Genomic DNA, 53,388 nt, shown 5'->3' with positions numbered 1-53,388 from the left:
TCTTCCGGCTGGGCTGGTGATGGACGGCTCCGCCTCCGACATCCACCGCGTCGAGGTGCGCGACCCCGTGGTCGAGGCGCGGGGCGTCGCCATGGCCTTCGGCAGCAACACCCTGTTCCGGGACGTGACCTTCCAGGTCGGGCGGGGCGAGGTCTTCGTCATCCTGGGCGGCTCCGGCTGCGGCAAGTCCACCTTGCTGAAGCTGCTGATCGGCCTCTATCCGCCGACCGCGGGCGAGATCCGCATCCTGGGCGAGGATCTCGGGGCGGCCGACGGCCGGGCGCGGCGGGCGCTGCTGTCCCGGCTCGGGGTGATGTGGCAATCGGGCGCGCTCTTCGGCTCGATGACCCTGCTGGAGAACGTCATGCTGCCGCTGGAGGAGCACACCCGCCTGCCGCCGGCGGCGCGCGAGCAGGTGGCGCGGGTCAAGCTCGGCCTCGTCGGCCTGTCGGATGCCGCCGACCGCCTGCCGGCCGAGATCTCCGGCGGCATGGCGAAGCGCGCCGGCATCGCCCGCGCCATGGCGCTCGACCCGCCGCTGCTCTTCCTCGACGAGCCCTCCGCCGGGCTCGACCCCATCACCTCCGCCGGGCTCGACCAGCTGATCCGCGACCTGGCACGCGACCTCGGCACCACCTTCGTCGTGGTGACGCACGAGTTGCAGAGCATTCTGGCCATCGGAGATCGCTGCATCATGCTGGACAAGCAGGCCAAGGGCATGATCGCCGAGGGCGACCCGCGCGAGCTGCGCGACCACGCGACGCATCCCACCGTGCGCGCCTTCTTCCGCCGGGAGGCGGCCTGAGCCATGGCGACATCCCGCAGCCTCTATGTCCGCGTCGGCGCGCTGATCCTCGCCGGCCTGGTGCTGGGCCTGGGCTTCGTGCTCTTCCTGACCGGCGGCGGTTTCGGGCGGCAGAACCTGGTGTTCGAGACCTATATCCAGGAAAGCGTCACCGGCCTCGAGGTCGGCGCGCCCGTGCGCTACCGCGGCGTGCAGATCGGCCAGGTGAGCGAGATCGGCCTGGTGAACGCCGAGTATCCGCCGACCAGCCGCAACGAGGCGATGGAGGCCTTCCAGCAGGTCCTGGTGCGGATGGCGCTGGACCCGAAGCGGGCGACCCTGGACAACGTCGAGGATGCGCTGCAGGCGGTGCGGAACGGATTGCGCGCGCGCCTCTCGAGCCAGGGCATCACCGGCGTCAACTATATCGAGCTCGACTTCGTCAATCCCGAGCGCTTTCCCGACCGGCCGCTGCCCTGGCGGCCCTCCTTTCCGGTGATCCCCGCCATGCCCTCCACCGTGGCGCAGGTGCAGAACCTGGCCGAGACGGTGCTGAGCCGCATCCAGCAGGCGCCGTTGGAGCAGCTGCTGACCGATGTCAGCGCCATCGTCAGCAGCGCCCGCACGCAGATCAGCGATGGCGACCTGGCGCGCATCCTGCACGAGACGGCCGACACCGTGAGCAGCCTGCGCGTCATGCTGAACGCAACCGATCTTCCCGGTCTGGTGGCCGAGCTGCGCGGCGCCGCCGGCGACCTTCGCGCCTTGGCCGGCGGCCCGGAGACCAAGGCGGCGCTGAACAACGCCGCCGCGGCGGCCGATGAGCTGCGCCGCTCGATGAGCCGGCTGCCGACGGTGATCACGGCACTGGAGCAGACGGCGCGCTCCGCCCGCAACACGACGCAGGACGCGAACGCCGATCTCGGGCCGCTGCTGCGCGATCTCCGGGCGGTGGTGAGCAATCTGCGCGACACGACCGAGACCCTGCGCCGCGCCCCCGGCGCCGCGCTCTTCGGCGCCCCGCCGCCACCGCCCAGCCGCTGACACGTCTCCAGCGCCAGACGAACGAGGGGAAGCCCCGCATGAACCGCCGCCACCTGCTCCTGCTGGCCCTGCCGGCCCTGGCCGCCTGCTCGGTGCTGCCGGACCGGCCCTATGTCGAGACCCTGCGCTTCCCGCTGGACCCGGTCCGCCCGGGAGGCCCCGCCGCGCCGCGCCGCCGCCGGGTCCTGCTGGTGCGGCTGATGCGCGCGGCACCCGGGCAGGACGTGCGCGGCCTGCGGAGCCGGCGGGAGGACGGCACGGAAGCGGTGGATTTCTACGCCGAATGGAGCGCGCCGCCGGTGGAGCTGGCGGAGGAGGCGACGCGCCGCTGGCTGGCGCGCTCGGGCCTGTTCGCCGCCGTGCTGGCGCCGGGCAGCCGGGTGCGGGCGGATCTGATTCTGGAGAGCGAGCTGACCACGCTGATCGCCGATCTGGGCGCCGGCGAGGCGCGGGCGGGCATCTCCGGCGTGCTCAGCCAGGACGGGGGCAATGCGCCCCGGCTGCTGGCGCAGATCTCGGCGCGGGGCCGGGCGCCGCTGCCGGCCGGGCGGCCGCTGCCGCCCGAGGCGCTGGCCCAGGCGATGACGATGGCGATGGCCGATGCCCTGACGCAGCTGGAGCGCAGGCTCGCCCGCTACGCCTGACACCCCCGGCGCTTAACCCTCCGGCAACCTGCCGTCCGATAGTCTCGAAAAGGAGAATTCGCGGCGGAGAAGGTGCTCCACATGAGACGGTTCCACAGCCGGCCCCTGCAGGGCGGCGGTGCCTGATGGCCGAGGGCGATAGCTGGGACGAGGTCTGGCAGGCCTATGACGTGGGTCGGGCCACCCTTGCGGCGCCGCGGCTCAGCGACGCCGCGATCCTCGACCTGCTCGGGCCCTCCGACGCCGATGTGCTGGAGGCCGACGAGGCGCTGGCCCGGCGGATGAGCGTGACGGGCCCGCCGCCGGCGGCGCATCCCGGCCTCAGGCTGGGCTGCTGGCTGATGCTGTTGCTCGGCGCCATGGGGCTGGGCGTGCTGGCCGCGCCGCGCCTGGAGCCGGCGCTGGCCATCGCGCAGCTCTGGTTGCGGCCCGATGTCGGCACCCTGCTGGAGACGCTGCAGGCGAGCCCCGGCCAGTTCGCGGCCAGGCCGATGCCCGCCATCGCCGCCAGCCGCCCCGGCGGCGCCGGCCGCTACCTGGACATGCTGGCGCAGGATCTGCGCAGCGGCTGGAGCGATCCGGAGGCGATGCGGCGCCTGGTCGTGGCGCGGCAGTCCGGCCCCGGCTGGCTGCGCGATCCCGCCCTGCCGGCCCTGGAGCGGATCCACAGCATCGCCGCCACCGGCTGGTCGAGCGTGCGGCTGGAGATCGGGCCGGCGAACGGGCGGGGCGGCCTCAGCCTGGATCTGGACCGGCGGGCGGGCGCGTGGCAGGTCGCGCGCTTTGCCCTGCTCGACTCCCGCCCCTGAGGCCTGCCTCCGGGTCCCGCCTTCAGAAGCGGTAGCGGACCGAGGCGCCGACGATCCAGGGATCGAGATCGGCGCGGGCGCTGATGGCGCCGCTGTTCACCGCCACGTCCGGGCGGAGGAACAGCTTCTTGACGTCGAGGTTCACGCCCCAGTTCGGCGTGATCTCGTAATCCACGCCGGCATTCAGCGCCCAGCCCCAGGCGTTCTTCACATCCACCTTGCTCACCGGCGGCGTGCGGCCGCCGCCCTCGCCGTAGAAGACGGTGTAGTTGATGCCGGCGCCGACATAGGGGCTCAGGCGGGATTGCGGCAGCGGGTGGAACTGCAGGGTGAGCGTCGGCGGCAGGGCCCAGACGCGGCCGAGATCGACATCGCCGATCGCCGAGCCACGCACCTCGACGTCATGCCGCGTCGTCGCCGCGATCAGGTTGAGGGAGAGGTGGGGCGTGGCGAAGTAGGTGAAGTCGAGCTGCGGGGTCGCGGTGTCGGACGCCTGCGGCTTGCCGCCGATGGCATCCACACGGCCGCCCTTCTCCGGCAGCACGCCGATCACGCCGAAGCCCAGCACCATGTCGCCGGCCCGCTTGCCGCGCACCGCGTCCTGCGCCAGCGCGGGCCCCGCCAGCAGCGCCGAGCCCATGACCACCGCGGCCAGGGCCGCCCCCATCCTCTTCGTCACGTCCGTAACCTTCATCCCATCGGGCGGCGAGAGCGCCGCGCGACGGGAGGCTTAGGCCCGGCCGCCGGGCGCCGCCTTGATCTGAATCAGGGCGGCGCGATTCCGGCGCGGAAGACGCATCCGGGGTGCTATTCGGGCTTGATGCCGGCGGTCTGGATGACCTCGCGCCAGCGCGCGATCTCGGCCTCCTGGAAGCGGCGGAACTCGGCCGGCGTGCTGCCGACGACGGAGAAGCCGATCTGCTCCAGGCGCGGCTTCACCTCCGGGTGGTTCAGGGCCTCTGCCATGGCGGCGTGCAGCCTCTCCTGCACGGGCGCGGGCAGGCCGGCCGGCGCCATCACCGCCTGCCAGGAGGTGACGACGAAGTCCTGCAGCCCGGCTTCGGCCGAGCTCGGCACATCCGGCAGGATCGGGTGGCGCCGCGCATCCGTCACCATCAGGGCGCGCAGCCGGCCGCCCTGGATATGGCCGGCCACCGTGCCGAGGTTCTGGAAGGACATCTGCACATTGCCCGCGATCAGGTCGGTCGCCGCCGCCGCGCCGCCGCGATAGGGCACATGCGCGACATCGACGCCCATGCGCTGCTTGAACAGCTCGGTGGTCATCTGGTCGGAGGAGCCGACGCCGCTCGTCGAGTAGGAGGCGCGCTGCGTCTTGAGCCAGGCGACCAGCTCGGCGACGGTCTTCGCCGGCACCTTCTCCGGATTGACCACCAGCACGTTGGGCGTGGTGACGGCCAGCGTCACCGGCGCGAACTCCTTCACCGGGTCATAGCCCAGATCCGGCCGCAGCGCGGCGTTGATGGCGAAGACACCGATCGAGCCGCAGAGCAGGGTGTGGCCGTCCGGCTCGGCGCGGGCCAGCAGCCGGCCGGCGATCTCGCCATTCGCCCCGGCCCGGTTCTCCACCACCACCGGCTGGCCGATGGTCTGGCTCATGCGGTTGGCGATGGCGCGGGCCACGATGTCGCTCGGCCCGCCGGCGACGAAGGGCACCAGGATGGTCAGCGGGCGGTTCGGCCAGGCGGCCTGCGCCCGGGCGGCGGACAGGGCGGGCAGGGACAGCAGGGGCGTCGCGGCCAGGAGGCCGGTGAGGTCGCGGCGGAGCATCGGGTCGTTCCTCGGCGGTTCTTGCTTATGGAGGTACGATGACACGATCGCGCCCGGGCGCGCCAGGGGGGGGCACCCGCCAGCCCGGCCCTGGCATGCCCTGGCCCTGGCAAAGGCGTCTTGCCCGGCGGCTGCGACCTGCGGATAAGCGGGAGGCGCCCCCTCAGCCCGGCAGGAGCCCTGATGACCACCGATCTCGACATCGCGCGCGCGGCCACCCTGCTCCCGATCCAGGAGATCGCCGCGCGGGCCGGGATTCCCGAGACGGCGCTGGAGCCCTACGGGCGGCACAAGGCGAAGATCGGCCTGGATTTCGTCGCCGCGCAGGATGGCCGGCCGGAGGGCGCCCTGGTGCTCGTCACCGGCATCAGCCCGACCCCGGCGGGCGAGGGCAAGACGACGACGACGGTGGGCCTGGGCGATGCGCTGAACAGCCTCGGCACGAAGGCGATGATCGCGCTGCGCGAGCCCTCCCTCGGCCCCTGCTTCGGGGTGAAGGGGGGCGCCACCGGCGGCGGCCATGCCCAGGTCCTGCCGATGGAGGAGATCAACCTCCACTTCACCGGCGACTTCCACGCCATCACCGCCGCCAACAACCTGCTGGCCGCGATGGTGGACAACCACCTCTACTGGGGCAACGAGCTCGGCCTCGATGCGCGCCGCATCGCCTGGCGCCGCGCCATCGACATGAACGACCGCGCGCTGCGCGCCATCACCGCCGGCCTCGGCGGCGTGCCGAACGGCTTCCCGCGCGAGGACGGCTTCGACATCACCGTGGCCTCGGAGGTGATGGCGGTGTTCTGCCTCTCGCGCGATCTGGCGGACCTGCAGGACCGGCTCGGCCGCATCATCGTCGGCCAGACGCGGGAGGGGCGGAACGTCACCGCCCGCGACCTGAAGGCCGACGGCGCGATGGCCGCCCTGCTGCGCGACGCCCTGGCGCCCAACCTGGTGCAGACGCTCGCCGGCAGCCCGGCGCTGGTGCATGGCGGGCCCTTCGCCAATATCGCGCATGGCTGCAACAGCGTCATCGCGACGCGGCTGGCGCTCAGGCTCGCCGATGTGGTGGTGACCGAGGCCGGCTTCGGCGCCGATCTGGGCGCCGAGAAGTTCCTCGACATCAAGTGCCGCGCCGCCGGCCTGGCGCCGGCCGCCTGCGTCGTCGTGGCCACCGTGCGGGCGCTGAAGATGCATGGCGGCGTCGCCAAGGCGGCGCTGGGGGCGGAGGACGTGGCCGCCGTCCATCGCGGCATCGCCAACCTGGCGCGGCATGTGCAGAACATGCAGAAGTTCGGCCTGCCGGTGGTGGTGGCGCTGAACCGCTTCACCTCCGACACGGAGGCCGAGATCGCGGCGGTGAAGGCGGCCATGGCGCGGCTCGGCACCGAGGCGATCCTCTGCACCCACTGGTCGGACGGCGCCGCCGGGGCCGAGGCGCTGGCGCGCGCCGTGCATGGGCTGATCGCCGCCGGAAGCGCGCGGTTCGAGCCGCTCTACAACGACCATATGTCGCTCGCCGGCAAGATCGAGACGGTGGCGCGCGAGATCTACCACGCCGAGCGCGTCGCCATCCCGCCGCCGGTCGCGGCAAAGCTGCGGCGCTTCGAGGAGCAGGGCTTCGGCCATGTGCCGGTCTGCATCGCCAAGACGCAGTACTCCTTCTCGGCCGATCCGACGCAGCTCGGCGCGCCGGAGGGGCATGTGCTGCCGCTGCGGGAGGTGCGGCTCTCGGCCGGGGCGGGCTTCGTCGTCGCCATCGCCGGCGAGATCATGACCATGCCCGGCCTGCCGCGCCGCCCGGCCGCCGAGGGCATCGGCCTGGATGCGCAGGGCCGCATCGAGGGGCTGTTCTGACGCCCCCGCCCGACACCGTCGCGCTGCTGCGCGAGGCCTCGGCGCGTCACGCGGGCGGCGACCTGGCGCGGGCCGAGGCGCTGTACCGCCAGGTGCTGGCGCGCGACCCGCGCGAGGCCAATGCGCTGAACCTTCTCGGCGTGCTGCACCGCCAGCGCGGCGACCTGCCCGGCGCGCTGCGGCTGATCCGCCGGGCGTTGGCGCTGCGGCCGGAGGCGCCGGTCTTCCTCGCCGCGCTGGGCGGCGCCCTGGCCGAGGCGGGGCGGCTGGAGGAGGCGGCGGACGCCCTGCGCGCCGCCCTGGCGCGGCGGCCGGACGATGCGGTGAGCCTGCGCAATCTCGGCCAGGCGCTCTGCGCCCTGGGCCGGCCCGGCGAGGCCCTGGCGCCGCTGCGGCGCGCGGTGGTCCTGGCGCCGCGGCAGGGCGAGGCGCATCTCGCCCTGGCGCACGGACTGCGCGAGGCGGGCGACCCGGCGGCGGCGCTGGAGGCCGCCCGGGCGGCGATGGCCCTGCCCGGCCTGCCCGAGGCCCTGGCGCGGCAGGCGGGCTTCCTGCTGGCGGCGCTGGGCGGGGCGGCGGCGCCGGCGCGCGCCCCGGCCGCCTATGTGCGCGACCTGTTCGACCAGTACGCGCCGCGCTTCGCCGCCGAGCTGACGCAACGCCTCGGCTACCGCACGCCGGAGGCGCTGGCGGAGCTGCTGCGCGACTCGGGCGTGGAGGCGGCGCGGCGGCTGCGGGTGCTGGATCTCGGCTGCGGCACCGGCCTGTCCGGCCTGGCCCTGGCGCCCTTCGCCGCCCGGCTGGAAGGGCTCGACCTCTCGCCCCGCATGCTGGCCGAGGCCGCCCGGCAGGGCTGCTACGACGCCCTGCACGAGGCCGACCTGCTCGACTTCCTGCCCGGGCAGGGCGGCCGCCACGACCTCATCGCCGCCGCGGACGTGCTGAACTACCTGGGCGACCTGGCGCCGGCGCTGCGGGCCATGCGGCAGGCGCTGCGGCCGGGCGGACTGCTCGCCTTCAGTGTCGAGCTGGGGGAGGGGCCGGAGCCCTTCGCCCTGGGCCCGGGGCTGCGCTACCGCCATGCCCCGGACCCGCTGCGCGCCTGCTGCGCCGCCGCCGGGCTGCTGCCGGTGGCGGAGCGCGGGCTGGCGCTGCGGCGGGAGCGGGACCAGCCCGTGCCGGGCCTGGTGCTGCTGCTGCGAGGCCCCGCGTCTTGAGCCTTCGGTAACCCGCGGGCGACAGATTGCCGTTTCGTCACGACCAGCCTGCCGCTGGGGACGGAATGGAGGCGGATGTGCCCGCGCAACGTGAATTCGCCCGCCGGGGCCGGACCGGCCCCCTCGCCGCCCAGGGGCCCATCCCCGGCGCGCGCCCCCCGCTCGGCGCCCCCGGGCGCCCACCCCGCTTCTGAGGGCTCCGCTCATGTCCACGCTCGTGCTGGAACTGCGCCAGGGCGACCTGCTGCTCGTCAATGGCGCCCCGCTCCGCTTCCGCAACCGCGCGCGGGTGGAGCTCTGCGGCCAGGCCCGCTTCCTCTTCGGCAAACAGGTGATGCCGGTGGAGGAGGCGGTGACGCCCGCGCGGCAGATCTACTACGCGCTGCAGACCGCCTATGTCGGCCGCGAGGAGGAGCGCGCCGCCGGCCTCTCCCTGGCGCGGCTGCTCATCAGCGAGGCCGGGGCCAGCTTTCCGGCCGGCCCCGCCGGGCTGCTGCGCGCCGCGCTCGAGGCCGCGGAGCGGGACCAGTGCTATCAGGCTCTCAGGCTGGTCCGGCGCGTGATCCAGCATGAGGATGCGCTGGCGGAGCCGGCGCCGGAGGCTTCGGCGCCGCCGGGCATCGGCGCGGTGGCGGGCGTCAGCCGGGCTGCCAGCTGAGCCGGCGCAGCAGCCATTCGCGATAGGCGAGGACGGCTTCCGGCGGCGGCAGCAGCGTGCCGATGGCGGCGCGGAGCTCGGCGCCCACCAGCGCCGGCCCGGCCCATTCCAGGCTTTGCCGGCCTTCCTCCTCCTGCCAGCGCAGCGCCGCGCGGCGCCAGGTCGCGACGATATCCGCCGAGGTCAGGCCCGGCAGCACGAGCGCCGCGCGCAGGCGCAGCGCGGCGAAGCCGGCCTGCACGGCGAGCTGCTGCGGCGTGGCGGGCAAGGCCGGGGGCAGCAGGGAGGGCAGGTCGGGGCTGTCGCGGCGCTCGGGCGTCTCCAGCTCCGCCCAGGGCGTCAGGCCCAGCTCCAGGGCGCGGCGGCGCGGATGCGGCGCGGCGATCACCATCGCATCCGCCTCGCCGCGGGTGATCGCCGCCTCGGCCGCGGCGCCGGACAGGCCGAAGAGCGGGGTGGCGGCATGGCCGGTCAGGTCGAGCGCCATCAGCGCCGCGGTCTCCGGCGCCTCGGGGCCCGGCAGGGCGAGGCGGAGCGGTCGGGCCGAGGCGGGCGCGGGCAGGCCGCGCCCGGCCAGCACGGCCCCCTGCCAGGAGGCGCAGAGCGGCAGCCAGTTGGCCGGCTGGAACTGGGCGCGGCTCTCGCCCACCAGCCGGGCATGGGCGGCGAGGCCGGGCAGCACCAGGAGGGTGCGGCCGTCGCCGCCCTCCAGCGTGGCGAAGCGGTTGGCGGCGGTGACGCCGTCCGGACCGCCCAGGATGCTGGTGCGCAGCGCCATGGCCTGGGGCAGGGCGCGGGCCAGGCCGGCGGCGACATTCCGGGCCCATTGCGCGGCGGCGCCGTTCTCGGGGCCTGGCAGCAGCAGGGTGGTGCTGTCGGGCAGCAGGGCGGGCGGCAGCGCCTGGCCGGCGGCGGGGCGGCCGAGGCCGCCCAGCCCGGCGGCGGCCAGCAGGGCGCGCCGGCCGCAGCGGGGGAGGCCGCCGGCCGCCCTCACGGGTGAGTCTTCATAGGCGGCCAGGGCCGCGACGGGGACATCCAGCCGGTCGCGGCCGCGCAGCCCCGCCAGCTCGATCAGCACGGCGGCCAGCGGCACCTCGGCGCCGGCCCGGCGCAGCAGCTCGACGCCGGCCGCCATGGTGCCGCCGGTGGCCAGGAGATCGTCCAGCACCACGACGCGGTCGCCCGGCTTCACCGCATCGGCCTGCATCTCGATCCGGTCGGTGCCGTATTCCAGCGCGTAGTCGTAGCCGATGGTCTCGCCCGGCAGCTTGCGCGGCTTGCGCAGCATGATGAAGCCGAGGCCGAGCTCCAGTGCCAGCGGCGCCGCGGTCAGGAAGCCGCGGCTCTCGATGCCGGCCAACAGGGTCGGGCGGTAGGGCCGGACGACCTCGGCCAGTTGCGACATGGCGGCGCGCCAGGCCGGGCCGTCCCGCAGCAGGGTGGAGATGTCGTAGAACAGGATTCCAGGCTTCGGGAAGTCCGGGATGCCGCGGATATGCGCCTTCAGGTCGAAGGCGTCGGTGGCGGCGGGGGGCTGGCCGGGCATCGGGGTCTCTCGGTCGGGTCGGGCCGGAAAAGGCCGGGATGGGGGGCGGACACTAGGCGCGCCGGGCCGCCGCTGCAAACGCCACGTCGGATGGAGGCTTGGCGAAGCCGTGCCATGCTGCCAGGAACGGGCGATGCCACGCATCCTTCTCGCCACCCTTCTCGGCCTCGCGGGCCTGCTGCTCTACCTCGGCCTGGTGCTCTGGCTGGGCGACCGGGTGCAGCGGCTGCACTGGACGCTGCAACTGGTCTTCTACGTGCTGGCCGGCTTCGTCTGGGTCTTCCCGATCCGGCGGCTGATGTTCTGGGCGGCGCGGAAAGACTGATCCGCGGCCACCCGCCGGGCGGTCAGAAGGCCCTGCTCAGTGTCACCATCGCCCGCGCGTCGCAGTATTTCGCGCCGGCGAAGCAGTCGGTCTTGGACAGGTTGGTGTCGTAGTAGCCGACCGTCAGCATGAAGCCGGCATAGATCTCGCGCGAGACCGCGACCGACCAGTTGGCGTAGTCCGGCGCGCCGTAGCGGGGGTTGCGGTCGATCCACTGATAGCCGAAGCGGCCGGCCAGGGTGAAGTCGAGCGGCAGGCCGACATCGGCGCCGGCCTCGAGATAGACGGCCGATCCGGATTCGAAGTAGAAATCGGGCGACCACGCGGCGGTGCCCAGGAACTTCACCGGGTCCAGCGTGTAGCTCGCCTTCGCCATGGCCTCGAAGTAGTTGTAGTCGTATCCGCCTTCGGGCTTGTCGTAGCCGGGATAGGTATAGAAGACGCCGCCCAGGTCGAGCGCCAGCCCGCCCACCTCGAAGCGGTAACCGGCCAGCAGGTCGAGCTCCTGCCGCGCGTTGCTGCCGGGGAAGGTGACGTTGCTGAGGAAGCCGCCGACATAGAGGCCGCTCTCGTGCTGGACGTCGAGTGTCAGCGAGATGGCGGGGCGGTTGCGCGTCTGCGAGATGCCGCGGAACAGGTAATCGGAACTCACGGCCGGCGTGGCGGTCACGGTCAGGCCGACACTGTCGATGGTGGTCTGCGCTGCCGCCGGAAGGCTGAGCGACAGAATGCTCAAGGACAAGGCAGAGGCGCAGGCCAGGGGTGATTTCATGGATGTGTTTCCCTCGGCCGGTGGCTTCCCTGCCGCCGGCCGCAGGGAACGCCGAGCAAGATTCCTGCCAATCCGAAACGAAGCCGGAGGGGAGAACCATCGAGGGGGGGAGAACCGAGAAGCCCCGCCTGCCGTTTCCCGTTGGGGGAAGGGCAGGCGGGGCTTCCGCCCGGCCGGATCATTTGGTCGGAGCGAGAGGATTCGAACCTCCGGCCCCTGCGTCCCGAACACAGTGCTCTACCAGGCTGAGCTACGCTCCGTCGTTCCGGCCGGGCGTCATCGGGTCAGGGCGCGGCGTATACCGCCCCGCCGGGGGCTCGGCAAGGGTGGGTGGAGGGTCCGGCGCAGAAAACGGTGCGGAAAAACCGGCGGCCACTTTTCGGCTTCCAATTTTTGCGGCGCGCGAGGCTCAATGGTTCCCCTGCTATCCCCCCTGCCACTTCTCCTGCCGGAGTTGAAGCTGATGAGACTGAAGCCGCTGCTCCTGGCCGGCGCGCTCGCCGCGGCCGGCCCGCTGACCACCGCCGCCCTCCTGCCCACCCTGACCGGCCCCTGGATCGGCGCAGCCCAGGCCCAGGGGGCTGTCAGTGCGGGCGATGCCATCGCCGAGCGCAAGGCGGGGCTGAAGCGCATGGCGGCCCATATGGAGGCGATCAAGGGGATCGTCGACGGCGGTGGCGCGGTGGCGCCGGTGGCGGAGCGCGCGCAGGACATGACCCGCTTCTTCGAGGGTTTTCCGGCGCTCTTCCCGCCCGGCAGCGATCAGGGCGAGACCAGGGCCCGGCCGGAGGTCTGGTCCGACCGCGCCGGTTTCGAGAAGGCCGCCGCCAACATGGTGCTGGCCACCCGCAAGCTCGGCGAGGCGGCGGGCAGCGGCGACGCCGCGGCGGTGGCCGCCGCCTTCCGCGAGACCGGGGGCACCTGCGGCGCCTGCCACCGCAGCTACCGCGCCCGCTGAGCCGGAGCCGCCGGTTCCACCAGAAGCGGGTCAGCCCAAGGTGGAGAGGGCCCAGACCAGTGCGGCCGCCAGGCCCAGCAGCAGGGCGGCCAGCACCGGCGAGCCGAGGCGCGGCGGCTGGCCCGCCCAGCCCGCCGGCAGGCGCTTCACGCCCGTCACCATCGGCCGCACCAGGTCCTGCCGCTTGGCCAGGGCGTAGAGCAGCACGGCAAGGATGTGCAGCCCGGCCAGGGCCAGGATGAGGTTGAAGTTGCGGAGGTGGATGAAGGTCATCCAGTCGCTGAGCCAGCCGGGCGCCCGCGCCGCCAGCGGTCCGCGGGTGAAGATGAGGTCGTCGGCGAAAAGGCCGCTGACCGCCTGGAGCAGCAGCACCGCCAGCAGCAGCAGCACCATCCAGCCGCCGGCGGCATTGTGGCCGAGCTCGGTGTCCGGCTCGCGGCGGAAAAGGTGCCGCAGATGCCCGAGCGCGGCCAGCGGCGAGCGCAGGAAGCGGCCGAAGCGCGCCGTGTCGGAGCCGAGCAGGCCCCAGGCCAGGCGGAACAGCAGCAGCGCCAGGATGATGTAGCCGCTGGTCAGGTGCAGATCCATGCGCCCGGTCTCGGCACTCCACCAGGACAGGCCGATCAGCGCCACCATGCCCCAGTGCAGCGCCCGGACCCAGATGTCCCAGACCTTGACCTTGATCCCGGCCTCGCCGCCTTGCATGGCGTCCGGCACTGGCCCCTCCTCCTCCGGTCCCGCCACGATAGGACATGCCGTGGCCGCTGCCGGGCAAGCGTCTTCTGGTCCTTGTGGCGAGAGGGCGATCCGGGCCAGATTGCGATATCATGATGACAGCGAAGCGAAACGGCCTTCCGGCCCTGCTGGGCGGGACGGCGCTGCTGGCCCTGGCCGGGCTCGCCGGGTGGCTCTGGACGGCGCCGCGGGCCCCGGAGCGGCCGGTCGTCGCGGCCGCCCCGCCGGCGGCGGCCCCGGCCGCCTTGCCTCCGGCCACCGCGCCCGACCGGCCCGTGGCGGGAGCGCCGCGCTTCGACATCGCCCGCATCGGCGCCGGCGGCGATGCCGTCATCGCCGGCCAGGCCGCGCCGGGGGACGAGGTCAGCCTCACCGGGAATGACCGCGAGCTGGGCCGGGCCCGCGCCGATTCGCGCGGCGCCTGGGTGATCCTGCCCGAGGTGCCGCTGGCGCCCGGGACCCATGCGCTGTCGGTGCAGGCGCGCGGCGCCGATGGCAGCAGCCGGCTGGGCGGGGAGACGGTGGTGGTGGTGGTGCCGGAGCGCGGGGGCGAGGCGCCGCTGGCCGTTCTGCTGCCGCCGCCCGAGGCCCCGACGCCCGCTCCGGCGCGCAGCCTGGCCGGCACGCCGGGCCGGCTCGGCCTGGAGGTCATCGAATATGACGAGGAGGGAGCGATGCGCTTCGCCGGCGGCGCCCCGCCCGGCAGCCTGCTCCGCCTCTATATCGATCAGGCCCATGCCGGCGAGGCGCGGGCGGACCGGGAGGGGCGCTGGGAGATGCAGCCGGCGCCGACCCCCGAGCCGGGCCGCCACACCCTGCGGCTGGACCAGATCGGCGCCGGCGGCAAGGTGGCGGCGCGGCTGGAGCTGCCCTTCCAGCGCGACCGCCATGCCGGCCCGCCGGCGGCGGGGCAGGTGGTCGTGCAGCCGGGCAACAGCCTCTGGCGCATCGCCCGCCGCAGCTATGGGCGCGGCACGCGATACACGGTGATCTACGCGGCCAACCGGTCGCAGATCCGCGACCCGGCCCGGATCTACCCGGGGCAGGTCTTCGCCCTGCCGGCGCGCTGAGCCGGGCCGGGCGCCGAACCAGGGGGCGCGCAACCGAGGATCAGACGGCGGGTTGTCCCGCCGGGAGTTGTTTGGCTCCCCGCGACAGACCATAACCGGGGCATCATGGCGCTTATCGAAAGCCTTCGTCTGGTTCTGGCCCCGCCGCATCCGGCCGGCCGTCCCTTCATCATCGGCGGCGCGGCGGTGGCCGTGGTCGGTGGCCTGTTGCTGGGCTCCTGGCTGTTCTGGCTCGGCGCCGCCTTCACCGGCTTCTGCCTGTACTTCTTCCGCGATCCCGAACGCGTGGTGCCGGACCGGCCGGTCTTCGTGGCACCGGCCGATGGTCGGGTGGTCAGCGTGGCCCAGGCCGTGCCGCCCGCCGAGCTGGGCCTCGGCCCGGCGCCGCGCTGGCGCGTCGCCATCTTCCTCTCCGTGCTCGACGTGCATGTGAACCGCAGCCCGGCGGATGGCGTGGTGACCAAGATCGCCTACCGTGCCGGCAAGTTCGTCAATGCGAGCCTGGACAAGGCCAGCGAGGACAATGAGCGCAACGCGCTCGCCATCCGCCTGAGCAACGGGCAGGAGATCGGCGTGGTGCAGATCGCCGGCCTGATCGCCCGCCGCATCCTCTGCGACGTGCGCGAGGGGGACAGCCTGCGCGCCGGCGAGCGCTTCGGCATCATCCGCTTCGGCAGCCGCACCGACCTCTACCTCCCCGAGGGCGTCCGCCCGCTGGTCCTGGAGCACCAGCTGATGGTCGGCGGCGAGACGGTGATCGCGGAGCTGGACCCCGCGCCGCCGCGCCGCGCCGAGGGCCTGGCCGACCCCGCCGCCGCGGGTGGCCTCCTCTGATGGATGCGTCGCGCCGCCGCCGCTTCCGTTTCGCCCGGCGGCAGCGCCCGCGCCTTCAGGGTCAGTCCTTCAACCGGCTGATCCCCAACATCCTGACCCTGCTCGGCCTGTGCGCCGGGCTGCTGGCCATGCGCTTCGCGCTCGACGAGCGCTGGGAACAGGCGGCCGCGCTGATCATCCTGGCCGGCGCCATCGACGGGCTGGACGGCCGCCTGGCGCGGCTGCTCAAGGCGACCAGCCGCTTCGGCGCCGAATTCGACAGCCTGGCCGATTTCCTCTCCTTCGGCGTCGCGCCCTGCATGGTGCTGTATCTCTGGACCATGCACGACTATCGCGGCATCGGCTTCGTGCCCTGCGTCATGTTCGCCGTCTGCATGGCGCTGCGGCTGGCGCGCTTCAACGCCGCGCTGGAGGCGCCCGTGCCGCTGCCGGGGCCGGCGCCCAAGCCGGCCTATGCGCAGAGCTTCTTCACCGGCGTGCCGGCGCCGGCCGGCGCGCTGCTCGCCATGTTCCCGGTCTTCACCTCCCTCGCTTTCGCCGGCTGGGGATGGGACAGCATGGCCAACGCGGTGCGGCATCCGCTGTTCGTCGGGCTGATGCTGATCGGCACGGCGCTGATGCTGGTCAGCACATGGCCGACTTGGTCCTTCAAGAACTTCAAGGTGCGGCGGGAATACGTCCTGCCGCTGCTGCTCTCGATCGGCGCCTATGCCGCGCTGCTGGTCAGCGAGCCCTGGGCGGCCCTGGGGGCGGCGGGGCTGATCTACTGCGCCATGCTGCCCTTCTCGATGCGCTCCTACCTGCAACTGAAGCGCGAGACGGAGGCCCTGATGGAGCCCATCGGCCCCTCGCCCGAGGAGGGCGTGGCGGAGGCCATGCCGGGGCAGCACCGACCCTGACGGGCCTTGCCGCCGGCCGGCGGTGAGGCTCGCAGGCCCGCATGGATCATTCTTGAGACTCCCGCGCCGGAATGCTAAGGATCCCAGGGGTTTCCACGAACATCCTTAACAGATACTAGAGATGTTCAGGGGAAATTAAACCTTTTGGTTTGATGGAGCAGCGATGCGGCGAGGCTGGACAAGGCGGCGTCTGCTGGTCGGGGCGCTGGGCGTTCCGGCCCTGTTGTCCGGCTGCGCGTCGCCGCTGGCGGAGCAGGCGCTGGGAACGCCCGCGCAGGACATCGCCGCGACCGGGATCGCCGCCCTGGAGGGGCGTGGGGTCGCCGTGGCCTTCGATGCCGAGCACGTGCTGACCTGCGCGCATCTCCTGGGCGGGAGCGGGCGGCTCCGCCTGACGCGCGGCGATGGGCGCAGCGAGGCCGAGGGCGTGGTTCTCGCCCGCAGTCGCCGCATGGATCTCGCCGTGCTGCGCGTCCCGCGTGGCTTCCTGGCGCCGGTCCTGCGGGCCGCCGACCGCCCGCGCGAGGGCGAGACGGTCTGGGCGGCCGGCGTGCCGCAGCTCGGCGCCGGCATCGCGCGGGGTCATGTCGAGGCGCCGGATGCCGAGATGCCGGGCTTCGGCCGGGGCTTCACCGCCCGCATGCCGGCCCTGATGGGCTATTCCGGCGGACCGGTCGTGGATGCGGAAGGGCGGCTGCTCGGCCTCACATCGGCCCTGCCGGACCCGGGCGCGGCCGGGGCGCTCGCCCTGCTGACCGGCGCCGACCTCGACGGGCTGACGCGGCGGGACCGCCGGATCTTCGCCCTGGCCATCCATCGTGCCGAGGCCGAGGCCCTGCATCTGCTGTCCCTGGCGGGGTAGGGCCCGCAACCGGAGCGCGCGGCGGATCACCGAGTTTTACCTGGACTTCGCTTCCCGCCCGCCGGCATCGTTCCGCGTGACAACCGAAGGAGGGGCGGCCGCCCCGGCCAGGCGCCCCTCCGGAACGAGGGAAGCGTGCCATGACCATTTCCCGGATCCTGCGCGACAAGGGCACGGAGGTCGTCTCTGTCGCCCCCGAGGATGACGCCATCGCCATCGCCCGCGTGCTGGCGCGGCACGGCATCGGCGCCGCCCTGGTGCGCGACGACACCGGCCGCATCCTCGGCATCGTCAGCGAGCGTGACATCGTGCGGGCCCTGGCGCGGGATGAGGCCGCCGCCGCCCGGCTGCCCGCCACCCGCCTGATGACCGCGGTGCGCCACACCGTGCTGCCCGAGACCCGCATCACCGAGGCCCTGGCCAAGATGACGGAGGAACGCGTGCGCCACCTGCCGGTGATGGAGGCGGAGCAGCGGCTGATCGGCATCGTCTCCATCGGCGACCTGGTCAAGGCGCGGATCGCCGATGCGGAGAACGAGGCCAGCGCCCTGCGGGACTACGTCACCTCGGCCTGAGACGGCCACGCTCCCGGTGGCGAATCCGGTGGCCAAGCGCCAGCGCAACCTTTCGCGGCGGTCCGTGTTTGGCGCTCAGGATGACCAAAGGGAGAACTGCCATGAGGATCCTGATGATCGGCGCCGCGGGTCTGGCCCTGACCCTGGCTGCCTGCGGCACCAACGAGCGTGACCGGGTGCAGGGCGGTGCCGCCGCCGGCGCGGCCACCGGAGCGGGCGTGGGCGCGCTGGGCGGGCCGGTGGGCGCCGCGGTGGGCGCCGTCGTCGGCGGTGGCGCGGGCGCCGTGACCGGCGCGACCACCTCGCCGAGCGACGTGAACCTGGGCAAGCCGCTCTGGCGCGATCCCGAGGTCCGCACCCCGCTGGATGAGCAGAACCGCAGCCGCGCCCGCAGCTCCAGCGGCCAGCGCGGCACGCGCGGTGGCGATGTCAACGCGGCCTACATGGGCGGCGGCATGGTGGTCGAGGAGGGCGGCACGCCGCGCAACCCCGGCACCGCCCCGGCCTCCACCACGTCCACGGGGACCCCGGGCGCCACGCCGGTCAATCCGGCGCCGCGCGCTACCCCGTAAGGGCCGGCCTTCCCGGCGGCGCGCCACGCGGGAGATGGCGCGCCGCTCTCCGGGATGTTCCCTCGGTCACGGTTCCGCCTGGTTTCAGAGTGTGATGATGTGTGGCGGGCCGTCGCCGCAGGATGGCGCCGGCCGCCCCGCCGCATCGCCTTGTGCCGCAAGGCCTGACCGAGGATCCGCCATGAAGCCACCCATTCCCGTCCGCGAACCGCAATGGCTGAAGGAATTCAAGGCCTTCATCATGCGCGGCAATGTCATCGACCTCGCGGTCGGTATTGTCATCGGCGCGGCCTTCACGACCATCGTCAATTCGCTGGTCGCCGACATCATCAACCCCCTCATCGGTCTGCTGATCGGCGGCGTGGACTTCTCCAACCTCTTCGTGGTGCTGAGCGGCGAACGCGGGCCCTCGCTGGAGGCGACGCGGCAGAGCGGTGCCGCGGTCATCGCCATCGGCCTCTTCATCAACGCCATCATCAAGTTCCTGATCGTCGCCATGGCGATCTTCTGGCTGCTGCGCGTGCTGACCAAGCTGCGCATCCGTGAGGAAGCCAAGCCGACCGAGCCGCCGGGCCCGACGACGGAGGAGAAGCTGCTGATGGAGATCCGCGACGCCATCCGCGATCAGGGTCCGTCCACGCCGCTGCCGGCCTCGCCGCTGCCGGCGCCGACGCCGCCGGTCCGCTGAGCGGCGCGGTCGCGCCCAGCCGGGGGTGGTGATAGAAGCCTGGTCATGCGCTTCAACCATCCCCCCTCCCTCGAGGATCTGCAGGAGATGGCCGAAACGGCCTTCTCCGCCATCCCCCAGGCCCTGCGCGACGCCGTCCGCGGCACCGCCATCCTGGTCGAGGACGTGCCCGACGAGGCCACGCTGGAGGCGCTCGATCTCGAGCACCCCTGGGAACTCACCGGCCTCTACCGCGGCATTCCGCTGACCGAGAAGACGCATCTCGGCGTCGCCTCGGAGCCGGACACCATCCTGCTCTACCGCGAGCCCATTCTGGTGGAGTGGATCGAGACCGGGGAGGATCTGTTCCGCCTGGTCCGCAACGTGCTCATCCACGAGATCGGCCACCATTTCGGCTTCTCGGACGAGGACATCGCCCGCCTCGAGGGCGAAGGCTGAACCACGGCCCGCCGCGGGCTTGGAGCAGATCCCGATCAGGTGGACCTACCTGATCGGGTGAGGCGGCTCTCGAGAACACTGTGCTGGAGCGGCTGCCGTGAGCCGGTGCGAACGGAAACCGCGCTAGCGGCATTCGGCCAGCAGGCCCTCCACGAAGGGCGGCACGATCTCGGTGGCGGGGCCGCGGTCCACCTCGTCGAAGAGATGCGACACGGCGCTGGGCTCGAGGTTCAGCTCCACCGTGCGGGCACGGTCGCGCACCGCCTCGATGAAGCCCGCCGCCGGATGCACCTGTCCCGAGGTGCCGATGGAGAGGAAAAGCTCGCAGCGCTCCAGCGCCGCCCCGATCAGCGACAGGCCGCGCGGCTCCTCGCCGAACCAGACGATGTCGGGCCGCAGGCCCCCCGCCTGGCCACAGGCGGGGCAGGGCGTCTCCGTCGAAAGATCCTCCGCCCAGTCCTGGCCCCGGCCGCAGCGCAGGCAGCGCACGCGGCACAGGCTGCCGTGCATGTGCAGCAGGTGGCGCGTCGCCCCCGCCATGGCGCGGTCGTGCAGGTCATCGACATTCTGCGTCACCAGCAGCACCGGCGAGGGCCAGTGGCGCACCAGGCGCGCCAGGGCGTGGTGCGCGGCATTGGGCTGGATGGCGGGATCACGCAGTTGCGCCCTGCGGGCGTTGTAGAAGGCATGCACGCGGGCCGGGTCGCGCGCGAAGGCCTCGGGCGTCGCAACATCCTCGATCCGGTGCTTCGCCCAGAGGCCGCCCTCGTCGCGGAAGGTGGCGAGGCCGGATTCGGCGGAAACCCCGGCGCCGGTCAGGATCAGAAGAGGTGGTGCGCTCATGCCCCGCAGAACTGGGGCGCGGCCGGAGGCGGATCAAGCCTCCGGGGGACCATCCGCGGCGGCGGGGCGGGCGCTCCCCCCGCCGCCCCGGCCTCAATGCTGGTGCTGACCGCCGCGCGCCCCGGCGGCCTCCACCGCCAGATCGACCTTCACCGCGCCCGCGCGTTCGAAGACCAGCGTGACCGGCACCCGCTCGCCCTGCTTCAGCGGCTGCTTCAGGCCGATCAGCATCAGGTGGTAGCCCCCCGGGGCGAGCGTCACCTCCTGGCCAGGGGCGATGGCGAGGCCGCCTTCCACCGGCCGCATGCGCATCACCCCGCCATCCTGGATATGGGTGTGGATCTCCACCGCGCGGGCGATGTCGGCCTGGCCGGAGACCAGCCGGTCGGGCGTGGCGCCGGTGTTGCGCAGGGTCATGAAGCCGGCGCCGGTGCCGTTGGCCGGCGCGGCACGGCTCCAGGGATGGCCGATGGCGATGTCGCCGGCGGTGTAGCTGTGCGCCAGCGCGGCGGCCGGCAGGGCGGCGGCGAGGAGGCCGGGCAGCAGGAGGGAGAAGGAGCGTCGGGACGGCATGATGGCTCACACGGGCTTTGGGCGGCCGGGCGCCGGGACGATGCCGTCCGGCGCCGCCGCCTGGAGAGGACGGAAGGCGTGGCGAGGTCTGGTGCTCAGGCGAGGGGCGGTCCGCGCGGCCCGTGCGCCGCGGGCCATCGGGCCGGACCGGGCCTGTCCGGCGCGCCCGTCATGGTCGGCGGGGCGGCCAGGGCCAGGGCGGCCCCGGCCTGGGGCGTGAGCGGCGGCAGGCCGGTCTGCGGCGGCGGATGGCAGGCCAGGCAGCCGCCCTCCGGCGCCGCGAGGGGCGCGCCGCCTTCCTCCGCCGGCGCGTGCCGCAGCAGCAGGCCCTCCGCGGTGCAGATCGGCACCACCCAGCCGGCCTCGCGCGCGGCGCCGCGCAGGGCGTGATGCAGGCAGGCGGCCGGGACCGCGGCCGCCTGCAGCAGCAGCAGGCCGATCAGGACCGGGAGGAGGCGGCGCGGCCGGGACATGCCCCTTGCCTAGAGCAGATTCCGATCCGAGGACATCACCCGATCGGACGCCGCTCTAATGCCCCGCCTCGTGGCTGGCCAGGGGATCGGGGGAGGGATCGAGGGGCGGGCGCGGCCGGCCGTCGAGGGCATAGTCCACCTCCGCCTCGTAATGCGCCTGCTCCTTGCCGAGGCGGGAGGAGAAGAGGCAGAAATGGTCGATCGGCACCGGCTCGGGCCGGAACAGGTTGTGCGCCTGGACGAAGGCGATGAGCTTGTCCGGCGCCGCCTTCTCGGTGCGGGCCAGGGTGACGTGCGGGGCGAAGCGCCGCCGCTCGGGCGGCAGGCCGGCGCGCTGCAGGGCGGTCTCCACCTTGCTCTGAAGGTGCAGCAGCGCCTCGTTGCGCTCCGCCTTCACATGCAGCGAAAGCAGCCGGCCGGCCTTCTCGAACAGGTCGACGCCGCCAAGCTGCAGGTCGAAGGGCCGGGCGCGGATGCCGGCCAGGGCCTCGTCCACCTCATCCGCCTGCCAGCCCTCGATCTCGCCGATGAAGCGCAGGGTGAGGTGGTAGTTCTCCGGCGGCACCCAGCGGGCGCCGGGAATGCCGCCCGCCAGGTCGGCCAGGTGTTCCCGCAGCGTATCCGGGATGGGCAGGGCTACGAAAAGGCGTGGCATGATGGCTCATCCTCCCTGCACCTTGGACAACAACCTCCGCACGGCGGGAAGCATCCGCCGTGCCACTTCCTCCGCGCCCCGGGCATTGGGGTGGATGCGGTCGGGCTGGTTGAGCGAGGGCTCGCCGGCGACGCCATCCAGGAGGAAGGGGTAGAAGACCGCCTCGGGATACTCCCGCGCCAGGCGCTGGAAGGTCTCCGAGAACTCGCGCCCGTAATCGGCGCCGAGATTGGGTGGCGCCAGCATGCCGGCCAGCAGCACCGGCAGGCCGCGCGCCTTCAGCCGGGCCAGGATGTCGGACAGGTTGGCGTAGGTCTCGGCCGGCGGGACGCCGCGCAGCCCGTCATTGCCGCCGAGCGCCACGATCACCGCCTGGGGATCGTCGGCCAGCGCCCAGTCGAGGCGCGAGCGGCCGCCCGCCGTGGTGTCGCCGGAGACGCCGGCATCCACCACCGTCACCGCCGCGCCGGCCTCGCGCAGCAGCGCCTCGAGCCGCCGCGGCAGCGCCTCGGCATGGTCCAGCCCGTAGCCGGCGGTGATGGAATCGCCCAGCATCAGCAGCCGGACCGGCTCCGCGGCGCGGGGGCCCGGGATCGCGGCGGGCAGCGCGATCGGGATGAGATACAGTCCGAAACCGAAAAGGGCCCTTCGCACTGCGGCACGGCGGCCATATCTGCGGATCATGCTGGACGCACCCAAGGCCATCCCTTCCTCCGCCGCAAGCCCCGATGGCCCCGCCGCACCGCTGATTCGGGCAAGGGGCCTGACCTTCAAGGTGGCGGCGGCGGGGGGTGAGGTCAACATTCTCCGCGGCCTCGACCTCGATGTGGGGGCCGGGGAGGCAGTTGGGCTGGTCGGCCCCTCGGGCTCCGGCAAGACCAGCCTGCTGATGCTGCTGGCCGGTCTGGAGCGCCCTTCCGGCGGGTCCCTGAGCGTCGCCGGGGCGGATCTGGCGGCGATGGACGAGGACGCGCTCGCCCGCTTCCGCCGCGAGAGGCTCGGCATCGTCTTCCAGTCCTTCCACCTCGTGCCGACCATGACGGCGCTGGAGAACGTCGCCATCCCGCTGGAGTTCTCCGGCCGCGCCGACGCCTTCGACCGCGCCCGCGAATCCCTGGAGAAGGTCGGGCTCGGCCACCGGCTGGAGCACTATCCGGGCCAGCTCTCGGGCGGCGAGCAGCAGCGCGCGGCCCTGGCCCGGGCCGTGGTCGCGGGCCCCAGCCTGCTGCTGGCCGACGAGCCCACCGGCAACCTGGACGGCGCCACCGGGCAGAAGGTTATGGACCTGTTGTTCGGCCTGCGCGAGCAGCTCGGCACCACCCTGGTGCTGATCACCCACGACCCGGCCCTGGCCGCGCGCTGCGGCCGGCGCCTGCGGATGGCGGACGGGCTGCTGGCCGGGGACAGCGCCGCATGAGCCAGACCCTGCGGCTCGGCTTCCGCTTCGCCCGGCGGGAACTGCGCGGCGGCATCAGGGGCCTCAGAATCGTGCTGGCCTGCCTGGCGCTCGGCGTCGCCGCCATCGCCGCCGTCGGCACGCTGCGCGCCGCCACCGAGGCCGGGCTGGTCGAGGACGGCGCCCGCATCCTGGGCGGCGACCTGGAGGTGCGGGTCTCCTACCGCCCCATGCCGCAGGCGGCGCGGGACTGGATCGCCGCGCGCGGCGGGCGGCTCTCCGAGGTGGTGGAGATGCGCGCCATGGCGGTCGCCGCCTCCGGCGAGCGCGCCCTGGTCGAGCTGAAGGCGGTGGACCAGGCCTATCCGCTCTATGGCGCGCTGACGCTCGACCCTCCGCAGGCGCGACTCGCCCCCGGCACGGTGGCGCTCGACCCGCTGGTGGCCGAGCGGCTCGGCCTGCGCCTGGGCGATCCGGTGCGGCTGGGCGAGGCCCGCTTCCGCCTCGCCGGCACCGTCGCCTCCGAGCCCGACAAGGTGGCGAGCCCCGCCATCCTCGGCCCCCGCGCCATGATCGCGCTGGCCGACGTGCCGGGCACGGCGCTGATCCAGCCGGGCAGCCTGGTGGAGTACCACTACCGCATCGCCCTGCCGCAGGGGACCGATCCGGCCGGTTTCGCCGCCGCGCTGCGCGCCGCGCAGGATGACGGCGGCTGGCGCATCCGCGACGCGCGCGATGGCTCCCCGGGCGTCAGCCGCTTCCTCGACCGCGCCGCCTCCTTCCTGACGCTGGCCGGGCTGACCGCGCTGCTGGTGGGCGGCATTGGCGTCGCCACCGGCGTGCGCGCCTGGCTCGACCAGCGGGCGCGGACCATCGCCACGCTGCGCTGCCTCGGCGCCCCGGCGCGGGTGATCTTCGTCACCTACCTGATCCAGGTCATGGCGCTGGCCGCGCTCGGCATCGCCATCGGCCTGCTGGCCGGGCAGGGGCTGACGCTGCTCGCCGCCCGCGCGCTGGAGAGCGTTCTGCCGGTGCCGCCGCGCCTCGGCTTCCACGCCCGCCCGCTGGCCGAGGCGGCGCTCTACGGCGTGCTGACCGCCCTGGCCTTCGCCCTCTGGCCGCTTGGCCGGGCGCGGGAGATCCCCGGCGCGGCGCTGTTCCGCGACGCGGTGCAGCCCCAGGCGGCGCGGCCGCGCTGGTCGCTGCTGGCGGTGAACGCCGCCGCCGTGCTGGCGCTCGTGGCGCTCGTCGTCGGCACCGCCGAGCAGCCGCGCTTCGCGCTCGGCTTTTGCGGCGCGGCGCTGGGCACGCTGCTGCTGTTCCGCCTCGGCGCCGCCGGGCTGATGGGGCTGGCGCGGCGGCTGCGCGGCGCGCGGCGGCCGGCGCTGCGGCTGGGCCTGGCCAATCTGCACCGGCCCGGCGCGCCGACGCCGCTCCTGCTGGTGGCGCTCGGCATCGGGCTGACCACCCTCTCGGCCATCGCCATGATCGAGGGCAATCTGCGCCGGCAGATCGGCGGTCAACTGCCGCAGGCGGCGCCGAACTTCTACTTCATCGACATCCAGTCCGATCAGGCGCAGCGCTTCGACGAACTGGCCCGGGCGCAGCCCGGCGTCGCGGAGGTGCGGCGCGTGCCCTCGCTGCGCGCCCGCATCAGCGCCATCGAGGGCGTGCCGGTGGAGCGCATCCAGGCCAGCGAGGACACCGCCTGGGCGCTGCGCGGCGATCGCGGCCTGACCTACGCGGCGACGCCGCCGGAGGGCACGCGCCTCGTCGCCGGGGAATGGTGGCCGGCCGATTACCAGGGGCCGCCGCTGCTCTCCCTCGATGCCCGGCTGGCCGAGGGCTGGGGGGTCGGCCTCGGCGACACGGTGACGGTGAACGTGCTCGGCCGCGACGTCTCCCTCCGGGTCGCCAGCCTGCGGCAGATCGAATGGCAGGGGCTGGGGCTGAACTTCGTGCTGATCGCCTCGCCCGGCCTGCTCTCCAGCGCGCCGCACACGCATATCGCCACCGTGCGCGGCGATCCGGCGCAGGATGCCCGGCTGCTGCGGGTGGTGACCGACGCCTTCCCCAATGTCTCTGGCATCCGCGTGCGGGACGCGCTGGAGGCCGTGGCGGGGCTGCTGGAGCGGCTCGGCGCGGCGATCTCCGCCGTCGCCGCGGTGACGCTGGCGGCCGGCGGGCTGGTGCTGGCCGGCGCCATGGCCGCCGGGCAGCGGCGGCGCATCCGCGATGCCGTGGTGCTGAAGGTGGTGGGCGCGACGCGGGCGCAGATCCGCCGCGCCTGGATGGTGGAGTTCGGCCTGCTCGGCCTGACCGCCGGCCTGCTGGCGGCGCTCTGCGGCACGGCGGCGAGCTGGGCCGTGGCGCGCTTCGTCATGCGGACGGACTGGATCTTCCTGCCCGGCACCCTGGCCGCGACCATCCTCGGCTGCACGGCCCTGACCCTGCTGCTGGGCTATGCGGGAACGGCGCTGGCGCTCCGCACCCGCCCCGCGCCGCTGCTGCGTAACGAATAGGCGGCGGCCGGCGCGGCGGGGGGCGATGAAATTTTCCTGGCGGATGGAGGGCCGCCGCGATAACCGTTGATCGAGATTACGAATCTTCCATATATGATCGCGACACCCGCGGATTCTCCGCGCTGTGAGGAGTTTCGAACCCTATGGCCTCTGGTCCCGACTATCGTTACACGACGGGCGCGACCGGCTGGGGCCGCGCGGCGACGACCGACGCGGCCGCCATCGACGCCGGCCTGCGCGCCTATATGCTGCGCGTCTACAACTGGATGGCGTCCGGCCTGCTGCTGACGGCGATCGTCGCCTATGTCATCGCCAACACCGGCGCGGCCGACCTGTTCTACACCCGCGTGATGACGGCGCGCGGCGCGGCGACGCAGCCGACCATCCTCGGCCTCGCCGCCATGTTCGCGCCGCTGGCCTTCGTGCTGGTGCTCTCCTTCGGCGTCAACCGGATGAGCAAGAGCACGGTGCAGGGGCTGTTCTGGCTGTTCTGCGCCACCATGGGCGCGAGCATGTCGAACATCTTCGCCATCTACGTCGGCGCCTCGATCGCCAGCACCTTCTTCGTCACCGCCGGCATGTTCGCCGCGGTCAGCCTCTACGGCTACACGACGAAGGCGGATCTGACGAAGCTCGGCTCCTTCATGATGATGGGCCTGATCGGCATCATCATCGCCGGCCTGGTGAACATGTTCATCGGCAGCCCGGCCATCGCCTTCGTCATCAGCGTCGTGGGCGTGGTGGTCTTCGTCGGCCTCACCGCCTGGGACACCCAGCGCATCAAGGCGGACTACATCGAGTACGCCTATGCCGAGGGGTCCGAGATGGCGGCCAAGCGCAGCGTCTTCGACGCGCTGGGCCTCTACCTGAACTTCATCAACCTGTTCCAGCTGCTGCTGCAGTTCATGGGCGTCCGCCAGCAGGACTGACCGTCCCGCCCGGCGCGAACGGGAACGGCCCCGGAGGCTTCGGCCTCCGGGGCTTTTTTCATGCCGGCTGTCTCATGCCCGCCCTCAGCCCTGCTTCAGATGCTCCAGCAGCTTGGTCATCGCCGCCGACTTGTCGGTGCCGTCCAGCGCCGCCACCTCGGCCGCCAGCCGGTCCATCGCCAGCTCGTAGATCTGCCGCTCGGAGAAGGACTGGTCGGGCTGGCCGGCATTGCGGTGCAGGTCACGCACCACCTCGGCGATCTGCACCGGGTCGCCGCTGTTGATCTTCTGCTCGTATTCCTGGGCACGGCGGGACCACATGGTGCGCTTGATGCGGGCGCGGCCCTTCAGCGTGTCCAGCGCCTCGTCCATGGCGCCGCCGGCGGCGAGCTTGCGAAGGCCCGAGGAGGCCGCCTTGTTCAGCGGCACCCGCAGCGTCATCCGGTTCTCCTCGAAGGTGACGATGATCACCTTGAGTTCCTGCCCGGCCACCGCCATGGTCTCGATGCCCTGCACCTGGCCGACGCCATGGGTCGGATAGACGACGTGGTCGCCCTCCCGGAAGTCGCTGCCGGGATTGCCGAGGGGCTTGGGCGGCGGGGCGGGACGGACGGGGCCGGCGGCGACGCCCTCGCTGGGGGAGGGGGCCTGGCCCTCGGCCATGCCCCGCCGGGCGCCCGGCCGCGCGGGGGAAGCGGTTCTGGTCTCGGCCGCGGCCGGCTGGGATGAGGGGGTAGAGGTTTTCGCGCCGGCGGGTGACTTCATCCGCTTCCTACTCCTGCGAACCGGTGGTACGGAGACGGGCATGGCCACGGGCGCCCTCCCCATGGCCTGCCTCAATCCTACGCAACCTGAAAGGTTGGGGCGGCACGGCCGTACCGGCAACCGGACCCGCGGGAACCATAGCAAAAAAAACCGCTTCCGTCACGCCAGGCCCCCCGCGCGCCGGTTGGGGCCGTGGCGCGCCGCGTCAGGGCTGGCCGGGGTTGGGGCTCAGCAGGGCCTTCTTGTCCGGCTTGCCGTTCCATTCCTCGGCATCGGCCGGCGCGTCGCCCTTGCGGGTGATGTTGGGCCATTGCTGGGCATAGTCGCGGTTGATCTCGGCCCAGTCGGCGGCGCGGTCGTCGCTGTCGGGCACGATGGCCTCGGCGGGGCATTCCGGCTCGCAGACACCGCAATCGATGCATTCGTCCGGATGGATGACGAGGAAGTTCTCGCCCACGTAGAAGCAGTCCACCGGACAGACCTCGACGCAGTCCATGTACTTGCAGCGGATGCAGTTCTCGGTGACGACGTAGGTCACGGTCGGAATCCCTCTGCGCCACGCACCGGGCGCACCTGATCTATGTCTGCGGCCCGTGTCTGCGGCCCGGTCGCCCGGGCCGGCCGCGTGCGGCGGAGAAATGGACTGCCGGCGGGCCGGAGGCAACCGTCTTTCTGGCCCCGCCCGCGGAGGGCAGGGCTGCGGCCTGGTCAGGTCCGGCCGCCGCCCGCCGCGTCGAGATCCTCGTACAGGCCCCGGGCCTCGGGCGCCGGGCCGCGCCGCGCGGCCAGGGCCAGGATGCGCCAGACCCGCACGGTGCCGTGCTGCGGGCCGCCCAGCGCCAGGGTCAGGATGTCGCCAGGCCGCAGCCGGGCGTGCGCCTTCTCCACCGGCTGGCGGTTGAGGCGGACCGCGCCGCGCTCCACCAGGCGGGAGCAGTCCGCGCGGGTCTTGGCCACCCGCGCGCACCAGAGCCATTTGTCGAGCCGCTGCCAGTCCCGATCCTCGGTCTCCGCCACGGCGCCGCCGCCGTCAGTCCTTGCCGAGCTTCAGCCGGGCCAGCACGGCGAAGGGGCTGTCGGGGTCAGGGCCCTTCTCCCGGGCGGGGGCGAAGCTGTAGGAGCGTCCTTCCTGGCGGTCGTCGCGCGGGCGGCGATCGCGCCGCTCGTCGCGCCGTTCATCCCTGGGGCCGCCCTTGCCCTGGAAACGAGGCGGGCCGTCGCGGCGCGGCGGGCGCTGGTCGTGGCGCGGGCCGCGCTCGGCGCGGGCCTCGCCCCGCGGCGCGGCCTCGGCCGGAGCCCCCTCGGGGGATGCCGCCTCGGCGGCCGTTCCCTCGGCCGGCGCCCCGGCGGCGGGCCGGGCCTCGCGCGGCGGCCGCTCACCCCCCCGCTCGCTTCCTCGCTCGTTCCCTGGGCGGGACCGCTCGCCACGCCGCTCCCCGCGGGGGCCATGGCGCGGCGGGCGGCCGCGGCCGTGATCCTCGCGCCGGGCGCTGACCATGGCGGGGCCGGGCGGGCCGAAGGCATCCTCGGCCAGGGTCTCGGCCGGGATCAGCCGGAAGCCCAGGGTCTGCAGCACCACCGGCAGCACATCCGCCTTGACGCCCAGGCGGCTGGCGACATCGGGCGGCAGCATGGCCGGCGCCCGGCGCGTCAGGTGGCCCAGCTCGCCGGCGACCCGCTCGGCGACATCGAGGCGCAGCATCACCGGCCCGGCCATCACCCAGCCCATGGTGGCGGCGAAGCCTTCCGGCCAGTCCTCCGGCGGCGGGACGGAGACCAGCCCGCCGCCCGGCAGGGCGGGTGTCGGGCAATCCGCCTTCAGTGCCCAGAGCTGCGCGCGCAGCGCCATCGGGCGCGGCTTCAGCATCTCGGGCAGATAGAGGGCGAAGCGGCCGGCGCGGATGCCGATGGCCTTCAGCTTCTGCCGCAGCTCGGGGTTGATCTCGGCCTCGGTGCCGCCGGGCATCAGGCCGAGATACTCCCGCAGCCGGAAGGCCGGGCCACGCAGCGTGTTGTCCTCCGCCGCCTTGGCCTCGACCGTGTCAAGCGCCGCGAAGTCGCGCTTCAGCATGGTTTCCAGCCATGTGGCGAGGCGGGAACGCACCCGCTCGCGCTGCGCGCCATCCAGGAACTCGGAGGCCAGCGGCTCGATCAGCGGCTTGTCCGGCGCGGGGCCGGGCCTCAGGCGCGCGATCTCGGCACCGTTCCAGGTGATGCTGTGGGTCGGGGTCAGGGCGAAGGCGTCGTCGGACGCCGTTTCCATCTCAGTCACGCGCTTCGGCATCTCACTCTGCAGGGCACGGCGGGCAGCACGCAGGACGAGCTTGCGCTCCTCCCCATTACCCGCAGACGCATCGGGTTCAAACACGAAACCCGTCACATGGCCAACCGGATGGCCTTCTACCACCACCTCCCCCTTGCGGGTCACGGCGGAGAGCAGCTCTTCCGCCGAGTCGTCGAGGCGTCGGATCAGGTGCGCGGCCCGTCGGTCGACGAAGCGGGCGGTCAGGCGCTCGTGCAGCGCGTCGCTGACCGCGTCCTCGGCGGCGCGGGCCTCGTTCTGGTAGCGGGCCGCGTCGCGGAGCCAGTCGGCGCGGGCGGCGATATAGCTCCAGACGCGGATGGCGGAGAGGCGGGCCATCAGCGTGTCGAGGTCGCCCTCGATGCTGGCGCATTGCGCGATCTGCGTGCCCACCCAGTCGGCGGGCAGGTGCCCCTCGCGCGCCAGATGCGCGAAGACGCGGGCGCAGAAGCGGGTGTGGCTGTCATCCGCCAGCTTGCGGAAATCCGGGATCTGGCAGGTCTCCCAGAGCAGGCGGAGGCGGGCGCGGCCGGTCGCCAGGGCGCGCACCTCGGCCTCGCGCGAGAGGGCGGCCAGGGTGATGTGGTCGGTCGCGTCATGGCCCTTGGCCAGGCCCGGCACCGGCGGCGGCGCGGCCAGGCTGTCGAGCAGCGCGTCGATGCCGCTGAAGTCGAGCTCGGCATTGCGCCAGGCCAGCGTCATCAGCGCCTCGAACTGGTGCTCCTCGATCTTGCCGACGATCTCGTCCGGCAGGGGCGGGCAGTCGGCGGTGGTGCCGAAGGTGCCGTCGCGCATGCCGCGCCCGGCGCGCCCGGCGATCTGCGCCGCCTCCTGCGCCGAGAGCGGGCGGGGGCGGTGGCCGTCGAACTTCTGCAGGGAGGCGAAGGCGACATGGTCGACATCCATGTTCAGCCCCATGCCGATCGCATCCGTCGCCACCAGGAAGTCCACCTCGCGGTTCTGGTACAGCGCCACCTGGGCATTGCGGGTGCGCGGGCTGAGCCGGCCCATCACCACGGCGCAGCCGCCGCGCCGGCGGCGGATCGCCTCTGCGATGGCATAGACCTCGCCGGCCGAGAAGGCGACGACGGCCGAGCGCGGCGGCAGCTTGGTCAGCTTGGCCGGGCCGGCATAGGTGAGCTGCGAGAGGCGGGGGCGCGTCTCCACCTCGGCCTGCGGCACCAGCCGCTGCAGCAGCGGCCGGATGGTCTCGGCGCCGAGGAACATGGTCTCGACGAGACCGCGCGCGTGCAGCAGCCGATCGGTGAAGACATGGCCGCGATCCGGGTCGGCGCAGAGCTGGATCTCGTCCACGGCGACGAATTCCACCCGCCGGTCGAGCGGCATGGCCTCCACCGTGCAGGCGAACCAGCGCGCCTCGGGCGGGACGATCTTCTCCTCGCCGGTGATCAGGGCGACATGGCGGGCGCCCTTGGCGGCCACCATGCGGTCGTAGTTCTCCCGCGCCAGCAGGCGCAACGGAAAGCCGATGATGCCCGAGGCATGCGCCAGCATGCGCGTGATGGCCAGATGCGTCTTGCCGGTGTTGGTGGGGCCGAGCACCGCCTTCACCCGCGCGGGGAACATGGCTCCGCCAGCGCTGGAGGAGAGGGGGCGCTGGAACGGACGCTGGGCGAGATCGGGCATCGCCCCGCCTGTGTGGCGCCAAAGGGGGGGATTGGCAACCGCCCGTTACAACTTGGCCTCCGGCCTTAACCGGGCGGCAGGGCCTGGCGGGCATCCTGCGGCCTGATCCCGGAACAAGACCATGCGGCGCACCACCTTCCTGATGACCACGGGCCTTTCCGCCCTGCTGGCGCTGGCCGGCCTGGGCGGCCTGGCCGTGACCATGGGCGCGCGCTGGCTGGTGCAGGAGGTGACGGCGGAAAGCCAGGCCGCCGCCTGGCGCCAGGACCTGGCGTTGCAGGCCGCGATCCTGGCCGGGCGCGCCGCCCGGCTGGAGGCCGGCGACGCCGCCGCGGGCGGGGTGGAACTGGAGCGGCTGCGCGCCGGGCTCGTCACCCTGCTCGGGGACATGGCGGCGGGGGAGAGGCCGGAACTGGCCGGCCTCGCGGCGCGGTTGCCGGCCTCCCCCGGCCCCGCCATCCCGCCGCTGCGGCGGGCGCTGGAACGGTGGGGCGGCGAATGGACGGAGGCGGGGCGGCAGGCGCAGATGCGGGCCGGGCAGGCGCGGCGCCGCCTGGGCGCCCTGCTGGAAGGCCTGTTCTCCGCCGGGATGGTGTTCACCGCCATGGTGATGCTGCGCGCCGTCCTCGGCGTCATCTGCGAGCGGCGCGCCGGGGCGGGGGAGGCGCCACCCGCGCCCTGAGGCCGGCGGGGCTTCGCAGGCCGCCCTGGCGGGCGCAGCCTGTCCGGCGACCATGCCGCCCCGATTCGCGATCACCCGCCACGTCCTGCTGCTCGGCAGCGTCTTCGCCGGCATCGGCGTGGTGCAGCCCTTCCTGCCGGCCTTCCTGGCGGCACGCGGCCTCTCGCCCGGGGAGGTCTCGCTGGTGCTGGCGGCGGGCTCGGGCATCCGCCTGCTGGCCGGCCCGCTGGCCGGCCGGGGCGCCGACGCGCTGGGTGACCCCCGGCTGCTGCTGGCGCTGGCCGCCCTGGCGGGGGCGCTGGCCTCGGGCGGCTACCTGCTGGCCGGCACGGTGCTCGGCTTCCTGCTGACCCAGCTCGCCTTCCACGCCGCCTCGGCGCCGCTCACCCCGCTGACCGACACGCTCTGCCTCGCCGCCGCGCGCCGGGACTGGCTGGATTACGGGCGGGTGCGCGCGGCGGGCTCCCTGGCCTTCATGGCGGCGGCGATGGCGGCCGGCTGGCTGGCCGGCCGGTTGGGGCTCGGCGTGGTGCCGCTGCTGATGGGCGGCGCCATGCTCGCCACCCTGGCCGCCGCCCTCCTGCTGCCCCGCGCCGGGGCGGACGGCCGGAGCCTGGCGCGGCGGCGGGAGGGCGGCTTCCGCGCCACGCTCCGCCTGCCGGGCTTCATCCGGCTGCTGCTGCTCTCGGGCCTGATCCAGAGCAGCCACGCGGCCTACTACGCCTTCGGCAGCATCCACTGGTCGGCGGCCGGGCTCAGCGCCACCGGCATCGGCCTGCTCTGGGCGCTGGGGGTGGTGGGGGAGGTGCTGCTCTTCCTGCTTGGGCGGCGGCTGGTGGCGCGCCTCGGCGCGCGCGGCCTGGCGCTGCTCGCCGCCGGGGCCGGGGTGCTGCGCTGGAGCACCCTCGCCGGCACCGCCTGGCTGCCCGCCCTGGTGGCGACGCAGCTGCTGCACGCCCTCACCTTCGGCGCCCAGCACCTGGCGGCCATGCAGCTGATCCTGGCCCTGGTGCCGCCGGCCCAGGCCGGAACCGCCCAGACGCTGCATGCCGCGCTGGGCGTGGGGCTGATGAGCGGCAGCATGACGCTGCTCTGCGGCCCCCTCTATGCCGCCTGGGGCGCCGGCGTCTTCCTGGTCATGGCCGGCCTCTGCCTCCTGGCCCTGCCGCTGGCGCTGGGCCTGCCCCGGGGCGGGGCGGGCGCGTCGGCGGCTCCGTCCTAGACGGCGGGAGCGATGGCCTCCGCCTCGTCCAGCGTGTGCGCCGGCCAGGCCGGGGCGGCGGCGCTGACCCAGGCATGGCCGTTCCAGCGGCGCGGCTCGATGCGGGCCTGTCCCTGGCGGATGACGATGCGGTTGTAGGCATTGGGCTCGCCCCGCAGCCGCGTCGAGATGGCCGAGCCGGCCTGGACCACCAGCAACTCGGGCCGCGCCGGGCCGCCAGGCCGCGCGGTCTCGGCGACGCCCCGGTGCAGCCGCACATAGCCCCGGTGCAGATGCCCCGAGAGGATCAGCCGCACCCCCGCCGCCTGCAGGCGCTCCAGCGCCGGCGCGGCGCGGCGCGCCAGCGGCGTGTCCGGCGCGTCCTCCGGCGCCAGGAACGGATGGTGGGCGACGACGATGCGGAACAGGCCGGGCGGCGTCTCCTCCAGCCGGTCCAGCAGGCGCCGCAGCCGGCTGCGCTTCACGCGACCGCCCTCCCAGGAGAGATGCAGCCCGCCGCGCACCACCGTGTTCAGCCCGATCACCGCCATGACCTCGTCGCGCCAGACGGGCTCGGTCTCGCCACCGATGAAACGGTGCCAGCGGCCGAAGGGATCGAGGAAACGCTCCCAGGGCCAGTAGTTCGTGATGTCGTGATTGCCCGGCACCACCAGCACCGGCGCCTTCAGCGCCTCCAGGAAGCGCCGGGCCGCCTTGTACTCGCGCGAGCGGGCCCGCATCGTCAGGTCGCCGCTGACCGCCACCAGATCGGCCGGGTCGCCGTTCAGCGCCGCCAGCAGCCCCTCGGTCGCCGTCGGGTCGATCCGGTTGAAGTGCAGGTCCGAAATGTGATCGATGCGGCGCGTCTGTGGCATGCCCCCTGTCCCTGTGCCTCCCGTTCCTGTCCGGCTCCGCCCATGTCCTCCGGCGCGCCGGGGCCGGCGGCCGTCTCCGCAGCGTGAACGCCGCGCCGCCCCGATGGATGCGCCGCACCACCACGCCCACTGCGGGAGCACGGCCTCCCGCCTGCGATCAGCAGGGCTTGAATGTCCTCGAAGACAGCGCCATTTCAGGATTTCTTCATTGTTGGGCGCGAATACTGAGACGGTCGTCGAGCAAGGAGATAGGCTCATGTCCTGGACCACGCATCAGCAGCCCCTGACCCCCCGCAACCTTTTCCGAGGGCTGGTCGACCTGCCCTGGGGCGCGCCGCTCTATGGACCGGTGCGGCCCCGCCGTCCCTGAGGGCGGCCTCCGCCACGATGGGCGCGTGAAAAAGCCGGGGTCAAGCCCCGGCTTTTTTGTCGTCCTCGCCCCGGTGGGGGATGGAGCCGGCCCGAAGGTCGGCCCTAAGGCTGACCTGGGGCCGATCAGGCGGCCTTGGCCATGTTGCGCAGCACGTAGTGCAGGATGCCGCCGTTCTTGTAGTACTCGACCTCATCGGCCGTATCGACGCGGCACTGCACCTGGGTCGTGGTGGTGGTGCCGTCCGGACGGTGGATGACGAGATCCAGCAGCATGCGGGGCCGGAGCTCCTCGAGGCCCAGGATGTCGATGGTCTCCTCGCCGGTCAGGCCCAGCGTCTCGCGGCTCTCGCCCGGCTTGAACACCAGCGGCAGCACGCCCATGCCCACCAGGTTCGAGCGGTGGATGCGCTCGAAGCTCTCGGTGATGACCGCCTTCACGCCCAGCAGGAAGGTGCCCTTGGCCGCCCAGTCGCGGGAGGAGCCGGTGCCGTATTCCTTGCCGCCGAAGATCACCAGCGGCACGCCCTCCGCCTTGTAGCGCATGGCGGCGTCATAGATCGGCAGCACGTCGCCCGAGGGCTGGTGCCTGGTGATGCCGCCCTCGATGCCGGGGACCATCTCGTTCTTGATGCGGATGTTGGCGAAGGTGCCGCGCATCATGACTTCATGGTTGCCGCGGCGGGCGCCGTAGCTGTTGAAGTCGTTCTGCCGGACCTGGTGCTCCAGCAGGTACTCGCCGGCGGGCGAGACCTTCTTGATGTTGCCGGCGGGCGAGATGTGGTCGGTGGTGATGGAATCGCCCAGCTTGGCCAGCACCCGCGCGCCGCGCACCGAGGCGATCTCGCCCGGCTCCGGCTGCATGCCCTCGAAATAGGGCGGGTTCTGCACGTAGGTGGAGCCGGAGTTCCAGCGATAGGTGTCCGAGCCGGCATCGACGCGGATCGCCTGCCACTGCGCCGGCCCCTTGAAGACGTCGCTGTAGCGCGCCTGGAACATCTCGCGCGTGACGACGGAGGCGACGGTGTCGTTGACCTCCTTCGTGCTCGGCCAGATGTCCTTCAGGTAGACCGGCTGGCCGTTCGAGCCGGTGCCGATGGCCTCCTTGGTCACGTCGAGCGTGATCGAGCCGGCGAGCGCGTAGAGCACCACTAGCGGCGGCGAGGCCAGGTAGTTGGCGCGCACGTTCTGGTGCACGCGGCCCTCGAAGTTGCGGTTGCCCGACAGCACCGAGACGGCGACCAGCTTGTTCTCCTCGATGGCGTCCACGATCGGGTCGGGCAGCGGGCCCGAATTGCCGATGCAGGTGGTGCAGCCATAGCCCACGGTCTGGAAGCCCAGCGCGTCCAGGTGCGGCGTCAGCCCGGCCTTGTCGAGGTAGTCGGTCACCACCTGAGAGCCGGGGGCCAGCGAGGTCTTGACCCAGGGCTTCGGCTTCAGGCCGAGCGCATTGGCCTTCTTCGCCACCAGGCCGGCCGCCACCAGGACATAGGGGTTCGAGGTGTTGGTGCAGGAGGTGATGGCGGCGATCACCACGTCGCCATGGCCGAGGTCGAAATTCGAGCCGGCGACGGGCACGCGCAGATCGGCCTGGTCGCCCGGCACGCCGAGATTGCCCGAGGCCAGCTCCTTGGCGAAGGCGGGGGCGGCGTTGGTCAGCTCGACGCGGTCCTGCGGGCGCTTCGGGCCGGCCATGGAGGGCACCACGGTGCCCATGTCCAGCTCCAGCGTGTCGGTGAAGACCGGGTCGGGCTGGCCTTCCTCGCGGAACATGCCCTGCGCCTTGTAGTATTCGCGCACCAGGTTGATGCGGTGCTCGTCGCGGCCGGAGAGGCGCAGATAGTCGAGCGTGACCTCATCGACGGGGAAGATGCCGCAGGTCGCGCCGTATTCCGGGGCCATGTTGCCGATGGTCGCGCGGTCGGCCAGCGCCATCTCGGCGAGGCCGGGGCCGTAGAACTCGACGAACTTGCCGACGACGCCCTTCTTGCGGAGCATCTGCGTCACCGTCAGCACCAGGTCGGTGGCGGTGACGCCCTCGCGCAGCCTGCCATGCAGCTTGAAGCCGATGACGTCGGGGATCAGCATGGCGATCGGCTGGCCGAGCATGGCCGCCTCCGCCTCGATGCCGCCGACGCCCCAGCCCAGCACGCCGAGGCCGTTCACCATGGTGGTGTGGCTGTCGGTGCCGTAGCAGCTGTCGGGATAGGCGAAGGTCTCGCCGGCGTCGGTCGCGGTCCAGACGCCCTGGGCGAGGTATTCCAGGTTCACCTGATGGCAAATTCCGGTGCCGGGCGGGACGACGCGGAAATTGTTGAAGGCTTCCTGGCCCCAGCGCAGGAACTCGTAGCGCTCGCCATTGCGCTCGAACTCGATGTCGACGTTCTGCTGCAGGGCGGTGGGGGTGGCGGAGACGTCGACCATGACGGAGTGGTCGATGACCAGATCGACGGGCACCAGCGGATTGACGCGGCGCGGGTCGCCGCCGAGCTTCAGGATGCCGTCGCGCATGGCGGCGAGATCGACCACCGCCGGCACGCCGGTGAAGTCCTGCATCAGGATGCGGGCCGGGCGGAAGGGAACCTCCTTCTCGCTCCTGCCCTCCTTCACCCATTCGGCGATCGCCTCGGCGTCCTTCACCGAATAGGCGCGTCCGTCCTCGAAACGAAGGACGTTCTCCAGCAGGACCTTGAGGCTGTAGGGCAGGCGGCTCACGTCGCCGATGCTCTTCGCCGCCTCGGGCAGGCTGAAGTAATGATAGGTCTTGCCGTCTACCGTCAGGGAGCGACGCGCCTTCAGGCTATCCTGCCCGATCATCCGCATGGTCCGGGGTCCCTTGAGTGATTTGCTGCGAACGCTGCCGCTTATTACACGCTGTGCGCCCCCGGTCCATTGCCGGGGCGGGGCTCAGGAACGCCGGGGGGCAGGCTTGCTGGAAGCGAGGGACATGGCGGTGCGGCGCGGGGGAAGGGTGGTCTTCGCCGGTCTTTCCCTCACCCTGCGGCCCGGGGAGGCGCTGGTGCTGACCGGGGCGAACGGCGCCGGCAAGTCCAGCCTGCTGCGCCTGCTGGCCGGGCTGCTGCCGGCGGCGGCGGGCGAGCTACTCTGGGAGGGCGCGCCGGCCCTGGCCGATGCGCCGGCCCATGCCGCGCGGCTGCGCTACCTGGGCCATGCGGATGCGGTGAAGCCGGCGCTGACGCTGGCGGAGAACCTGGCCTTCTGGTCCCGCCGCTGGGGCGGCGACATCGGCGCGGCTCTGGCGGCGGCGGATCTGGCGCCGCTCGCCGACCTGCCGGCGCGGCTGCTCTCGGCCGGCCAGCGGCGGCGGCTGGCGCTCGCCCGGCTGGCCCTGGCCCCGGCGCCGCTCTGGCTGCTCGACGAGCCGACGGTGGGGCTCGATGCCGCCAGCATCGGGCGGCTGGGCGGGCTGCTGGCGGCGCATCGCGGGGCGGGCGGCATGGTGGTGGTGGCGACGCATGTGGCGCTGCCGCTGCCGCAGGCGCGCGGCCTCGACCTCGGCGCCGCCGCCCCGCCGGAGAGCGAGGACTGGCCGGCATGATGGCGCTGGTCGGGCGGGAACTGCGGCTGGCGCTGCGCCATCCGGCGGAGACCCTGGCGGCGGTGCTGTTCTTCCTGCTGGTCGTGGCGCTCTTCCCCTTCGGCACCGGCCCGGCGCCGGAACTGCTCGCGCGGCTGGCCCCGGGCGCCCTGCTGGCCACGGCCCTGCTGGCGGCCCTGCTGCCGCTCGACCGCCTCTTCGGCGCCGAGGCCGAGGATGGCTCGCTGGACCAGCTCCTGCTCTCCGGCCTGTCGCGGATGGAGATCGCGGCGGCCAAGGCGGCGGCGCACTGGCTCTGCACCGGGGCGCCGCTGCTGCTGGCCACGCCGCCGGCGGCGGCGATGCTCAACCTGCCGGTCCCGGCCTGGGGCACGGCGGCGGCGGTGCTGGGGCTGGCTACCCTCTACCTGTCGCTGCTCGGCACGGCGGGGGCGGCGCTGACGCTCGGCGCGCGGCGGGGCGGCGTGCTGCTGCCCCTGCTGGTGCTGCCGCTGGCCATCCCGGCCGTCATCTTCGGGGCGGCGGCGATCGAGGCCGCGGCCTCCGGCCTGCCGGCCCGGCCCTTCCTGCTGCTGCTGGGCGCGCTGGTGGCGGCGGCCCTGCCCCTGGCGCCGCTGGCCGCCGGCGCGGCGCTGCGGGCCGAGTGAAGGCATCCCCGCTCACCGGGGCGGTGCCGCTGGCCGGCCGCCCTCACACCTCGTGCCGCCGCGGCCGGGCCATCAGCTCGCGCATCGCCCCCGCGACATCGACCCGGCCCGCCAGCACGGCGGCGACGGCCTCGGTGATCGGCATCTCCACGCCGGCGGCGGTGGCGCGGGCCAGCAGGGCGGGGGCGGTGGCCACCCCTTCCGTCACGCTGTTGCGCGCCGCCAGGATCTCCTCCAGCCGCCGCCCCTGGCCGAGGGCGAAGCCGAGCGAGAAGTTCCGGCTGCCCGGCCCGGTGCAGGTCAGCAGCAGATCGCCCAGGCCCGAGAGGCCGCTCACCGTCTCCGCCCGGCCGCCCAGCGCCACGGCCAGCCGGGCGATCTCCGACAGGCCGCGCGTCACCAGCGCGGCGCGGGCATTCTCGCCGAGCCCGGCGCCCATCACCGCGCCGGCGGCGATGGCGACGACATTCTTGGCCGCGCCGCCGATCTGCGCCCCCACCGGGTCATCCTGGCCGTAGAGGCGGAAGGCGGGCGAGGCGAGGCGGGCGGCGGCGGCCTCGCGCAGCGTGGCGTCGGTGCTGGCCAGGACGGCCGCGGCGGGCAGGCCGGCGGCGATCTCCTCGGCGAAGTTGGGGCCGGAGAGCACCCCCGCCGGCAGGCCGGGCCGCGCCTCGGCCAGGATCTCCAGCGGCAGGCGCAGCCCCGCCGCCGTCACGCCCTTGGCGGCGACCAGGCAGGGCGGCAGCGTCGCCGGGAGCGTCCGCAGCACCGCCGCCAGATGCTGCGTCGGCACCACCAGCAGCGCCAGCTCCGCGCCGGCCAGCGCCGCCCCGGCCTCGTGCGTGACCTGGATCGCCCCGGGCAGGCGATGGCCGGGCAGATGCGCCGCGTTCTCCCGCGCCGCCTGCATCGCCGCCGCCCGGCCCGCATCCCGCGCCCAGAGCGCGACGCTTCCCTCCGCCGCCGTCCCATTGGCCGCCCCATGGGCTGTCCGATGGGCTGTCCGACTGGCCCGGGCGGCCTGGATCGCCAGCGCCGTGCCCCAGGCGCCGGCGCCGATCACCGCGACCTTCTGCATGATGTTCCTATTCCTCGGCGATGCGATGGATGGCGAAGCCCTCGCCGGCCTCGCCCTGGCCGAGCCGCGCCAGCAGGACGGCGAGGATCTCCCCCGCCTCCTCCTCGAACCGCCAGGGCGGGTTGACGACGACGAGGCCGCAGCCGTTCAGCCGCTGCGGATCGGTGGGCTCGCGCAGCCAGAGCTCGCAGGCGAGGATGTCGCGCACCCCGCTCTCCGACAGCGCGGTGTGGAAGGCGCGCACCGGGGCGCGATGCTTGATCGGATACCAGTGCGCCTGCACCGCCGCCCGGAAGCGATGGGCGACCGTGGCCAGGCCCTCCGCCATGCGGGCGAACTCGCCCTCCTGCTCGAAGGGTGGATCGACCAGCACCAGGCCGCGCTTCTCGGCGAAGGGGGTCAGCGCCGTCAGCGCCTCCCAGGCGTCGCGCCGGTGCACGGCGGTCTGCGGGTCGCCGCGGAACAGGGTGCGCAGGGTGGCGTGGTCCTCCTCATGCAGCTCGCAGAGCACCAGCCGGTCGCGCGGGCGCAGCAGCATCCGCACCAGGGAGGGGCTGCCGGGATAGCGCGGCGGGAAGCCGGCATGGCGCACCAGGGTCAGCCATTCGGCCAGCGGCCCGTCCGTGATGTCGAGCAGCCGGCCGATGCCCTGGCGCCACTCGCCGGTGCGCTCCGCCGCCGAGCCGGACAGGTCGTAGGCGCCGATGCCGGCATGGGTGTCGAGCACGCGGAAGGGCGTGTCCTTGGCGGCGAGCCGCCGGACCAGGCGCACCAGGAGGGCGTGCTTGACGCAGTCGGCGAAGTTGCCGGCATGGAAGGCGTGGCGGTAGTTCATGCCGCGTCCCCGGCGGGAGCCAGCTCCTCCAGCGGCCAGCGCGGGCGCGGCGCGTGGTCGAGCGGGTCGGTCAGCCCGGCCCGCAGCCGCTCGATCCCGGCCCAGGCGATCATCACCGCGTTGTCGGTGCAGAGCCGGACCGGGGGGGCGACCAGCGGCAGCCCGGCGCGTGCCGCCTCGGCCGTCAGCGCCGCCCGCACGCCCTGATTGGCGGCGACGCCGCCGGCCACCACCAGCGCGGTCGCGCCCGGCAGCATGGCCAGGGCGTGGCGCGCCCGGTCGGCCAGCACGGCGGCGACCACGCGCTGGAAGGAGGCGGCGAGGTCGGCGCGGTCCTGCTCCGCCGCGAGCTTCGGGATGGTCTGCGCGACGGCGGTCTTGAGGCCGCTGAAGGAGAAGTCGCAGCCCGGACGGCCGAACAGGGGCCGGGGCAGGGGGTAGCGCCTCGGGTCGCCGCCGGCGGCGAGCCGCTCCAGCGCCGGCCCGCCGGGCCAGGGCAGGCCCATCAGCTTGGCCGACTTGTCGAAGGCCTCGCCCACCGCGTCGTCCAGCGTCGAGCCGAGGCGGCGGTAGCGCCCCACCCCCTCGACGGCGACGCACTGGCAGTGCCCGCCGGAGAGCAGCAGCAGCAGGTAGGGGAAGGCGATGCCGCCCTCCACCAGCCCGGCCTCCCGCAGCAGCGGCAGGCGGGCGGTCAGCGCATGTCCCTCGAGGTGGTTGACCGCGACGAAGGGCAGCCCGCGCGCGATGGCCATGCCCTTGCCGAAGCCGGAGCCGACGATCAGCCCGCCGATCAGCCCGGGGCCGGCCGTCGCGGCGATGCCGCCCAGCGCCCCGGGGGCGACCCCCGCCTCGGCCATCACCTGGGCGGCGAGCGCCGGCAGATACGCCAGGTGGGCGCGCGCCGCGATCTCCGGCACCACGCCGCCGAAGGGGGTGTGCTCGGCCAGCTGGCTGCGCACCGCCTCGGCCAGGATGGTGCCGTCCGGCGCCAGCAGGGCGGCCGCGGTCTCGTCGCAGCTCGCCTCCAAACCCAGAACCGGTCCACCAATCGGCGCCACGCGCATCTCCACCTTCTTTCCCATGCCGGCCTTTCCCAGGCCGGGCCGTGGTTCTATGACGCCGGCATGTCCTTTGCCCACCCCGCCCTGCCGTCTGCCCCGGCGGGCGCCGCCGCGCATCCCGCCGCCGCCCCGCATGCGCCGGGCGGCGGCGCCATCGGCGCGGCAGCGCCCCATGCGGCCGTCAAGCCCCATGCGCGGCGCTCCCTGCCGCTGCGCGTCGGCACGCGGGGCTCGCCCCTGGCGCTCTGGCAGACCCGCACCTTCCTCGACCGCATCCTGCATTTCTGCCCGGTGCTGCGGAACGCCAAGGCCTTCGAGGAGCATGTGATCACCACCTCGGGGGATCGCATCCAGGACCGCCGCCTGGCGGATATCGGCGGCAAGGGCCTTTTCGCCAAGGAGATCCACGAGGCGCTGCTCGATCGGCGGATCGACTTCGCCGTGCACAGCCTGAAGGATCTGGAGACCGAGATGCCGCCCGGCATCGTCCTTGCCTGCACCATGACGCGCGAGGACGCGCGCGACGCCCTGGTGCTGCGCGAAGGGCTGGCGCCGGCGGCCGGCGACGGCCCCTTCGACGCCATCCCGGCCGGGGCGCTGATCGGCACCGCCAGCCTGCGGCGGCAGGCGCAGCTGCTGCACGCGCGGCCTGACCTCAGGGTCGAGATCATCCGCGGCAATGTGAACAGCCGCCTCGCCAAGCTGGCCGGCGGCGCCTACGACGGCACGCTGCTGGCGCTGGCCGGGCTCCGGCGTCTCGGCCTCGAGGGCCACGCCACGCGGCTGCTCGACGCCGAGGCCATGGTGCCGGCGGCCGGCCAGGGCATCGTCGGCATCACCGTGCGCGCCGGGGACGAGGAACTGCACGAGCTGCTCGCCGGCATCGAGGACCGCGTGGCGCGGGCCGTCTCCCGCGCCGAGCGCGCCCTGCTCGCGGCGCTGGACGGCTCCTGCCGCACGCCGATCGGCGGTCATGCCCGACTGCTGCCGGACGGCACCCTCTTCCTGACCGGCCTGGTGGCCCGGCCGGATGGCAGCTTCCTGCTGAAGCGCGGCCTCGGCGGCGCGGCGAGCGAGGCGGAGCGGCTGGGCCGCGCGCTGGGCGACAGCCTGCGGGCGGACAGCCCCGCCGATCTCTTCATCGCCTGACGCCGTGCGGGAGCCGCCCGCCGTCCTGGTCACCCGGCCCGAGCCGGGCTGCGCCGAGACCGCCGCGGCGGTGGCGGCGCTGGGCTGGCGCCCGCTGCTGGCGCCGGCCCTGGTGCTGTCGCCCCTGCCGCTGCCCGCCGATATCGCGCATCCGGTCCAGGCCCTGCTGCTGCCCAGCCGCGCCGCCGCCCGCGCGCTGGCCGGCGCGCTGGACCCTGGCCTGCCGGTGCTGGCCGTCGGGCCCGGCACGGCGGCGGAGGCCGAGGCCGCCGGTTTCCGCGATGTCCGCCACGCGGAGGGCGAGGCGGAGTCCCTGGTCGTGCTGGCCCGTGCCCGGCTGCGGCCGCGCCAGGGCGCGCTGCTGCTCGCGGCCGGACGGGGCTACAGCCGGGCACTGGCGGCGGCGTTGCGGGACCAGGGCTTCGCGGTGCGCCACCGCGCCGTCTATGCCGCCCGCCCGGCCACCGCCCTGCCGCCGGAGACGCTGGACGCGTTGCGGCGCGGCCGGGCGCGGGCGGCGCTGTTTCTCTCGCCGCGTTCGGCGCAGGTGACGCAGCGCCTGCTGCGCCGCGCCGGACTGGCCGAAACTGTGCGCGGCATGGTCGCGTTGGCGCTGTCACAGCGTATTGCGCAGTCCCTTGCGGGCATGCCCTGGCGGGCGATCCGTGCTACCCCGGCGCCCGATTCCTCGGCGCTGCTGGCCCTGCTCGGGCGGCCGGCGCCGGGGATGGAGGATGAGGTTGCATGAGGGGCAGGAGAGAGAGATGAGCGACACGCCGAAGAATGGCCCCAGGGGTGACGCCACCGGCAGCCGGCCGGGCGCCGGCCGCAAGGGAGGGCGGGAGACCCCCTCCATTCCACCCCAGGCCATTCCGCCCCGGGCTCTCTCGGCCTCCGAGGCCCGGCCTGCCGGCGCGCCGGCGGACCCGGAAACCACGATCCCGCCCCGGCCGCCCCAGGCCGAGGCGGCGCAGCCGGCGGCCCGGCCCGGAACGGCCTCCCCGGATGCCACCCCCCCGGCACCGCCTTCCGCCAGCGGCGAGGCGCCGGCCGCCCCGGCCGCCTCCGCGGCGCCGGCGGCTCCGGGCAGTGGCGCGGGCCCGCGCCGCGAACCGGCGGGCGGCGGTGGCGGAGGCGGCGGGCAGAAGCCGACCGCGCCGTCGCGCTGGGAGCGGATGGAACCCTATGGGCTGCCGGTCGCGGCCCTGGGCTGCGTGCTGGCGCTGATCGCCCTCGGTGTCGGCCTGACCGACCGGTCCCGGAAGCCGTCCGTCGATCCCGCCCGGGTGGAGGCGCTGGAGCAGCGCCTCGCCGCCCTGCAGCCGGTGCCGCAGCGGCTGGCGGCGCTGGAGAGCGGCCCGCTGGCCCGCCTCGGCCAGCGCCTCGACGCGGCCGAGGCCCTGCAGCGCGAGCGCGACGCCACGCTGGAGCAGTTGCGCGGCCGGCTGGAGGCGCTGCGCAGCGATCGCGAGGCCCTGCAACGCCATGCCGATGCCCGTATCGACGAGGTGGAGAAGGCGCTGGCACAGCGCATCACCGGCGCCGAGGCGCAGCTCGCCCAGCGGGTCGCGGCCGCCGAGGCCGCCCTGGGCCCGCGCTTCGCCGCCGTCGAGACCTCCCTGCAGCAGCGCATCGCCGCGGCGCAGGAGGCGGCGCAGCAGCGGCTGGCGGCGCGCGACCGCGAGCTGGATGCCCGCTTCGCCAATCTGGAGCAGCGCGAGACCCGCCTGGCCGCCGCCGAGCGCCGCCTCGCCCGGCTGATCGGCAGCACCGCCGCCGAGGCGCTGCTGGAATCCGGCCGGCCGCTCGGCCCGGCGCTGTCCGGCCTGCCCGAGGCGGCGCCCGAGGCGCTGCGCCGCTATGCCGAGAGCGCCCCGCCGACGCTCGCCGGGCTGCGCCTCTCCTTCGAGGAGGCCGCCCGCGCCGCCGCCGCCCGCGCCGAGCCCGTGACCGAGGGCCAGAGCGTCTGGGAATCCGCCGCCACCCGCCTGGGCAACCTGGTCACCGTGCGGCGGGGCGACACCGTCGTCTGGGGCGATGCGGTGAGCGGCGAGATCGAGGCGGCGCGACGGGCGCTGGAGGCGGGCGACCTCGGCGGTGCGGTCCGCCGCGTCGAGGCCCTGGCCGAGCCGGTGCGCGCGCCGATGCAGGACTGGCTGTCGCGCGCCAAGGGGCTGCTCGCCGCGCGCACCGCGCTCGAGACGCTGCGCGCCGGAGGGCAGGGCTGATGCGCCGCGCCCTCTGGCTGCTGCTGGTCTGCCTCGTCGTCGTCGGCGCCGCCTGGGGGCTGATGCGCCTCGGCGGCGGGGTCGAAGTGCGGGTGGGCGAGTTCTTCATCGCCGTCTCCCTGCCGGTGCTGCTGCTGGCCCTGGCGGCGCTCTTCCTGGTGCTCCTGCTGCTGATCGCCCTGGTGCGCGGCATCATCCACTATCCCGCCCGGCTGCGCGCCCGGCGCGAGGCGCGCAACCGCGCCCGGGCCGAGGCGGCGCTGACCGGCGCCCTGGTCTCGCTGGCCGCCGGCGATGCCGACGGCGCGCGCAACCAGGCGCTGCGGGCCCGCCGCCTGGTGGGCGACAAGCCGCAGCTCCTGGTGCTGATCGCCGAGGCGGAGCGCATGGCGGGGCGCGAGGAGTCGGCCTCCGACGCCTATCACATCCTCTCCCGCCAGCCGGAGGCCCGCTTCCTCGGCCTGCGCGGCCTGCTGCGGCAGGCGATCCAGCGTGAGGACTGGGAGGCGGCGCAGGCCCTGGCGCGGGAGGCCGAGGCGGTCCAGCCGGGCACCACCTGGCTGCGGCAGGAGCGGGCGCTGCTCGCCCGGCGCACGAAGAACTGGGGCGAGGCGCTGGCGCTGGCCGGCGCCGGCCCCGCCCGCGCCCCGCTCGCCCTGGCCGCCGCCGGCCAGGAGGCCGAGGAGGCGCGCAAGGCCGAGCTGGAGCGCGAGGCCTTCAAGGCCGATCCGGCCTTCGCCCCCGGCGTGGTGGCGCATGCGGCGCGGATGCGCGGCGCCAAGGCCGAGAAGCGCGCCCGCACCGTGCTGGAGCAGGGCTGGCTGGCCGCCCCGCAGCCGGACATCGCCGAGGCCTATCTGGAGGGGGAGGCCGACCCCCTGGCCCGCGTCAAGCTGGGCGAGGCCCTGGTGGCGCGCAACCGGGCGCATCCGGAAAGCCGCCTGCTGCTGGCGCGGCTCGCCCTGGAGGCCGGGCTGACGGGACGGGCGCGCAGCGAGCTGGAGGCCCTGGCGCAATCGGGCGAGATCGACAAGCGGGGCTATCTGCTGCTGGTCGAGCTGGAGAGGACGGAGCAGGGCGACACGCCGCAGGGGCGTCTGGCCGAGGCGAAGTGGCTGCGGGCCGCCGCCGAGGCGCCGGCGGCGCCGCAATGGTTCTGCGGCCATTGCAACCGCCCGTACGCGGCCTGGGCCCCGCTCTGCGAGGGTTGCGGCACGGTGGGCGAGATCCGCTGGGGCCGACGCGGCCAGGCGAACCTGCCGGCGCCCCTGGCCACCGCCGCGCCCTGATCCGGCGGCGGCGGGGCTTCCCCTGATCGGGATCCGCTCTAGCGCAGCGGTCGGCGCAGCAGCAGGCCGCCGCGGCGGAAGGCCAGGCCGAGCGCCACCGCGGGCAGGATGGCGGCGCAGGCCGGGCCGGGCGGCATCAGGCGCAGCAGCGCCGCCACCGCCTCGCGCCGCGGCGCCCGCTGGGCCAGGGCGAAGGCGAGCAGCAGGGCCGGCTCGTCGCCCCGCAATCGCGACTCCAACACTCCGCCGATGACGAGGCCCGCGGGCATGAGGCGCAGGGCGGCGTCGAGCGGCCCGGCCGCGGCGCCGGCACCCTCGGCGATCAGCGGCAGGCGCAACTCCGGCAGGCCCGGGCGGCCACGCCGCGCCGCCTCCGCCCAGCGCCGCACGGCTTCCAGCAGGACGGCCTCGGCCAGAGGCAGCGTCTCGGCTTCCTGATCGGTCCAGGGCCAGGTGGGTAGGCCATGTGTCGCCATGGGGGCAGCTCCGCCGGTATCCGGTTCAGGCTGCCGAAATTGAGAATGGTTCGCAAGTTATTCCGGGCCGCCGCCTCACGCGCCGCCCTCAGACCATTCCGCCGTGGCCGGCCTGCTCCGGCGTGAGGCCCAGGCCAAGGGCCAGCGCCATCTCCGCCCGGCCCAGCACATGCGCCGCCAGGAGATCGGTCCAGTGCTGGACCAGCAGGGCGTCGGGCGCCTCGCCGGTCAGGTTCTCCCAGATCATGGCGACGAAACCATGGTCGGATCCGGCCTCCGGCAGGGCCTGGAACTCCGGCCCTTCCAGCAGGGCCCGCATCAGCCCTTCCGCGTCCAGCTGGCCGCCGCCCACCAGCCCCGCCCAGTGCGTCTGCTCGGCCGGGCTGGGCGCGCGGCCGAGCAGGGTGGCATGCGCCAGGGCGACGAGATGGCCCAGCGGGTCGGCGGCGGGGTCGGGGGCGAAGGCCGGGCCGCTTCCGTCCAGGGCGGGCAGCGGCATGCCGCCCGAGACGCCGAGCGGCCCGTCCAGCGCCAGGACCAGCTCGGCGGGGCCGGCGGGATGGCCCATGGCGAGCTGCCGCAGCCCCTGCGCCAGGGTCGCGCCCAGGCTGGCGCCGAACTGCGGGAGGAAGGCGTCGCTGGCCAGCAGGATGGCGGCGACCTCGGCCAGGGCGGTGCCATCCTCCATCGCCTGGATGCGCACCATCAGCCCCTCCTGCGCCGTCGGCAGGTAGTCCGGCAGGCCACCCCCGGCCTGGGTGAGCTGCAGCCGGTCCGTGGCGCCGAGCCACAGGATCTCGCCGGCGGACAGGCTGGAATGCAGCCCTCCCCAGGGGTCGGTGTCGATGCGCTCGGCCTGCCAGGTCAGCCGCAGGCTGGAGAGCAGGGTGGCGGAGGCCTCGACCTGGATGCGCAGCAGGCTCGCGGCCGGCATGAGCGGCGGCAAGGGGTCGTCCAGCGGCGTGGCGGCGGGCGGGGGCGGGGATTCGGGTGGCGATTCGGGCGGTGAGGGGGGGAGTTCCGGCGGCGGCGGCGATTCCGGTGGCGGTGGCGGTGGCGGCGATTCCGGTGGAGGAGGCGATTCCGGCAAGGCCGGCGGCGCCGGTGTATCCTCCTCCGTCGAGCTGTTCTCCACCTTCACGTCGAGCAGGAAGCTCGCCTCGTTGCGGCCGTCCGAGACCTCGATCATCACCTGGATGGTGGTGCCGCCCTTGCCGAGCAGGTCGCGCCAGGGGAGCAGCTTCAGGAACTTTCCATCCACGATCTCGAAATCGGCGATGTCGAGGCCGGCGACGCTGAAGGTCAGCAGCCCGTCCGAGGTGTCCGGGTCGGCGCCGCGCAACTGGCCGATCATGCCGCCGATGTCGTTCTCCAGCACGGTGCCGCCGGTCTGGAAATAGACCCGGCTGGGCGGCGCGTCGTCATAGCCGCGCAGCGTGACGGACCAGCTCCGGTCGGCCGCGCGCCAGCCATCGGCGTCGTGCAGCTCCAGGCCGAAGGTGAAGACGGGGTCGGTGCCCGAGGCATAGGCCTCGCGGTCGAAGGCCATCACCGGCGTGATGACGACCTGGCCCAGCAGGGCGTCGTAGCTGGCCTCGAAATACTGCGCGCCGAGGCCGGTCAGCCGGGCCTCCAGCAGGCCCTCCGTCACGGCGGGCGTCAGGACGGCGAGCCAATCGCCCTCCCGGCCGTTCTCCAGGATCTCGCCGGGCACCTCGCCCGAGACCAGCAACTGCACCGCCACCCCCTCCCTCCGATCCCGGTGAGGGTGGAGGGAGGCGGTGAAGAAAACCTGACCGCGCCGGGGCTCTCCCGGGGGGTGCGGCCCCGGGGAGCACAGCTTGGGGGCGCGGCCTCGCGGTCAGCGCCGCTTCTCGACCAGCACGCCCTCGTCCTTCAGCGCCGCGATCTGCTCGTCGGTATAGCCGTGCCGCTTCAGCACCGCCTCGCCATGCTGGTTGAAGGCGGGCGAGGGCGCGCGGGTGCCGCCCGGCGTGCGGGAGAGCTTGATCGGCGTGCCGAGGGCGCGGAACTCGCCCAGCTCCGTGACCATGCCGCGATGCGCGGTGTGCGGCTCGGCCAGCGCCTCGTCCACGTTCAGCACCGGGCCGGCGGGCAGGCCCGCGGCCAGCATGCGGTCGCAGAGCGCGTGCCCGTCCTCCTGCGAGAGCCGCGCCTCCAGCGCCTCGGTCAGCGCCGCGCGGTTGGTGACGCGGTCGCCATTGGTGCGGAAGCGCGGGTCCTCCGCCAGCCCCTCCAGGCCCAGGAAGGCGCAGAACTTGCGGAAGGCCGGGTCATTGCCGGCGGCGACGAAGATCTCGCAGGTGCGGGTGCGGAACTTCGAATAGGGCGCGATGTTCGGATGCGGATTGCCGGTGGCGACCGGGCGGCGGCCGTTCAGCAGGTAGTTCGCCGCCTGCGGATGCAGCAGGGCGGTGCCGCAGTCGTAGAGCGTCATGTCCACGTACTGGCCCTGGCCGGAGCGGTTGCGCTCCTGCAGCGCCATCAGGATGCCGATGGCGGAGTAGAGGCCGGTGGCCAGGTCGACGATCGGCGTGCCCATCCGCACCGGGCCGGTCTCCGGCGTGCCGTTGATCGACATCAGCCCGCACATGGCCTGGATGATGGCGTCATAGCCCGGCAGCCCGCCGCGCGGGCCGGTGGCGCCGAAGCCGGAGACGCGGCAATGCACCAGCTTCGGGAAGCGCGCGCTCAGCACCTCCTGGTAGCCGAGGCCCCACTTCTCCATCGAGCCCGGCTTGAAGTTCTCCACCAGGACATCGGCATCCTCGAGCAGCTTCAGCAGCACCTCGCGCCCCGCCGGCCTGGCGAGGTCGAGGGCGATGGACTGCTTGTTGCGGTTGACGCCGATGAAGTAGCTGGCGGCGTCGCCCTGGAAGGGCGGGCCCCATTCGCGCACCTCGTCGCCCTGCGGCGGCTCCACCTTGATCACCTCGGCGCCGTGGTCGGAGAGGATCATGGTGCAGTAGGGTCCGCCGAGCACGCGGGTCAGGTCCACCACCTTGATTCCGGCGAGGGCGCCCGCCGAGGCGGCGAGGCCCTTTCCTTCGGTCGTGGGCAGGGCATCGGTCATGCGGCGGCTCTCCTGTCGAACACACGGGCGCAGAATTCGGGATAGGTCTCCAGCATCTCGTCACAGACCGGGCCGCGCAGCAGGGCAAGCTCCCGCGGCGTCGGGTCGGGCGTGACGGGCAGGCTGGCCGGCTCGTCATAGTCGAAGCCGGTGGCGGCGCGGATGCTGGCGGCATCCTCGCCGGGATGCGCGCTCTCCAGCGCGAAGCGGGCGCGGGCGGGGTCGAAGCGGAACACCGCGCGGCCGGTCACCAGCGCCTGGGCGGTGCCGCGGCGGAAGACGCCCGGCGGCGAGACGCCGGGGGCGGAGACATTGTCCACCCTCTCCACCAGCACGCGGGGCGAGTGCTCCTCCCGGAACAGGATGGTGCGCGGGGTCATGAAGTACATGAAGGCGCTGCCGAAGCTGCCGGGGAAGCGCACCTCGCGCCCCGGCCATTCGCCGGTGCCGACCAGGTTGATGTTGGCCTGGCCGTCGATCTGCCCGCCGCCCAGGAAGAACAGGTCGATCCGACCCTGGCCGGTGAGGTCGAACAGCTCGCGCGTGCCCTCGGTGAAGGGATTGCCGCTGCGCTTGTGCAGCAGCGACAGGCGCACCTCCTGCCCACCCTTGCGGACCAGCCAGCAGGCCGCGGCGGGGATCGGCGAGGCGGCGCCCACCGCGATGTGACGCGCCGGCGGCGCGGAAGGGTCGCGGATCAGGCGGGCCAGAGCGGCGGCCAGCCGCTCCTCGGGGGCAATCGCGGCGGCCAGCCGCTCCTCGGGGGCAATCGCGGCGGCCAGCCGCTCCCCGGGGGGGAGGGCGCCGCTCATTCCGCGGCCTCCAGCCGGGCGTCCAGCACATGCTCGGCGAGCCAGGCGCGGAAGCCCTCCTCGGTGCGGGCGGCGCGGGCATAGGCGGCGACATGGGCGGCGTCGAAGCCATACTCGTCGAGCAGGGCCACCGGATGGGCGCCGCGCTCCGCCACGGCGAAGGCCTCGACATAGGTGCCGCTGATGGTGCCCGGCGCCAGCCGCTCATCCTCCAGCAGGTTGCCGGGGTGCAGCCGCTCCACCGTCACCAGCGTGCGCCTGGCGGCATGGGCGATGGTGGCGCATTCGCGGCGCCGGCCGAGCCAGACATTGCCGTGCCGGTCGCCCAGCACGGCGTGGAAGAGGGCGAAGTCGGGCGAGAGCGCCGGCAGCAGCACGATCGGGTCGCCGCCCTGCGCGAAGGGATTGTCGATCACCCGCCAGTCCGGCCGGTGCGCCAGGATGTCGCTGCCCAGGATGCCCCGCAGCGGCATGAAGGGCACGCCCTTCTCCGCCGCCTGCAGCATGGTGTGGATGGCCGGGCAGGTGGCGTCGCGGAGCACCAGGCGGCCTTCCCGCACCGCCGCGCCGAAGCGCGGGGCGAAGCCGGCCTCGCCCAGGCTGACGGCGCTGGTCTGCAACTCGGCCACGCAACCGGCGCCGATCAGCAGGTCGGTCGCGAAGCCCGAGACCGGCACGCCGAGCAGCCGGAGGCCGCGCGCGCCGCGCCGGATCAGCGCCTTGGCCAGCGCCACGGAGGGCAGCGAGTTGTCCGGCGGCAGGGCCACCATCGCCCCGTCCGGGATGCGGGCCGCCAGCGCCTCCACGGAAGGGGTCTCGAAGGCGGGGGCCGTCTCGGCCGCTTGGGTCATGCTCACTCCCTTCCAGAACATTCTTGCCCGGCGGCGCAGCATAGTCCCATCGGCGCCGAGGGGGAGGGGGGATGCTGGCCTCCGGGCCGCGCTTCCGGCTAGCCTCCGGCGCATGGCAGACCCCGTGACGCTGAGCGGCCCCCGTCTTCGCCTCCGCCCCTGGCAGGCGGCGGACCGGCCGGCCTTTGCCGCGATGAACGCCGATCCCGAAGTGATGCGCCACTTTCCCGCGCCGCTGGACCGGGGCGAATCCGATGCCTTCATGGACCGTATCGGCGCGCATTTCGCGGAGCACGGCTACGGCTTCTGGGCGCTGGAGCGGCATGCGGAGCCGGGCCTGATCGGGCTTTGCGGCCTGGCGCGCATCCCCTGGGCCGAAATCCCCTGGAGCAACGCCGCCGTGCCGCCGGTCGAGATCGGGTGGCGCCTGGCGATACCCTTCCAGGGCCAGGGCTATGCCGAGGAGGCGGCGCGGATCGCGCTCGCCCATGGCTTCGGGCCGCTCGGCCTCGACGAGATCGTCGCCTTCACCCTGCCGGGCAACACCCGCTCCTGGGGCCTGATGGAGCGGCTGGGCATGCGGCGGGACGGCGCCTTCGACCATCCCCGCCTGCCGCAGGGGCATCCGATGCGGCGCCACCTGCTCTACCGGCTGCGCCGGCCGGACTGGATCGAGGCGCGGCTCGGGGGATAGGACCCCGCGCCGCCGCTCAGCCCAGCGCCTTCGCCAGCAGCTCCGCCGTGCGGCCGTTGGCGATGGTCGCCGCGCGGCCGTCCCAGGAATGGCCGCCCATGCGGGCGAAGGCGTGATCGACCCCCGGATAGACATGCACCGCCGCATGGCTGTTGCCGGCCAGCCCGGCCTGGATCTTCTTCCGCGCCTCCTCGGGCACGAAGCGGTCCTTCTCGGCGATGTGCAGGAGCAGCGGCTTGCCGATGCCGTCCTTGTCCTGCAGCAGGCCGTCGATGCCGACGCCGTAGTAGGAGATGTTGCAGTCGGCGTCCGACTGGGTCGCCATCATGAAGGCCAGGCGGCCGCCGAGGCAGAAGCCCATGGTCCCGGCGCGGCCGTTGCAGCCGGGCATGACGCGCACGGCGGCGAGCGTCGCCTTCAGGTCCTCGACGCCCTTCTGCTGGTCGAAGGCGTTCATCAGCTCGAAGGCGCGGTCCCACTCCTCCTTGCTGCCGTCGGTCAGCTGCACGCCCGGCTCCAGGCGCCAGAACAGGTCGGGGCAGATGGCGATGAAGCCCATGTCGGCGACCCAGTCCGAGAGCGAGCGCATGGCGTGGTTCACGCCGAAGATCTCCTGGATCACCACCACCGCGCCGGCCGGGACCTGCTTCGGCATGGCGAGGTAGGCGGCGAAGCTGCCGCTGCCATCGGAGGCCTGGATCGTGATTTCGGGCATTGCTGCGCGCTCCCTGCTGCTTTGGCGAGGGGGGCAGGATAGCCGGATGGCGCCGTGGCGGAAGGAGGGGGTGGTCAGGCTTTCACCGGCGCGTCATGCTTCCGCCCGGCACCGGGCCAGCCGGCCGGCGCCGCGGCCCTTGGCAAGGCGCCGCCCAGCACCCCATCTCCGGGCCCTGAGCAGATCCTGACCGGACGGCATCGTCCGCTCGGGAAGCGGGACCCGCCGGGACGAGGCGCCGGGGCGGCGGCGGGCCGATGCGAAGGGATGCCGCTTCCAGCGCAGGGATTTCCGACCGATGAGTGTGAGCCGCCCCGAATTCCGCGAAGCCATGGCGCGTCTGGGCGCGGCGGTCAGCATCATCAGCACCGACGGACCGGCCGGGCGGGCGGGCCTGACCGCCAGCGCCGTCTGCAGCGTCACCGACGATCCTGCCACGCTGCTGGTCTGCATCAACCGCAACAGCACCCAGATCGGCGCCATCAAGGCCAATGGCGTGCTCTGCGTGAACGTCCTCACGGCCGAGCAGAAGGAGATCTCCAACGTCTTCGCCGGGCTGACCGGCGCGGCCACGGCGGAGCAGCGCTTCCGCG

The 53,388-nt window shown here is 73.8% G+C and carries 55 protein-coding genes, 1 tRNA gene and 1 pseudogene (2 of these 57 cut by a window edge); 31 read left to right on the top strand and 26 right to left on the bottom strand.

Annotation, left to right across the window (positions count from 1 at the left end; genetic code table 11):
- From ACF3NH_RS02415 to ACF3NH_RS02395, 5 genes are all read left to right on the top strand, one after another.
- Positions 1–20, top strand: partial view of an ABC transporter permease gene (locus tag ACF3NH_RS02415; RefSeq protein WP_422921734.1) — the 3' portion only. Its footprint begins 1,087 nt before the window's first position; the window shows 20 of its 1,107 coding nt (coding positions 1,088–1,107); its start codon lies beyond the left edge, outside the window; the stop codon is at positions 18–20.
- Positions 20–805 (top strand): ABC transporter ATP-binding protein, encoded by a 786-nt coding sequence (locus tag ACF3NH_RS02410; protein ID WP_198365962.1) that lies wholly within the window; start codon positions 20–22, stop codon positions 803–805. Before ACF3NH_RS02415 ends, ACF3NH_RS02410 begins: the two co-directional genes overlap by 1 nt.
- A 3-nt stretch (positions 806–808) precedes the next feature.
- Positions 809–1,828, top strand: a complete 1,020-nt coding sequence (locus ACF3NH_RS02405) for an MlaD family protein (RefSeq protein WP_198365963.1) — start codon at positions 809–811, stop codon at positions 1,826–1,828.
- A gap of 38 nt (positions 1,829–1,866) precedes the next feature.
- Positions 1,867–2,472: an ABC-type transport auxiliary lipoprotein family protein gene (locus ACF3NH_RS02400; RefSeq protein ID WP_198365964.1), complete on the top strand. Its 606-nt coding sequence runs from the start codon at positions 1,867–1,869 to the stop codon at positions 2,470–2,472.
- A 125-nt stretch (positions 2,473–2,597) separates the two neighbouring features.
- A complete protein-coding gene (locus ACF3NH_RS02395) occupies positions 2,598–3,281 on the top strand; it encodes a hypothetical protein (RefSeq protein WP_422921733.1) in 684 nt (227 codons plus the stop codon).
- Positions 3,282–3,303: 22 nt separating this feature from the next.
- Here the strand turns inward: ACF3NH_RS02395 and ACF3NH_RS02390 are convergent, their stop codons facing one another.
- Together ACF3NH_RS02390 and ACF3NH_RS02385 are read right to left on the bottom strand one after the other, a co-directional pair.
- Positions 3,304–3,960 (bottom strand): OmpW/AlkL family protein, encoded by a 657-nt coding sequence (locus ACF3NH_RS02390; protein ID WP_370591965.1) that lies wholly within the window; start codon positions 3,958–3,960, stop codon positions 3,304–3,306.
- A 128-nt stretch (positions 3,961–4,088) separates the two neighbouring features.
- Complete coding sequence (locus ACF3NH_RS02385) at positions 4,089–5,069, bottom strand: Bug family tripartite tricarboxylate transporter substrate binding protein (RefSeq protein ID WP_422921732.1); 981 nt, start codon at positions 5,067–5,069, stop codon at positions 4,089–4,091.
- Between the two features lie 183 nt (positions 5,070–5,252).
- Between ACF3NH_RS02385 and ACF3NH_RS02380 the strand changes: the two genes are divergently transcribed.
- The 3 genes from ACF3NH_RS02380 (at position 5,253) to ACF3NH_RS02370 (ending at position 8,798) form a co-directional block, all read left to right on the top strand.
- Positions 5,253–6,923 (top strand): formate--tetrahydrofolate ligase, encoded by a 1,671-nt coding sequence (locus tag ACF3NH_RS02380; protein WP_422921731.1) that lies wholly within the window; start codon positions 5,253–5,255, stop codon positions 6,921–6,923.
- A complete protein-coding gene (locus ACF3NH_RS02375) occupies positions 6,920–8,140 on the top strand; it encodes a tetratricopeptide repeat protein (protein ID WP_422924707.1) in 1,221 nt (406 codons plus the stop codon). The genes ACF3NH_RS02380 and ACF3NH_RS02375 overlap by 4 nt, the downstream gene beginning before the upstream one ends.
- Before the next feature lie 205 nt (positions 8,141–8,345).
- A complete protein-coding gene (locus tag ACF3NH_RS02370) occupies positions 8,346–8,798 on the top strand; it encodes a flagellar biosynthesis repressor FlbT (protein ID WP_198365969.1) in 453 nt (150 codons plus the stop codon).
- 1,003 nt (positions 8,799–9,801) lie between these two features.
- Here ACF3NH_RS02370 and ACF3NH_RS02365 read toward each other — a convergent pair.
- Positions 9,802–10,344, bottom strand: a pseudogene (locus ACF3NH_RS02365) (adenine phosphoribosyltransferase); the annotation flags it as partial.
- A gap of 133 nt (positions 10,345–10,477) precedes the next feature.
- Here ACF3NH_RS02365 and ACF3NH_RS02360 point away from each other — a divergent pair.
- Complete coding sequence (locus ACF3NH_RS02360; RefSeq protein ID WP_198365972.1) at positions 10,478–10,669, top strand: DUF2842 domain-containing protein; 192 nt, start codon at positions 10,478–10,480, stop codon at positions 10,667–10,669.
- 22 nt (positions 10,670–10,691) lie between these two features.
- On the opposite strand, the gene ACF3NH_RS02355 is transcribed toward ACF3NH_RS02360, so the two are convergent.
- Together ACF3NH_RS02355 and ACF3NH_RS02350 are read right to left on the bottom strand one after the other, a co-directional pair.
- The gene (locus ACF3NH_RS02355) at positions 10,692–11,441 is read right to left on the bottom strand and encodes a TorF family putative porin (protein ID WP_422921730.1); all 750 of its coding nucleotides are present in this window, start codon (positions 11,439–11,441) and stop codon (positions 10,692–10,694) included.
- Positions 11,442–11,624: 183 nt separating this feature from the next.
- A tRNA-Pro gene (locus tag ACF3NH_RS02350) sits at positions 11,625–11,701 on the bottom strand.
- A 203-nt stretch (positions 11,702–11,904) separates the two neighbouring features.
- Between ACF3NH_RS02350 and ACF3NH_RS02345 the strand changes: the two genes are divergently transcribed.
- Positions 11,905–12,399 (top strand): c-type cytochrome, encoded by a 495-nt coding sequence (locus ACF3NH_RS02345; RefSeq protein ID WP_422921729.1) that lies wholly within the window; start codon positions 11,905–11,907, stop codon positions 12,397–12,399.
- 30 nt (positions 12,400–12,429) lie between these two features.
- Here the strand turns inward: ACF3NH_RS02345 and ACF3NH_RS02340 are convergent, their stop codons facing one another.
- The gene (locus ACF3NH_RS02340) at positions 12,430–13,143 is read right to left on the bottom strand and encodes a cytochrome b/b6 domain-containing protein (RefSeq protein WP_422921728.1); all 714 of its coding nucleotides are present in this window, start codon (positions 13,141–13,143) and stop codon (positions 12,430–12,432) included.
- 83 nt (positions 13,144–13,226) lie between these two features.
- On the opposite strand from ACF3NH_RS02340, the gene ACF3NH_RS02335 reads away from it, so the two are divergent.
- From ACF3NH_RS02335 to ACF3NH_RS02300, 8 genes are all read left to right on the top strand, one after another.
- A complete protein-coding gene (locus ACF3NH_RS02335; protein ID WP_422921727.1) occupies positions 13,227–14,204 on the top strand; it encodes a LysM peptidoglycan-binding domain-containing protein in 978 nt (325 codons plus the stop codon).
- A 105-nt stretch (positions 14,205–14,309) separates the two neighbouring features.
- Positions 14,310–15,038, top strand: a complete 729-nt coding sequence (locus ACF3NH_RS02330; protein WP_198365976.1) for a phosphatidylserine decarboxylase — start codon at positions 14,310–14,312, stop codon at positions 15,036–15,038.
- Positions 15,038–15,937: a CDP-alcohol phosphatidyltransferase family protein gene (locus ACF3NH_RS02325; RefSeq protein WP_198365977.1), complete on the top strand. Its 900-nt coding sequence runs from the start codon at positions 15,038–15,040 to the stop codon at positions 15,935–15,937. The genes ACF3NH_RS02330 and ACF3NH_RS02325 overlap by 1 nt, the downstream gene beginning before the upstream one ends.
- 163 nt (positions 15,938–16,100) lie before the next feature.
- The gene (locus tag ACF3NH_RS02320; RefSeq protein ID WP_422921725.1) at positions 16,101–16,799 is read left to right on the top strand and encodes a S1 family peptidase; all 699 of its coding nucleotides are present in this window, start codon (positions 16,101–16,103) and stop codon (positions 16,797–16,799) included.
- Positions 16,800–16,939: 140 nt separating this feature from the next.
- A complete protein-coding gene (locus ACF3NH_RS02315) occupies positions 16,940–17,374 on the top strand; it encodes a CBS domain-containing protein (protein ID WP_198365979.1) in 435 nt (144 codons plus the stop codon).
- A gap of 101 nt (positions 17,375–17,475) precedes the next feature.
- On the top strand, positions 17,476–17,946 hold the full coding sequence (locus ACF3NH_RS02310) for a hypothetical protein (protein WP_422921724.1): 471 nt from the start codon (positions 17,476–17,478) through the stop codon (positions 17,944–17,946).
- 181 nt (positions 17,947–18,127) lie between these two features.
- Positions 18,128–18,634, top strand: a complete 507-nt coding sequence (gene mscL / locus ACF3NH_RS02305; RefSeq protein WP_198365981.1) for a large conductance mechanosensitive channel protein MscL — start codon at positions 18,128–18,130, stop codon at positions 18,632–18,634.
- Between the two features lie 45 nt (positions 18,635–18,679).
- Entirely contained in the window at positions 18,680–19,072 is a 393-nt protein-coding gene (locus ACF3NH_RS02300) for a metallopeptidase family protein (RefSeq protein ID WP_198365982.1), read from the top strand.
- Positions 19,073–19,195: 123 nt separating this feature from the next.
- Here the strand turns inward: ACF3NH_RS02300 and ACF3NH_RS02295 are convergent, their stop codons facing one another.
- From ACF3NH_RS02295 to ACF3NH_RS02275, 5 genes are all read right to left on the bottom strand, one after another.
- Positions 19,196–19,915 (bottom strand): NAD-dependent deacylase, encoded by a 720-nt coding sequence (locus tag ACF3NH_RS02295; protein ID WP_198365983.1) that lies wholly within the window; start codon positions 19,913–19,915, stop codon positions 19,196–19,198.
- Positions 19,916–20,008: 93 nt separating this feature from the next.
- Positions 20,009–20,488 carry a copper chaperone PCu(A)C gene (locus ACF3NH_RS02290; RefSeq protein ID WP_422921722.1) on the bottom strand — a complete coding sequence of 160 codons (480 nt, stop codon included), beginning with the start codon at positions 20,486–20,488 and terminating at the stop codon, positions 20,009–20,011.
- A gap of 95 nt (positions 20,489–20,583) precedes the next feature.
- A complete protein-coding gene (locus ACF3NH_RS02285; protein ID WP_198365985.1) occupies positions 20,584–20,961 on the bottom strand; it encodes a hypothetical protein in 378 nt (125 codons plus the stop codon).
- A gap of 55 nt (positions 20,962–21,016) precedes the next feature.
- Positions 21,017–21,616, bottom strand: a complete 600-nt coding sequence (gene thpR, locus ACF3NH_RS02280) for an RNA 2',3'-cyclic phosphodiesterase (RefSeq protein WP_422921721.1) — start codon at positions 21,614–21,616, stop codon at positions 21,017–21,019.
- A 6-nt stretch (positions 21,617–21,622) separates the two neighbouring features.
- On the bottom strand, positions 21,623–22,300 hold the full coding sequence (locus ACF3NH_RS02275; protein ID WP_422921720.1) for an arylesterase: 678 nt from the start codon (positions 22,298–22,300) through the stop codon (positions 21,623–21,625).
- On the opposite strand from ACF3NH_RS02275, the gene ACF3NH_RS02270 reads away from it, so the two are divergent.
- The 3 genes from ACF3NH_RS02270 to ACF3NH_RS02260 all read left to right on the top strand — a co-directional run bounded on the left by ACF3NH_RS02270 (position 22,299) and on the right by ACF3NH_RS02260 (position 26,463).
- Positions 22,299–23,033 (top strand): ABC transporter ATP-binding protein, encoded by a 735-nt coding sequence (locus ACF3NH_RS02270; protein ID WP_232477021.1) that lies wholly within the window; start codon positions 22,299–22,301, stop codon positions 23,031–23,033. The genes ACF3NH_RS02275 and ACF3NH_RS02270 overlap by 2 nt on opposite strands.
- Positions 23,030–25,534, top strand: coding sequence for an ABC transporter permease (locus ACF3NH_RS02265; RefSeq protein ID WP_422921718.1), 2,505 nt, complete (start codon positions 23,030–23,032; stop codon positions 25,532–25,534). Before ACF3NH_RS02270 ends, ACF3NH_RS02265 begins: the two co-directional genes overlap by 4 nt.
- Before the next feature lie 143 nt (positions 25,535–25,677).
- Positions 25,678–26,463, top strand: a complete 786-nt coding sequence (locus ACF3NH_RS02260; RefSeq protein WP_198365990.1) for a Bax inhibitor-1/YccA family protein — start codon at positions 25,678–25,680, stop codon at positions 26,461–26,463.
- An 84-nt stretch (positions 26,464–26,547) separates the two neighbouring features.
- Here the strand turns inward: ACF3NH_RS02260 and ACF3NH_RS02255 are convergent, their stop codons facing one another.
- The 4 genes from ACF3NH_RS02255 to ACF3NH_RS02240 all read right to left on the bottom strand — a co-directional run bounded on the left by ACF3NH_RS02255 (position 26,548) and on the right by ACF3NH_RS02240 (position 31,117).
- Positions 26,548–27,126 carry a CarD family transcriptional regulator gene (locus ACF3NH_RS02255; RefSeq protein WP_422921717.1) on the bottom strand — a complete coding sequence of 193 codons (579 nt, stop codon included), beginning with the start codon at positions 27,124–27,126 and terminating at the stop codon, positions 26,548–26,550.
- A 307-nt stretch (positions 27,127–27,433) separates the two neighbouring features.
- Positions 27,434–27,766, bottom strand: a complete 333-nt coding sequence (gene fdxA / locus ACF3NH_RS02250; RefSeq protein ID WP_198365992.1) for a ferredoxin FdxA — start codon at positions 27,764–27,766, stop codon at positions 27,434–27,436.
- Positions 27,767–27,936: 170 nt separating this feature from the next.
- Positions 27,937–28,245, bottom strand: coding sequence for an RNA-binding S4 domain-containing protein (locus ACF3NH_RS02245; RefSeq protein ID WP_422921716.1), 309 nt, complete (start codon positions 28,243–28,245; stop codon positions 27,937–27,939).
- A gap of 13 nt (positions 28,246–28,258) precedes the next feature.
- Positions 28,259–31,117 (bottom strand): helicase-related protein, encoded by a 2,859-nt coding sequence (locus ACF3NH_RS02240; protein ID WP_422924705.1) that lies wholly within the window; start codon positions 31,115–31,117, stop codon positions 28,259–28,261.
- 181 nt (positions 31,118–31,298) lie between these two features.
- Between ACF3NH_RS02240 and ACF3NH_RS02235 the strand changes: the two genes are divergently transcribed.
- Both ACF3NH_RS02235 and ACF3NH_RS02230 read left to right on the top strand, forming a co-directional pair.
- Positions 31,299–31,859, top strand: a complete 561-nt coding sequence (locus ACF3NH_RS02235) for a hypothetical protein (protein ID WP_422921715.1) — start codon at positions 31,299–31,301, stop codon at positions 31,857–31,859.
- Positions 31,860–31,911: 52 nt separating this feature from the next.
- The gene (locus ACF3NH_RS02230) at positions 31,912–33,081 is read left to right on the top strand and encodes an MFS transporter (protein WP_422921714.1); all 1,170 of its coding nucleotides are present in this window, start codon (positions 31,912–31,914) and stop codon (positions 33,079–33,081) included.
- Here ACF3NH_RS02230 and ACF3NH_RS02225 read toward each other — a convergent pair.
- A complete protein-coding gene (locus ACF3NH_RS02225; RefSeq protein WP_422921713.1) occupies positions 33,078–33,935 on the bottom strand; it encodes a metallophosphoesterase family protein in 858 nt (285 codons plus the stop codon). The two genes, ACF3NH_RS02230 and ACF3NH_RS02225, sit on opposite strands and share 4 nt — an antisense overlap.
- A 495-nt stretch (positions 33,936–34,430) precedes the next feature.
- Complete coding sequence (acnA, locus tag ACF3NH_RS02220) at positions 34,431–37,127, bottom strand: aconitate hydratase AcnA (protein WP_422921712.1); 2,697 nt, start codon at positions 37,125–37,127, stop codon at positions 34,431–34,433.
- Between the two features lie 106 nt (positions 37,128–37,233).
- On the opposite strand from acnA, the gene ccmA reads away from it, so the two are divergent.
- Positions 37,234–37,863: a heme ABC exporter ATP-binding protein CcmA gene (ccmA, locus tag ACF3NH_RS02215; protein ID WP_422921711.1), complete on the top strand. Its 630-nt coding sequence runs from the start codon at positions 37,234–37,236 to the stop codon at positions 37,861–37,863.
- Complete coding sequence (gene ccmB, locus ACF3NH_RS02210; RefSeq protein ID WP_422921710.1) at positions 37,860–38,510, top strand: heme exporter protein CcmB; 651 nt, start codon at positions 37,860–37,862, stop codon at positions 38,508–38,510. The genes ccmA and ccmB overlap by 4 nt, the downstream gene beginning before the upstream one ends.
- Before the next feature lie 43 nt (positions 38,511–38,553).
- Here the strand turns inward: ccmB and ACF3NH_RS02205 are convergent, their stop codons facing one another.
- From ACF3NH_RS02205 to tsaD, 3 genes are read right to left on the bottom strand one after another with little or no spacing between them, the layout of a single operon-like run.
- Positions 38,554–39,588: an NAD(P)H-dependent glycerol-3-phosphate dehydrogenase gene (locus ACF3NH_RS02205; protein ID WP_422921709.1), complete on the bottom strand. Its 1,035-nt coding sequence runs from the start codon at positions 39,586–39,588 to the stop codon at positions 38,554–38,556.
- 7 nt (positions 39,589–39,595) lie between these two features.
- The gene (locus ACF3NH_RS02200) at positions 39,596–40,423 is read right to left on the bottom strand and encodes a 23S rRNA (adenine(2030)-N(6))-methyltransferase RlmJ (RefSeq protein WP_198366001.1); all 828 of its coding nucleotides are present in this window, start codon (positions 40,421–40,423) and stop codon (positions 39,596–39,598) included.
- Positions 40,420–41,508, bottom strand: a complete 1,089-nt coding sequence (gene tsaD, locus ACF3NH_RS02195; protein ID WP_422921708.1) for a tRNA (adenosine(37)-N6)-threonylcarbamoyltransferase complex transferase subunit TsaD — start codon at positions 41,506–41,508, stop codon at positions 40,420–40,422. The genes ACF3NH_RS02200 and tsaD overlap by 4 nt, the downstream gene beginning before the upstream one ends.
- Before the next feature lie 42 nt (positions 41,509–41,550).
- On the opposite strand from tsaD, the gene hemC reads away from it, so the two are divergent.
- The 4 genes from hemC to ACF3NH_RS02175 are packed head-to-tail and all read left to right on the top strand — an operon-like array spanning position 41,551 to position 46,153.
- The gene (gene hemC, locus ACF3NH_RS02190; RefSeq protein WP_422921707.1) at positions 41,551–42,636 is read left to right on the top strand and encodes a hydroxymethylbilane synthase; all 1,086 of its coding nucleotides are present in this window, start codon (positions 41,551–41,553) and stop codon (positions 42,634–42,636) included.
- Between the two features lie 4 nt (positions 42,637–42,640).
- Complete coding sequence (locus tag ACF3NH_RS02185; protein WP_422921706.1) at positions 42,641–43,384, top strand: uroporphyrinogen-III synthase; 744 nt, start codon at positions 42,641–42,643, stop codon at positions 43,382–43,384.
- A gap of 16 nt (positions 43,385–43,400) precedes the next feature.
- Positions 43,401–44,864, top strand: coding sequence for a hypothetical protein (locus tag ACF3NH_RS02180; RefSeq protein ID WP_422921705.1), 1,464 nt, complete (start codon positions 43,401–43,403; stop codon positions 44,862–44,864).
- Entirely contained in the window at positions 44,864–46,153 is a 1,290-nt protein-coding gene (locus ACF3NH_RS02175) for a heme biosynthesis HemY N-terminal domain-containing protein (RefSeq protein ID WP_422921704.1), read from the top strand. The genes ACF3NH_RS02180 and ACF3NH_RS02175 overlap by 1 nt, the downstream gene beginning before the upstream one ends.
- A 38-nt stretch (positions 46,154–46,191) precedes the next feature.
- On the opposite strand, the gene ACF3NH_RS02170 is transcribed toward ACF3NH_RS02175, so the two are convergent.
- From ACF3NH_RS02170 to ACF3NH_RS02150, 5 genes are all read right to left on the bottom strand, one after another.
- The gene (locus ACF3NH_RS02170; RefSeq protein WP_422921703.1) at positions 46,192–46,629 is read right to left on the bottom strand and encodes a hypothetical protein; all 438 of its coding nucleotides are present in this window, start codon (positions 46,627–46,629) and stop codon (positions 46,192–46,194) included.
- Between the two features lie 88 nt (positions 46,630–46,717).
- A complete protein-coding gene (locus ACF3NH_RS02165) occupies positions 46,718–48,367 on the bottom strand; it encodes a hypothetical protein (RefSeq protein ID WP_422921702.1) in 1,650 nt (549 codons plus the stop codon).
- A gap of 123 nt (positions 48,368–48,490) precedes the next feature.
- Positions 48,491–49,723, bottom strand: a complete 1,233-nt coding sequence (locus tag ACF3NH_RS02160; protein ID WP_198366010.1) for a CaiB/BaiF CoA transferase family protein — start codon at positions 49,721–49,723, stop codon at positions 48,491–48,493.
- A complete protein-coding gene (locus tag ACF3NH_RS02155) occupies positions 49,720–50,535 on the bottom strand; it encodes a CoA synthetase (RefSeq protein ID WP_422921701.1) in 816 nt (271 codons plus the stop codon). The genes ACF3NH_RS02160 and ACF3NH_RS02155 overlap by 4 nt, the downstream gene beginning before the upstream one ends.
- Positions 50,532–51,386 (bottom strand): CoA transferase subunit A, encoded by an 855-nt coding sequence (locus ACF3NH_RS02150; RefSeq protein WP_198366011.1) that lies wholly within the window; start codon positions 51,384–51,386, stop codon positions 50,532–50,534. Before ACF3NH_RS02150 ends, ACF3NH_RS02155 begins: the two co-directional genes overlap by 4 nt.
- A gap of 112 nt (positions 51,387–51,498) precedes the next feature.
- On the opposite strand from ACF3NH_RS02150, the gene ACF3NH_RS02145 reads away from it, so the two are divergent.
- Positions 51,499–52,080, top strand: a complete 582-nt coding sequence (locus tag ACF3NH_RS02145) for a GNAT family N-acetyltransferase (RefSeq protein ID WP_422921700.1) — start codon at positions 51,499–51,501, stop codon at positions 52,078–52,080.
- 16 nt (positions 52,081–52,096) lie between these two features.
- On the opposite strand, the gene ACF3NH_RS02140 is transcribed toward ACF3NH_RS02145, so the two are convergent.
- On the bottom strand, positions 52,097–52,795 hold the full coding sequence (locus ACF3NH_RS02140) for a dienelactone hydrolase family protein (protein WP_422921699.1): 699 nt from the start codon (positions 52,793–52,795) through the stop codon (positions 52,097–52,099).
- Positions 52,796–53,093: 298 nt separating this feature from the next.
- Here ACF3NH_RS02140 and ACF3NH_RS02135 point away from each other — a divergent pair, with 298 nt between their 5' ends.
- Positions 53,094–53,388, top strand: the 5' portion of a protein-coding gene (locus ACF3NH_RS02135) for a flavin reductase (protein WP_422921698.1). Its footprint extends 236 nt past the window's final position; only the first 295 of its 531 coding nucleotides appear in the window; the start codon lies at positions 53,094–53,096; its stop codon lies off the right edge, out of view.

Origin of the sequence: Pseudoroseomonas sp. WGS1072 (assembly GCF_049340465.1) — a bacterium.
GTDB lineage: Bacteria > Pseudomonadota > Alphaproteobacteria > Acetobacterales > Acetobacteraceae > Pseudoroseomonas.
Note: the sequence above shows the minus strand (reverse complement) of the source record. Positions and strands in the feature narration are given on the sequence as shown.

What these genes read in the sequence shown, in the direction of transcription:
- ACF3NH_RS02150 (WP_198366011.1), bottom strand. Translation starts at nt 51,386, where the DNA reads ATGACCCAAGCGGCCGAGACGGCCCCCGCCTTCGAGACCCCTTCCGTG.
- ACF3NH_RS02345 (WP_422921729.1), top strand. Translation starts at nt 11,905, where the DNA reads ATGAGACTGAAGCCGCTGCTCCTGGCCGGCGCGCTCGCCGCGGCCGGC.
- ACF3NH_RS02265 (WP_422921718.1), top strand. Translation starts at nt 23,030, where the DNA reads ATGAGCCAGACCCTGCGGCTCGGCTTCCGCTTCGCCCGGCGGGAACTG.
- ACF3NH_RS02385 (WP_422921732.1), bottom strand. Translation starts at nt 5,069, where the DNA reads ATGCTCCGCCGCGACCTCACCGGCCTCCTGGCCGCGACGCCCCTGCTG.
- ACF3NH_RS02370 (WP_198365969.1), top strand. Translation starts at nt 8,346, where the DNA reads ATGTCCACGCTCGTGCTGGAACTGCGCCAGGGCGACCTGCTGCTCGTC.
- ACF3NH_RS02205 (WP_422921709.1), bottom strand. Translation starts at nt 39,588, where the DNA reads ATGCAGAAGGTCGCGGTGATCGGCGCCGGCGCCTGGGGCACGGCGCTG.
- ACF3NH_RS02380 (WP_422921731.1), top strand. Translation starts at nt 5,253, where the DNA reads ATGACCACCGATCTCGACATCGCGCGCGCGGCCACCCTGCTCCCGATC.
- ACF3NH_RS02270 (WP_232477021.1), top strand. Translation starts at nt 22,299, where the DNA reads ATGCTGGACGCACCCAAGGCCATCCCTTCCTCCGCCGCAAGCCCCGAT.
- ACF3NH_RS02155 (WP_422921701.1), bottom strand. Translation starts at nt 50,535, where the DNA reads ATGAGCGGCGCCCTCCCCCCCGGGGAGCGGCTGGCCGCCGCGATTGCC.
- ACF3NH_RS02360 (WP_198365972.1), top strand. Translation starts at nt 10,478, where the DNA reads ATGCCACGCATCCTTCTCGCCACCCTTCTCGGCCTCGCGGGCCTGCTG.
- ACF3NH_RS02400 (WP_198365964.1), top strand. Translation starts at nt 1,867, where the DNA reads ATGAACCGCCGCCACCTGCTCCTGCTGGCCCTGCCGGCCCTGGCCGCC.
- ACF3NH_RS02140 (WP_422921699.1), bottom strand. Translation starts at nt 52,795, where the DNA reads ATGCCCGAAATCACGATCCAGGCCTCCGATGGCAGCGGCAGCTTCGCC.
- ACF3NH_RS02310 (WP_422921724.1), top strand. Translation starts at nt 17,476, where the DNA reads ATGAGGATCCTGATGATCGGCGCCGCGGGTCTGGCCCTGACCCTGGCT.
- hemC (WP_422921707.1), top strand. Translation starts at nt 41,551, where the DNA reads ATGTCCTTTGCCCACCCCGCCCTGCCGTCTGCCCCGGCGGGCGCCGCC.
- ACF3NH_RS02200 (WP_198366001.1), bottom strand. Translation starts at nt 40,423, where the DNA reads ATGAACTACCGCCACGCCTTCCATGCCGGCAACTTCGCCGACTGCGTC.
- ACF3NH_RS02295 (WP_198365983.1), bottom strand. Translation starts at nt 19,915, where the DNA reads ATGAGCGCACCACCTCTTCTGATCCTGACCGGCGCCGGGGTTTCCGCC.
- ACF3NH_RS02260 (WP_198365990.1), top strand. Translation starts at nt 25,678, where the DNA reads ATGGCCTCTGGTCCCGACTATCGTTACACGACGGGCGCGACCGGCTGG.
- ccmB (WP_422921710.1), top strand. Translation starts at nt 37,860, where the DNA reads ATGATGGCGCTGGTCGGGCGGGAACTGCGGCTGGCGCTGCGCCATCCG.
- ACF3NH_RS02330 (WP_198365976.1), top strand. Translation starts at nt 14,310, where the DNA reads ATGGCGCTTATCGAAAGCCTTCGTCTGGTTCTGGCCCCGCCGCATCCG.
- ACF3NH_RS02395 (WP_422921733.1), top strand. Translation starts at nt 2,598, where the DNA reads ATGGCCGAGGGCGATAGCTGGGACGAGGTCTGGCAGGCCTATGACGTG.
- tsaD (WP_422921708.1), bottom strand. Translation starts at nt 41,508, where the DNA reads ATGGGAAAGAAGGTGGAGATGCGCGTGGCGCCGATTGGTGGACCGGTT.
- ACF3NH_RS02160 (WP_198366010.1), bottom strand. Translation starts at nt 49,723, where the DNA reads ATGACCGATGCCCTGCCCACGACCGAAGGAAAGGGCCTCGCCGCCTCG.
- ACF3NH_RS02410 (WP_198365962.1), top strand. Translation starts at nt 20, where the DNA reads ATGGACGGCTCCGCCTCCGACATCCACCGCGTCGAGGTGCGCGACCCC.
- ACF3NH_RS02335 (WP_422921727.1), top strand. Translation starts at nt 13,227, where the DNA reads ATGATGACAGCGAAGCGAAACGGCCTTCCGGCCCTGCTGGGCGGGACG.
- ACF3NH_RS02180 (WP_422921705.1), top strand. Translation starts at nt 43,401, where the DNA reads ATGAGCGACACGCCGAAGAATGGCCCCAGGGGTGACGCCACCGGCAGC.
- acnA (WP_422921712.1), bottom strand. Translation starts at nt 37,127, where the DNA reads ATGCGGATGATCGGGCAGGATAGCCTGAAGGCGCGTCGCTCCCTGACG.
- ACF3NH_RS02255 (WP_422921717.1), bottom strand. Translation starts at nt 27,126, where the DNA reads ATGGCCGAGGGCCAGGCCCCCTCCCCCAGCGAGGGCGTCGCCGCCGGC.
- thpR (WP_422921721.1), bottom strand. Translation starts at nt 21,616, where the DNA reads ATGCCACGCCTTTTCGTAGCCCTGCCCATCCCGGATACGCTGCGGGAA.
- ACF3NH_RS02405 (WP_198365963.1), top strand. Translation starts at nt 809, where the DNA reads ATGGCGACATCCCGCAGCCTCTATGTCCGCGTCGGCGCGCTGATCCTC.
- ACF3NH_RS02235 (WP_422921715.1), top strand. Translation starts at nt 31,299, where the DNA reads ATGCGGCGCACCACCTTCCTGATGACCACGGGCCTTTCCGCCCTGCTG.
- ACF3NH_RS02290 (WP_422921722.1), bottom strand. Translation starts at nt 20,488, where the DNA reads ATGCCGTCCCGACGCTCCTTCTCCCTCCTGCTGCCCGGCCTCCTCGCC.
- ACF3NH_RS02240 (WP_422924705.1), bottom strand. Translation starts at nt 31,117, where the DNA reads ATGTTCCCCGCGCGGGTGAAGGCGGTGCTCGGCCCCACCAACACCGGC.
- ACF3NH_RS02225 (WP_422921713.1), bottom strand. Translation starts at nt 33,935, where the DNA reads ATGCCACAGACGCGCCGCATCGATCACATTTCGGACCTGCACTTCAAC.
- ACF3NH_RS02145 (WP_422921700.1), top strand. Translation starts at nt 51,499, where the DNA reads ATGGCAGACCCCGTGACGCTGAGCGGCCCCCGTCTTCGCCTCCGCCCC.
- mscL (WP_198365981.1), top strand. Translation starts at nt 18,128, where the DNA reads ATGAAGCCACCCATTCCCGTCCGCGAACCGCAATGGCTGAAGGAATTC.
- ACF3NH_RS02315 (WP_198365979.1), top strand. Translation starts at nt 16,940, where the DNA reads ATGACCATTTCCCGGATCCTGCGCGACAAGGGCACGGAGGTCGTCTCT.
- ACF3NH_RS02275 (WP_422921720.1), bottom strand. Translation starts at nt 22,300, where the DNA reads ATGATCCGCAGATATGGCCGCCGTGCCGCAGTGCGAAGGGCCCTTTTC.
- ACF3NH_RS02355 (WP_422921730.1), bottom strand. Translation starts at nt 11,441, where the DNA reads ATGAAATCACCCCTGGCCTGCGCCTCTGCCTTGTCCTTGAGCATTCTG.
- ACF3NH_RS02230 (WP_422921714.1), top strand. Translation starts at nt 31,912, where the DNA reads ATGCCGCCCCGATTCGCGATCACCCGCCACGTCCTGCTGCTCGGCAGC.
- ACF3NH_RS02285 (WP_198365985.1), bottom strand. Translation starts at nt 20,961, where the DNA reads ATGTCCCGGCCGCGCCGCCTCCTCCCGGTCCTGATCGGCCTGCTGCTG.
- ACF3NH_RS02320 (WP_422921725.1), top strand. Translation starts at nt 16,101, where the DNA reads ATGCGGCGAGGCTGGACAAGGCGGCGTCTGCTGGTCGGGGCGCTGGGC.
- ACF3NH_RS02325 (WP_198365977.1), top strand. Translation starts at nt 15,038, where the DNA reads ATGGATGCGTCGCGCCGCCGCCGCTTCCGTTTCGCCCGGCGGCAGCGC.
- ACF3NH_RS02170 (WP_422921703.1), bottom strand. Translation starts at nt 46,629, where the DNA reads ATGGCGACACATGGCCTACCCACCTGGCCCTGGACCGATCAGGAAGCC.
- ACF3NH_RS02300 (WP_198365982.1), top strand. Translation starts at nt 18,680, where the DNA reads ATGCGCTTCAACCATCCCCCCTCCCTCGAGGATCTGCAGGAGATGGCC.
- ACF3NH_RS02175 (WP_422921704.1), top strand. Translation starts at nt 44,864, where the DNA reads ATGCGCCGCGCCCTCTGGCTGCTGCTGGTCTGCCTCGTCGTCGTCGGC.